Below are 57671 nucleotides of genomic sequence, written 5' to 3'. Positions count from 1 at the left end.
TTGCTTGTTCTACCCAGATATGTCAGCTGTGGCAGCGGACCTGTCGAAGGGCAGCCTGCCAGCCTGAGCGCTTGCTCTGGCGCATCTCTTCTGCCATCTCGGGCGTATAGGTCTCATGTCCATAGCGCTCGTGGATCACATTTTCTGTCCAGAGGCCAGCTCCTCTGCCTGCTGCAAAGGCGGCTCCTGCGGCAGAGAGTTCGGCGAGCTTCGAGACCTCGACCGATGCCTTTGCCATGTCTGCCTGGAACTGCATGAGGTAGGCATTCTTCGTGACGCCGCCATCTGCTCTCAGGGTTGTGAGAGCAAGGTCGGTATCGGCCCTCAAGGCATCGAGCACATCTGCTATCTGGTAGGGAATGCACTCGGCGCAGGCCTTTGCGATCTCTGCCCTGCCGGTGAGTGTTGTGACGCCGGTGAGCATGCCCGTGGCGGCACTGTCCCACCAGGGAGCACCGAGACCGGTGAAGGCAGGCACGAAGTAGCTCCTGTCGTTCGGGTTTGCCTCATGGATGAGCCCTTCGAGCTCGTCCGGGCTCTCGATCAGATGGACCCGGTCCTTCAGCCAGGAGACGACAGCACCGGTGTAGTTGAGGTTTCCTTCGAGCACGTAGGAGAGCCTGCCTTCGAGGTTCCAGGCAATGCTCGAGACAAGGCCATGGGTGCTCCGGATGGGAGCATCTCCTGCCATGAGCATGACGGAAGAGCCGGTGCCATAGGTCGCCTTGACTTCTCCCGGCTTGAGGCAGTCCTGGGCAGCAAGCGCTGCCTGGGAGTCACCGAGCATTGCATGGAGAGGCACAGGAGCTGCAAGCGCGCCATTGAAGTCAGAGACACCGAAGAGGGCATCGGACGCAAGGACTTGAGGCAGGGAAGAGCGGGGGATGCCGAAAAGGGCGAGAAGGTCCTCGTCCCATGAGGCGTCCCTGAGGTTCAGAAGCTGGGTCCTGCAGGCATTTGATGGCTCTGTCACGAAGGGATGGCCTTCGCAGAGGCTGTAGGCCAGCCAGGAGTCGATTGTGCCGAAGCAGAGCGTGCCTGTCTTTGCAGCCTCTTGGACTTCCGGCACGTTCTGGAGCATCCAGGACATCTTGGCGGCAGAGAAGTAGGGAGAGAGTGCAAGACCCGAGCGATCCTGCACAAGCTCTTCTGTACCAGGATGTGTCGTCTTGAGCTCGTCGCAGAGTGCTGCAGCACGGCCGCACTGCCAGACGATGGCACGTCCCAGAGGCTTGCCGGTGGTCCTGTTCCAGGCAAGGCAGGTCTCGCGCTGGTTCGAGATGCCGAAGGCGGCGATGTCTTCCGCGTGGGCACCGGACTCCTGCATCAGCGTTTCGACGCAGGAGCAGACGTTCCCCAAGATCTCTTCCGCATCATGCTCGACCCAGCCCTGCTCGTTCACATACTGCGTGTGGGGCAGGGAGGTCTTTGCCAGAAGGGAGCCATCCTCTTGGAAGAGGAGCGCCTTCGTGCCCTGTGTGGACTGGTCTATTGCAAGGATGAGCTTTCCCATCGCTACTGTTCAGCCTTTCCGAGAAGCTTCTCTGCAGATGCTGCAATGCCTTCTGCATCGAGGCCGTAGTAGCTGAAGACCTCCTTCGAGGTGCCGGTGACGACCGGGGCATCAGGAAGCGAGAGGTTCTCGACGAGTCGCGGGCAGTTGGAAGCGACCGTCTGGGCGACGCGGGCGCCGAGGCCTCCATACGGAGAGTGCTCCTCGACCGTGAGGACAGCCTTTGCGTTGCGGGCAGCCTTCACGACAGCCTCTTCATCGAGCGGCTTCACGCAGTACATGTCAAGGACGGTGGCAGAGATGCCCTTGGCCTCAAGCAGCGCTGCAGCATCGAGTGCTGGACGGACGAGCTCGCCTGTGGCGACGATTGCGATGTCGGTGCCCTCCTTGAGCCAGGTTGCCTTGTCCATCTCGAAGGGGCAGGAGTCCTCGGCGTAGATATCCTCGACGGCGTTTCTGCCGACACGCACATAGGCAGGCTTTTCGTCCTTCAGAAGGGCACGGATGAGCTTGGCGGTCTGGAAGCGGTCGCTCGGGAGATAGACGCGCATGTTCGGAATGGCGGACATGGCTGCGATATCCTGGGCGGAGTGGTGGGACATGCCCAAGGCACCATAGGAGATGCCGCCGGAGATGCCAATGAGCTTCACGTTCGTGTCGGAGTAGGCGCAGTCGACCTTTGCCTGCTCATAGGAACGGGTCGTGAGGAAGCTTGCCGGGCTTGCTGCAAACGGCTTCTTGCCGCAGGAGGCGAGGCCGGCAGCAATGCCGACGAGGTCCTGCTCGGCGATGCCGACCTCGATGGCCTGCTCAGGATACTTGTCGAAGAAGGGCGTCAAGGAGGCAGAGCCCCTCGAGTCGGAACAGAGGACGCAGACGTCCTTGTCAGTGGCGGCAGCCTCCATCAGCACATCGCAGATGGCCTGCTTGTTCGCAATCTTGTTAGGCATGGCACTCCTCCTTGTGTGCTGCGAAATCTGCGGTGATCTGGGCGTACTCTTCTGCATTCGGCAGGTGGTGGTGCCAGGATGCCTTGTTCTCCATGACAGGGGAGCCGAAGCCCTTTGTTGTGTTGGCAATGATGACGGTAGGCTTGCCCTTCGTCTCTTCGGCAAGCGAGAAGGCAGCATCGAGCGCACGGATGTCATTGCCCGGAATCGAGAGGACGTTCCAGCCGAAGGCGGCCCAGCGCTCTTCCTGGGAGTCCTGCTTCATAACGTCTTCAGTGGAGCCAGAGATCTGGAGACGGTTCCTGTCCACGAGGGCACAGAGGTTGTCGAGCTCGAAGTTGCCGCCCGACATGGCACCTTCCCAGACAGAGCCTTCTGCAAGCTCGCCGTCGCCCATGAAGACATAGGTGCGGTACTTCCTGCCATCCATCTTCGCGGCAAGCGCCATGCCCACAGCGACGGGCAGGCCGTGTCCCAGGGAGCCGGAGTTCATCTCGATGCCGCAAAGCTTGTTGTTCGGGTGTCCGATGTAGGGGCTCTTGAACTTCGAGAAGCGTGCCTTCACATCGTCGAGGTCGAGGAAGCCTTCGTGGCAGAGCACGGCGTAGTAGGCCTCCATAGCATGTCCCTTGGAGAGGACGAAGCGGTCACGGTCGGGGTCATCCACCGTCTCCGGCGTGATCCTCAGATGGTTCTCGTAGAGGACCATCAAGGCATCGATTACGGACATGTCGCCTCCGATATGTCCGCCGCCTCCCGCCATGATGATGTCGACGCAATCCTGACGCAGGTCCCAGCGCAGGCTTTCGAGCTCGTGGATCTCCATCCTTACTCTCCCCTCAGATAGGCCTTGATGTCATCTTCGATCGGGTCATACAGATCCGGCGTGATGCCCAGATACTTGCAGGCTTCATAGAGCACGGGCACGACGTCGTCGTGGATGCCGGCACAGTGGTGGATGTAGGGTCCCTCCACGATCTTTGCCTCGAGGCGCTTGATGTTCTGTACACGGACCCAGAGGTAGGTGCCCATGCCCTTGGGGCCATCGATGCCCTCTGCCGTGCCCAGCAGCATCGAGTACTGGCCGTTGTCCCCATCGAAGCGGGCCAGCGTGACCGTGCCGTGCTTTGCCTCTGCCGTAAGGGCGCCATTGTGGTCGAAGGCAAGAGGCGTCGTGATGAGCGGCTTTCTCTGTGCCACGGAGCAGGGCCACGGCCCGCAGTGCTGCAGGAGCTCTCCGTTGGGATCGTCCGGGTGGCGGATGGTCCAGTCGGCAAAGAAGGAGCGCTTGCGCCCCATGTCAGCGGCTTCGACCATGAGGGAGGTGATCGCGCCATGGACGTCCGTCTCGCACGTGATGGGCGTGCCCTCCTCGTTGAGTATCGAGTTCGCGGCGCAGGGCATCACATGGAGCTCATGCTGGAGCTCGTTCCAGCACTGGATGCAGCCGGCTGTGCAGTGGTACTTCTGGAGCATGCGGCGCATCGTCACCGCCATGGCAGCAATGGTCCGCACCTGCTCGTCTGAGCAGTTCTTCTCGAAGTGCTCGGAGATCCAGGCAAGCTGCTTCTCCACATCGGAGGTCCCGTCGCCCTTGTCCTCTGCAAGTGCTGCCTTCACGCCGCGGGTGAGCTCGGGCAGGGGCACCGGCACGCACTCGATGCCAAAGCGCTCGAGGAGCTCGCCCTCGTTGCACATCGTGGAATAGAACTCGTAGGGACGCGGCCCTATCTGGAGGATCCTGGCGGAGCGGAACTTCTTCACGACATTGCAGACAGCAATGAAGTCGCGCAGTCCCCGTTCGAAGACAGGATCGTCCACCCTGCAGTTCGTCATGTAGGTGAAGGGCACCTGGAAGCGGCGCAGCATCTTGCCGGTCGCAAAGAGTCCGCACTGGGTGTCGCGCAGGCGGGTGCCGTCAGCCTCGGGGCGCTCATCGAGCGGTCCCCACAGAAGGACGGGCTTGCCGAGATCTTTGGCAAGGCGTGCACAGATGAACTCGGTGCCGAAGTTGCAGTGGGGGAGGAACAGGCCGTCGACCCCTGCATCCTGGAACTTCTTCAGGACCTTGAGGCGGTCGTCCTCGTCGTAGAGCAGGCCCTCCTCGTTGATATCGTCGATATCGACAAACTCCACGCCGAGCTCACGCAGCTTGTCGGCGATGATCTTGCGGTACTTCCGTGCATCGGGCGCGCTGAAGATGCTCCTGCGCGTCGGTGCATAGCCAAGAACGATCTTGTCCATGAGGCTCCTCTCCTCTGTCTCCGCATCCGCCATTCAGCGGATTGGAAGGGCAGGTTTCTTTTCCTGGGATAGAGGATATGGATGGACTCAGCTATACTTAACGAGTAGGCGCAATTACTAAATATTTAGCTCTAAACAGGTTGAGGAGAGCATATGGCGGGAAGGGTCACGGCACGCGATGTTGCAAAGGCAGCAGGAGTCTCTCCAGCAACGGTCTCGCTCGTGTTCCGGGATCGCCCTGGCGTCGGTGCAGAGACAAGGGACCGTGTGCGCAAGGTGGCAGAAGAGCTCGGCTTCGAATATGACATGCCGTCCACACCCCGCAAGACCAGTACGATTCTTCTTGTCATCTACAAGCAGCATGGCCGCGTCGTCTCAGATACCCCCTTCTTCGAGTCCCTCATCAAGGGCGTTTCCGATATGACCTACAAGCTCGGATACCACCGGCTCTCCGTCTCCTACTTCTATTCGCAGGAGAACAAGGCAGAACAGATGGGCAGCCTGCGCTCCATCAAGTGTGCCGGCATCGTGCTTCTGGCCACGGAGATGCGGGCAACCGATGTGGCACCGTTCGAGCATCTGGGCGTGCCCATCGTCCTTCTGGACAACTGGTTCCCGACGAAGAATCTCGACTCCGTCGTGATCGACAACTCCCGTGGTGCCTGGACGGCTGTGCGCTACCTCAGGAACATGGGGCATACCGATATCGGCTATCTCCATTCCCGTACAGAGATCAGGAACTTCCTCGAGCGCAAGGAAGGCTACATTCAGGCCATGCGCTACTTCAATACTTCCGATATAGATCCCCGCCACACAATCATCGAGGTCGGCTCCACGATGGAGAGCGCCTATGAGGATATGAACCGCTATCTTGACGGGAATCCGTATCTGCCGACTGCCTACTTTGCAGACAACGACCTCATTGCGATGAGCTGCATCCGTGCGCTCAAGGATCACGGGCTCCGGGTGCCGGAGGATATCTCTGTGATTGGCTTCGACGACGTATCTACTGCCGCTATAGCCGATCCGCCTCTCACGACCATGGCCGTGCCGAAGACGAATATGGGTGCCATTGCCGTGAGAAGGCTTGTGGAGCATGTGAAGGGCGAGACAGCGGGCGAGGTCGTGCGCATCTCCGTCCTGCCGGAGATCGTCCAGCGCCAGTCCGTGGCGAAGCCCGACGAGAATGCCTGAGGAAATTGCTTTCTCAGCCACAATATCTATGCGCTGTCAAGCGAAAATGCTAAATAGGGCTAAATTGCTGTAAACATGCTACTAAATCCTCGAATACATCAAGACCTGTTCTTCCTTCTGTAATCTTCAGGTCAGCAGATTTGCAGTTTCGGACATCCAGGCAAGGGGGCCTGGACCGGAGTAGCAAGAAGGGGGATTCAATGGCAGTCGACAACCAGAAGATTGCGGAGGGCGTCCTTGCCAACGTCGGAGGCGCTGGGAACATCGCCTCGGCGACGCATTGCATGACAAGGCTGCGCCTGACCTTCAAGGACAAGTCGAAGGTCGATGGGGATGCAATCAAGGCCATCACGGGCGTTCTGGGCATCAACTGGGCAGGAGAGCAGCTCCAGGTCATCATCGGACAGAATGTGCCGAAGGTCTATGATGCGGTGCTTGCAAAGGGTGTGAAAGGTGAAGGTGTCATCGACGAGAATCTCGACGCCGACCTTCCGAAGGAGAAGCTGACGGCAAAGGCTGTCGGGAGCAAGATCTTGGACTATCTCTCTGGCTCCATGGTGCCGATGATTCCGCTCCTTATGGGCGGCGGCCTCTTCCGCACCATTGCGGCAATCCTTGGTCCGACGATGCTCGGCGTGCTCTCTGCAGACGATCCGACCTATATCTTCCTCTATACGACGCTCTATGAAGCCTCGTTCTACTTCATGCCGATCTACCTCGGCTATTCCGCAGCAAAGAAGCTGAAGGCGTCCGAGGTCTTGGGCATGCTCTGCGGCGGCATCCTGATCGCCCCGACCATCATCGCTGCTGCGACGGGCAAGACGGCTATCAGCGTCTATGGCTTCCAGATTGTGCCAGGCAACTATGCTCAGTCTGTGCTCCCGATCATCCTGACGATTCCCGTCATGGCGCAGATCGAGAAGTTCATGAAGAAGCATGTGCCCGATGTGCTCTCCACGATGTTCGCTCCTTGGTTCACGATGATTGTCACGATCCCCATCGAGCTCATCATCCTTGCGCCTCTTGGCAACCTCATCGGTACCGGCATCGCAAACGCGCTCTTCGGCCTCGCAGATGTGGGTGGCATCGGTGTCCTCATTGTTATGGCCGTCCTCGGCGCCTTCTGGCAGCTCTTCGTTATTGCCGGCATGCACATGCCTGTCATCCTGCTTGCCCAGGTCCAGATCATCGCAATGGGCTACGATCCCTTCGTCTTCGTCTCCACGAACTGCGCTATGACCGCTGTCTGGGGCTGTGCTATCGGTGCCTTCCTCCGCATCCGCAACAAGGAGGAAAAGGGCATGATCGGTGGCTATATCGCCTCTGCTTTCCTTGGCGGCGTGACGGAGCCGACGCTCTTCGGCGTGCTTCTTCGCTGGCGTCGCACCATGCTTGGCATGTTCATCGGCGGCTCCATCGGCGCTGTGTTCTCTGGCATCACCGGCGTCACGTACTACCTTGCTGGCGGCGCCTCCAACTTCCTCGTAATCACGAACTACCTGCAGGGTGGCACCTCGAACGTAATCTTTGCTGCTCTTGGCATGGCAATCGCCTGCGCCATCTCTGCAGTCGTGACCTACACGATGGGCTTCACGAAGGAAGAGCTTGCTGCGCTTGACAAGGAGACGAGCTCTCCGGTCGAGGCATAGGAATTCTCTCAAGTCTATGAGATGGAGCGGCTGGGTCGAGACGCCTGGCCGCCCCCTTTTCTGGAAGGAGGCGTTTCATGGATACGGAGATCCGGGAAGCTGCGTCTGAGAAATCAGAGACATGGCGGGAGGTCGTGCTCCGCTTCGAGAGCGCCTGCCCCTTCCGCGATCCTGTGAGGGACTGCTGCATCGTGGCGGACTTCGCAGGGACAGATGGCATGCATATCAGCCGGGAGGCCTTCTGGGATGGCGGTGCGCGCTATTGCGTGAGCTTTGCGGCGCCAAAGGCAGGAACCTGGACCTGGACGCTCTCTGCACCTCCTGAAAGCGGGCTTGATGGGAAGTCTGGCACGATCGAGGTCCGTCCCTACGCAGGCTCCCTTCCGCTCTTCCGGCATGGCTTTGTGCGCTGCGCACAGGCGGGAGAGCTCTATGAGGGAGAGCCGCTCGCGCGGAACATGTTCGTCCATGCAGACGGGACGCCCTTCTTCTGGCTCGGCGATACGCATTGGGAGTTCGCTGCAGGAGAGAGTTGGGAGAGCTCGAACCATCCGGGCATGGCAAGCCAGTTCAGAGGCATGGCAGAGAAGCGGGCAACCCAGGGGTTCACGGTCTACCAGACGAATCTCAGAAGCGACTTTGCAGACCATAGCCGCTTCTGGCTCACGAGGCCGGATGCAGAGCATCCCATTCCCAACCCTGCCATCTTTGCAGAAGAGATCGACCGCCGCATGCACTTCATTGCAGACCTCGGCCTCGTGAATGCACTCGGCTTTGCCTGGGGAAGCAGCATGGAGAGCGGAGGTGATGCCTTCGGCGCGGCGACGAGTCTAGCTGAGCAGAAGACGCTTGCCCGCTACTGTGTGGCCCGCTATGGGGCATTGCCTCTTGTCTGGACCATTGCAGGCGAAGCCTCCGGCTACAATCCTGCCCGCCATGACTTCCTGGTCTCTGCCTGGAGCGAGGTGGCAAAGATGGTTGCTGAGCTCGATGCCTACCATCATCCTGTGACCGTGCATTCCGTGAACGAGCGGCCGTTCTCTGATGCCTTCTACGATAAGGACTGGTACAGCTTCACGCTCAACCAGGCAGGACATGGAGACTTCGTCGTCGCCGAGCGCGACTATCGGGAATTCATGGCAAAGCATGCAGGCAAGCCTTTCGTCGAAGGGGAGGCGCTCTACGAGGGATGCTCCTCGCTCGAGGAGAATGGACCGCGCAGGATCGATGCCTCGATGCTTCGCCGTGTCGCCTATATGGTCATGCAGCTTGGCGGTGCTGGCTATACGTATGGCGCCCAGGGCATCTGGGACAATGTCTGGACGAAGGAAGACCTTGAGAAGAGCGCTGCAGGACGCATGCTGGCGGCCGTCTTCAACCGCTACGGCGTCACCTGGGCCGAGGCAATCGATTTCCCCGGTGCCGAGCAGATGGGCATCATGCGCCGCTTCTTCGAGGAGCAGAAGTGGTGGACGCTCGAGCCTTATGGGACAGGCGGGAGCGCTCTCCTCGGCAGGAAGACCCCTCTTGCTGCAAAGACAGAGGATGGCTGCCATGTCGTGGCATACTATGCGGCAACGACGAGGCGCCCCCTCGAGGTGTGCGGCCTCAAGGATGGATCCTGGCTGCTCCGCTGGTTCGATCCGGCTGAGGGCACTTATAGCGGAGAAGAGGTCCGCCAGATTTCCGGAGGCAGGATGCGCCTGCCGGACAAGCCGACGATGGATGACTGGGTGCTGGTGCTCAGCAGGGTGGACAGCAGGAACTTGATAGGGAAGGGACAGAAGAGATGAGCAGGATAGAGATCGAAGGCATGCATCTCGTACGCGACGGGAAGCCGTTCTTCTGGCTGGCAGATACGATCTGGACAGCATTCACGAGCCCGACGGACGACGAGTGGATCGAGTATCTCGACCAGCGTGCAGCCGAGGGCTTCAATGTGCTCCAGATCAATGCGCTTCCGCAGTGGGACCGCTCGAGCGTGGCAAATCCCCGCTATCCCTATGCGACAGCAGATGGCGGCGTGACATTCGACTTCGCGCAGGAAGTGCCTGAGTACTGGGAGCATGCAAGGTGGCAGCTGAGAGAGGCTGTAAAGCGCGGATTCACACCGGCGCTTGTGGTCCAGTGGTGCAACTATGTGCCGAACACCTGGGCTTCGAACATGGCTCCCCAGAACATCATTCCGGAAGAGCTTGTCGAGCCGGTCGTGAGCAAGATCTGCTCCTCCTTCAATGAATTCGACCCCATCTACATCATCTCCGGCGATACGGACTTCGACCATAAGGAGACCATCGAGCGCTATATGCGCGTGACGGACCTCGTGGAAAGGTACGCACCGTATGCTCACAGGTGCTATCACATCAAAGGCCGCTATGACGGGCTGCCGGAGTGCCTGGCAGAGCGGGCCGATATCTATCTCTACCAGTCGGGCCACAACATCTCGGCACAGGCGGGCGCCTATACGCTGGCTCGGAGTTTCGCGGCACGTCCCAACAAGCGCCCCATCATCAATTCGGAGCCCTGCTATGAGCAGATGGGCTACTCGCATATGCTCTATGGACGCTTCCGCCAGGAGGACTGCCGCCGTGCGCTCTGGCTGTCCCTTCTGGGTGGCGCCTCTGCAGGCGTAACGTATGGTGCTCATGGTGTGTGGAACTGGCAGGGGAAGAAGGGAGGGACCGGCCTCTTTGAAGGCGAAGGGTTCCTGAAGGCGCTGCCGCATGAGGCGGGCCTGCAGTTTCCGGGAGCCCGCGACTTCGGGTTTGTACGCACGCTTGTCGAGCGCATGGGGCTCTTCGAGCTTGTGCCAGCGCAGGAGGTGCTCGCAACACATGCAGACGATGTCTTCGCCTCGAAGACATCTGACGGCTCGAAGCTTCTTGTCTATGTTCCGTACAATGCGGACATCCGCCTTGCAGGCGACTTCTCCTCTTCCCATGCCCGTGCCATCGATCTTGCGGCGCGCAGCGTCGTGCCGCTTGAGATGAGGTTCGATGCAGAGAAGGGGACGACGCTTCTTTCTCAGGGTACCTGGCTTGAGGATGCAGCGCTCGTGCTCGATCTGGCGTAAATGCCGAAGGCTTTCTATCGGTTGGCAATGGAGCCGCTTCCCACCGTGGCGAGCGGCTCCATTGCGCTTGGGGATATCAGGCCATCAGCGTGTGCCGACGATGAGGAGCCAGGCCTGGTCGAACCAGATGTCTCCCTCGCTATTCCTGTATGGCGCAAAGCCGGTCTTCCTGCCGCCTCTGAGCTCATCTTTCATGAGGCGCTCTATCTCTGCCTGTGTGGCCTGCGGCGTATGCGTGAGATCCATCCAGCCCGAGAGCGCATGGGGGAGGTGGCTTATCCGCTCTTCCTGGATATGCAGGCCACTCTCATGGAAGAAGCGCTCGAGCTCTTCCTGGCTGAAGCAGCGCTCATGAGACGGGTCGCGCATCTTCTCTATGGAATCGCGGACGTCACGGAGTGGTTCAGGCGCGCTGAGCATGTCTGCGACGACGAGCTTGCCGTCTGGTGCAAGCACACGCTCCATCTCATGGAAGACATCTCCTGCATCCACAAGGTGATGGAACGAGAGGCGTGTCACGACGATGTCGAATGTTCCGTCAGGGTAGGGCAGCTCCTCGGCGAGGCCTTCTTGGAACTCCATGTTTGTGAGGTCTGCCTTCGCAGCAAGCCGCTTCCCTTCGGCGAGCATGGCAGGTGTCGCATCGATGCAGGTGACATGGCTGACGTATGGCGCCAGGGAGCGGCCCATGAGGCAGGTGCCAGAACAGACTTCGAGCACCCGGTCTTTGGCAGAAGGAGCAATCGCTCTGCGTGCCCTGTCGAGCCATTCAGCGCTCGAGAGCCCTGCTTCAGCACGCTCGAAGCCTGCTGCCTGGAGGGAGAACGACGTCTGGACAGAATCGATGTTTGCTGGCTGCATGATGCACCTTTCTCGCGGTATGGCATGAGATTAGCGCAGGGGGCCTGCCAGGTCTTGCAAAGAATGGCCGCAAAGCAGCATGCTTTCGCCAGAGGCGGAAGGCATATCGGGGGGATGACTCCCGCCATGTGTGGTACAAAGAGCAAAGGAGCGGGAAGGGGAGAGCATGGGCAAGGTGACGCTCAAGGACATTGCACGCGAGGTCGGTGTCTCGCCTTCGACGGTGTCGCTCGTTCTGAACGGCAGGTATGTCCGTGTCTCCGATGCAAAGCGCCAGGCTATCCTCGACTGTGCGCGGCAGAAGCACTATGTACCGAACCAGATTGCCCGAAGCCTCGTCTCCCAGCGCTCCGACACCCTTGCCCTCATCATCCCCAATATCGAGAGCCGCTTCTTCAGTTCGCTCGCGAAGCATCTGGAGCAGCGCTGCCGGAAGGAAGGGTATGCCCTCCTGATTGCAAATTCGGACGATGTGCCGGAAAACGATGCAGAGCTCGTGCGCCTGTTCGTGAACCGCGGCGTTGACGGGATCTTCCTTGTGGCTGCAGGAGGCCTTGCACCCGATCCGTCACTTGCAGAGATGCTCTCGTCCCTTCCTGTCCCATACCAGATGGTCGACCGCGTAATCGAGGGTGTCCAAGGCGATTCTGTGAGCTTCGACAATGTGCTCGGTGGCTATCTGGCGACGAAGCATCTTCTGGAACATGGGCACCGACGGATTGCCTGCGTCGCGAACCTGCAGGAAGGCACCGGCAGGAAGCGTGTGCAAGGCTATGAGAAGGCGCTCGCAGAGGCAAGCATAGCGCCGGATGCTTCGCTCGTGCTCCAGAGCCGCTACTACATCCCTGATGCCTACCACGTAGGGGATGCACTGATTGCGACAGGGGCGACGGCGGTCGTTGCCACCTCCGACAACATTGCCTTGGGGCTCCTCAAGCGCCTCTATGAGCGCAAGCTCCACGTTCCAGAGGATCTTTCCATCGTGAGCTACGACAACTCGACGGCAGATTCTCTCTTCGAGCCTGCCCTTACCTCCATAGAGCAGAATGTGAGCGAACTTTCGGACGCTGCCCTTTCCCTCATGCTCGGACGTCTCAGAGGCACGCTTCCGCCAGAGCCGAAGGCCTGCCTCCTCGCTCCGAAGCTCGTCCTGAAGGACTCGGTCAGAGCGCTCTGAGGACATTTTCCTGCATCGAACTAAATCTTTTGGTAAATCGTATTTTCATATGGTGATAAAACGTTTTATCACCTATATTGCCTTCTTGGAAAGCAAGCAAGGGAGAGAAGGAGTGTCACATATGGCTCAGCCTGTCTTGGGTACGCCCTGGAAGAAGCTCAATCGCGCCGTCACGGACGAGGAGGTCGCCTGGCTCGACCGCTACTGGAGATGCGCGAACTACCTGTCTGTCGGCCAGATATATCTGCGTTCCAATCCGCTCATGAGGGCAGATTTCAAGAACGAGGATGGTCCTGACGGATTCACGCGCGAGGATGTGAAGCACCGCCTCGTGGGACATTGGGGAACGACGCCGGGACTCAACTTCCTGTATGCCCATGTGAACCGCCTCATCCATGACCACAATCAGAACACGCTCTTCCTCATGGGCCCGGGCCACGGTGGACCGGCGGGCACTTCGCAGAGCCTGCTCGATGGCACGTACCGCGAGATCCGCCCGGATATCACGGACAATGAGGCAGGCCTCCAGAAGTTCTTCCGCCAGTTTTCCTATCCTGGCGGCATCCCTTCGCACTACGCACCTGAGACCCCCGGCTCCATCCACGAGGGAGGAGAGCTCGGCTATGTGCTCTCCCATGCGTATGGCGCCGTGCTCGACAACCCGAGCATGCTTGCCGTGGCAGTCGTCGGCGACGGCGAGGCCGAGACCGGCCCTCTTGCCACGAGCTGGCAGACGAACAAGTTCATGGACCCGCTGACGGACGGCATCGTCCTTCCGATCCTTCACCTCAATGGCTACAAGATCGCGAATCCGACGATCCTGGCACGCATCTCTGACGGCGAGCGCGAAGAGTTCTTCCGCGGCATGGGCTACCATCCCTACAGCTTCGTCGCCGGCTTCGATGAGGAGGACCACGAGTCCATCCACAGGCGCTTCGCAGCGCTTCTGGAGGCGGTCTTCGATGAGATCTGCGACATCAAGGAGCGTGCAGCTGCAGGCGAGAGCTCGCGTCCGTTCTACCCGATGATCATCTTCCGCACCCCGAAGGGCTGGACGTGCCCGAAGACGATCGACGGGAAAAAGACGGAAGGTTCCTGGCGTGCACACCAGGTGCCGCTGGCCTCTGCCCGCGATACCGAGGCACACTTCCAGGTCCTGAAGGGCTGGCTCGAGTCCTACGAGCCGGAGGGCCTCTTCACGCCGGAAGGCTCCATCCGCCCCGAGGTCACAGAGTTCATGCCGGAAGGCGAGCTCAGGATCGGCGCGAACCCCAATGCCAACGGCGGCGTCATCAGGAAGCCGCTTGTCCTGCCTTCGGCAGAGGACTACGCCTTCGACGTGGACAAGGAAGGCCACGGTGCCGGCGCTACCGAGTCGACCCGCGTGCTGGGCGAGTACACAGCCGAGCTCATCAACAGCAATCGTGACCGCTTCCGCATCTTCGGTCCGGACGAGACGGCCTCGAACCGCCTGCAACCGAGCTATCAGGTGACGGACAAGCAGTGGTTCAACGGCGAGCTCAACGACGATCCGGCAAACGACGAGCACCTCGCTCCTGTCGGCAATGTTATCGAGCAGCTCTCCGAGCACCAGTGCGAGGGGCTCCTCGAGGGCTACCTCCTGACTGGCCGCCACGGCCTCTGGTCTTCCTACGAGTCCTTCGTGCACATCGTCGACTCCATGGTGAACCAGCACGCCAAGTGGCTTGAGGCAACGGTGCGCCACATCCCCTGGAGAAAGCCGATTTCCGGCCTCAACATGCTCCTTTCGAGCCATGTGTGGCGCCAGGATCACAACGGCTTCTCGCACCAGGATCCGGGCTTTGTGGATGTACTGCTCAACAAGTGCTGGAACAATGACCATGTGGTGAACATCTACTATCCGGCAGATGCGAACATGCTGCTTGCCGTGGCTGAGCGCTGCTACCAGTCCACGAACTGCATCAATGGCATCTTTGCGGGCAAGCAGCCTGAGGCAACGTGGCTTTCGCTCGAAGATGCCAGAGCGGAGCTTCAGAGGGGCGCTGCCGAGTGGAAGTGGGCCTCTACCGCCAAGCCAGGCGAGGAGCCTGACATCGTCCTGGGCTGCTGCGGAGATGTACCGACGCAGGAGACGCTTGCGGCAACCGAGCTCCTCGATGCGCTCGGCGTGAAGGTCCGCGTCGTGAACGTCGTCGAGCTTCTGAAGATTCAGAACAGGCAGGAGAACGACGAGGCGCTCACGGATGAGGAGTTTGCAGAGCTCTTCACGACGGACAGGCCGGTGCTCTTTGCCTTCCATGCCTATCCTGACACGATCCATCGCCTCATCTGGCACCGCCCGAACCACGATGGGTTCCACGTGCATGGCTACGAGGAGCATGGCTCCACGACGACGCCCTACGATATGCTCCGTCTGAACCATATGGACCGCTGGGCGCTTGCAGCCGATGCGCTCAGGATCCTGGATGCCGAGAAGTGGACAGACCAGATTGCGGAGTGGGAGAAGTTCCGCGAGGATGCCTTCCAGTTTGCCGTGGACAAGGGCTACGATCACCCTGCCTTCACCGACTGGGTGTGGCACGATGCAAAGGATGCAGGTGCCGCACTCTCTGCCACGAAGGCAACCGGCGGAGACAACGAGTAGGATTCCTGCGCGTTCTATTCCGACAACACAGAATGTACCGGGCGCTGCTGTTCCTTCTGCGGACAGCAGCGCTCCTTTCATCTCGGCATATTCTCTGGCTGCCTGCCTATATGGTGCTGCTCCCGCCACGCTCCGGGAGAGCAGCCGAACTCCTCCTGGAACTTCTTGTAGAAGAACGTGACATTGCTGTAGCCGACCTGCTCTGCCACCTCGGTCACGGAATAGAGCTGGAGCGAGAGCAGGCGTGCTGCCTCGGACATGCGCTGGCGCATGACAAGCCGCTGGAAGCTCGAACCGGTCTGCTTCTTGAGGAGGCGGGAGAGGTAGGCGGGACTGAGGCCGAGCTCGGAAGCTGTCTCTTCGAGTGTGATGTCTCGATAGCGCTCTTCGATGAGCCTGAGCGCTGGCAGGACAGATGCCTGATGCGGGCTCTCAAGGCTGGCAGACGATCTCCCATCGCGGCAGAGACGGATGAGCTCGAGCATGATGAGCTGAAAGACATGGGACAGGCGCTCATCCTGGTCAGATATCCCTTCCATAGAGTCGCAGCAGAAGCCTTCGACGAGGGCTCTGAGCTGCCAGGAATCCTCTGAAGCAAAGTGGATGTAGGAATCCTTGCGGGCTGACAGGCTCATGGTGTTCGCAGGAAGTCGGAGACGATGCTCTGGCTGGTCGGCAGCTGGCCTACGAGGGAGGGTATGGTCTCGGGACCGAAGAACAGGTTCAGGAGGATCTGGTCCTCGCCGAGCAGCGGCACCTTGTGGCGGGTGTTCTGGTCGACAAGGAGTGCCTGGCCTTCGTTGAGCTCGATCGGTGTGCCGTTCAGATGCTGTACGCATGAGCCTGCGTACATGTATTCGAGCTCCACCCAGTCATGGACATGCTCGGGATAGTCGAGGAAGCGGCTGTGCTTCTTGAAGAGGTAGCGATTTCCGCCTGTCAGGATCTTGGCCTGGAGCGGGACGCGCATCATGCCATCATCGAGCCCGCCAACCTCTTCTCGCCTCTTTTCGATATATGCCTCATCATGCGCAAGATAGCGCTCTTCGCTGGCCGTATGCTTCCTGAGCCATCGGTCAAGCTCGTCCGGATCCATGGAGATACAGGCCTTCCCACGATGTCTGATTTGGTCAATGCACCCTGTCGCTTCTGCCATTGTCTCACAGACAGAGAATCCGTATCTTTGACGATGCCAGATGAAAAGCCATGGGGATATGAGCTTTGCTGACAGATGTTCTGACAGAGATTCCCCTAGCACAAATCGGAAGTACCAGCAAATAAGAATGCTCAACCGCACTAAATCGCTTTAGGCAAACTACTAAATCACGGGATTGCAGCAGTGCTGCCGCAAAGGCGCAATCATTGAGCCGTTCCGGGCGCAGGAGAACTGCGCCAGAAAGAAGAAGGGGAGAACATGGCAAGGAATTGGGGAGAGCTCGCTTCCAGCATTATCGAGCTCGTCGGCGGCAAGGAGAACATCAAGTCCTATACGCACTGCATCACGCGCCTGCGCTTCCGCCTGAAGGATGAAGCGAAAGCAGACGACAAGAAGATCGGCCAGCTCGAGGGCGTCATCCAGGTCATGCATGCCCAGGGCCAGTACCAGGTCGTGATCGGCACGCATGTCACGGATGTCTACGACGAGGTCGTGAAGATCCTGCCAGACCTTGCGGGTGGCGAGGTCGAGGCTGACGACGAAGGAGAGAAGGGCAACATCGTCGGCAGGCTCCTCGATATCATCACCGGCATCTTCACGCCGTTTTTGCCGGCCTTCACGGCAGCAGGCCTCCTGAAGGCTCTTGCCGTCATGTGCACCTCTTTCGGCTGGCTCGACTCCACGAGTTCGACCTATGTGATCCTGAACTGCCTCGGCGACGGCCTCTTCCAGTTCCTGCCAATCTTCTTGGCCTATACGGCCGGCAAGAAGTTCGGCTGCAACCAGTGGATCACGATGGCAGTGGCTGCCTTCCTCGTGCATCCGTCCATGGTCGCGCTCAACACGACATTCCCGGACGGCGCCATGTTCTTCGGCATCCCGGTGCAGCTGCCGGACTCCGGCTATCTCCAGTCCGTCATCCCCATCATCCTTGCAGCCTACCTCCAGTCCTGGATCGAGAAGCCGCTCAAGAAGATGCCCGAGACGCTTGGCGGTCTCTTCGGCGGCATGATTGAGCTCATCCTCACGGGCCTCGTGACACTCTTCGTCGTTGGTCCCGTCGCCAATGTCATCTCCGCAGCCATCGCCTCCGGCCTCATCTGGCTCCTCGGCACCGTGCCTGCGCTTGCCGGCCTCCTCATCGGCGGCCTGTGGCCTGTCCTCATCATCTTCGGCATGCACTGGGCCTTCATCCCTGTCATCATCAACAACATTGCCACGCTCGGCTACGACATCATCCTTCCGATCACGGTCGGCACGAACTTCGCCGTCGGCGCCTGCTGCCTTGCCATCTTCCTGAAGACGAAGAACGACACCGTCAAGGAGACCTCGCTCAACTGCCTCGCCTCCGCCTGGCTCGGCGGCATCACCGAGCCTGCCATCTACGGCCTGCTGCTCAAATACAAGCGCCCCTTCGTCGTGATGGCCATCTCCTGCGGCGTGTGTGGTGCCTTCGCAGCCGGCTTCGGCATGCACCAGGCAGCCCTCATCACGACGTCCATGATCACGCTGCCGGCCGTCTATGCGATGTGCGGCCTGCCCGAGATTATCGCTATCGTCATTGCAATCGTCATCTCCTTCGCAGGCACCTTCACCGCTGGCTACAGCGACAAGATGCTCCTCGAGACGGAGTAGCGCTCACCCCCTGCAGCTGAAACCCTATGGACTGCCCGCATGCAGATGCAGGCAGTCCATAGGCATATCTTCTGCAATCGGCACTCGGAGAGAAAGGTGCGCAATGAAGGAAGCAGAGCTCCGCTCCCTCATGGAAGCGATGACAATAGATGAGAAGATAGGGCAGCTCGTCCAGCTCTCAGGCGAGTGCTTCGGCACAGGCGATATCGCGACGGGGCCAGCTGCGAAGATCGGCGTGACAGAAGAGGACATCTGGCGCTCGGGTTCTGTCCTGAACGTTATGGGCGCCGATGAGGTGCATAGCATCCAGGACGCATATATGGCAAAGAGCCGCCTCCATATCCCCCTTCTTTTCATGGCGGATGTCGTCTATGGCTACAAGACGTGCTTCCCGGCACCGATCGGCCTTGGCTGCACGTTCGATCCTGCGCGCATCGAGGAAGCCTATTCTCTCATTGCAGACGAAGCGCAGACAGACGGGTGCATGGTGACATTCAGCCCGGCTGCGGATGTCGTGCGCGATGCCCGCTGGGGTCGCGTCATGGAGATGCCGGGCGGGGAGGATCCGTATCTCGGCTCTGCCATGGCAGAGGCGATGGTCAGGGGCTTCCAGAAGAGGCTGCCCGAAGGGCGTGGCCTTGCGTCCTGCGTGAAGCACTTTGCAGGCTATGGGGCTGCCGAGGGCGGACGCGAATACAATACGGTCGATATGAGCGAGAGGCGCTTACGCCAGGAGTACCTGCCGCCCTATCGTGCGGCGGTGGATGCCGGAGCGAAGATGGTCATGACTTCCTTCAATACGGTGGACGGTGTGCCGGCAACAGCGAACCGCTGGCTCATGCACGATGTATTGCGTGAAGAGTGGGGCTTTGCTGGCCCTCTGATCACGGACTACGCTGCCATCCTCGAGCTCATGAACCACGGTGTCGCGGCAGACAAGGATGAAGCCTCCGAGCTTGCCCTGAAGGCTACCGTCGATATCGATATGAAGACCGACTGCTATGCGCACAGCCTGAAGAGGCTTCTTGCCGAAGGCCGTATCTCAGAGGACGAGATTGACCGTGCCTGCTGGCGTGTCCTTTCCCTCAAGAACGAGCTCGGCCTTTTCGAGGATCCGTATCGCGGCTGTTCCGAAGCCGCAGCGGAAGAGAGCCTCTATAAGCCGGAGGCCCTCGACGCGGCCAGGGCATGTGCTGAAGAGTCGCTCGTCCTTCTCAAGAATGCCAGCATGGAAGACGGAAAGCCGGTTCTGCCACTGGCACAGGGCCAGAAGATTGCGCTCGTTGGTCCCTATGCTGACTCCCGTGACATCATTGGCATGTGGGCAATACATGCCGGCAAGGGTCCCGTAAAGACGGTCCGCGAGGCACTTGCCGAACGCCTGGGCGAGGGGCAGGTGCTCTATGCAAAGGGCACAGACATCCTTGTCGGCGAGGAGCTTCAGGAGCTTGGAGAGTTTGCGCGCTTTGCCGGTCTCGGCACTGAGCCTGGTCCCCAGGAGCCCCTCATCGAAGAGGCGCTTCACGTTTGCGCCGAGGCCGCTATCTGCATCCTCTGCCTCGGCGAGCATGCTCTGCAGTCGGGAGAGGCGGGGGCGCGTACGAAGCTCCGCCTGCCGGCACAGCAGATGGAACTCCTGAGACGTGTGCATGCGCTCGGAAAGCCTGTCGTCTGCATCATCTTCTCGGGACGCCCTCTGGTGCTTACCGATGTGGAGCCTCTCTCGGATTCCGTAATCGAGGCCTGGTGGCCCGGCACCATGGGCGGCGAAGCGCTTGCCGCTGTCCTTCTGGGAGAGACAGAGCCAACAGGGCGGCTCACGATGAGCATGCCGTATGCAGAGGGGCAGGAGCCGCTCTACTACTGCCAGTATCCGACGGGACGTCCTGCAGGAAAGAACCACTCAGGCCGCTTCGTCACAGGATATCTCGATGCACCGATAGGAGGCCTCCATCCCTTCGGCTATGGACTCGGCTACCACACGAGCGTGCTCTCGGAGCCCGTGCTCGACCGTGCCGTCCTGCATCCTGGCGAGAAGCTCGCTGTCTCTGTGACGCTTGAGAACAAAGGGCCGATTGCTGGCACCGATGTGGTCCAGCTCTACTTCCATGACTGCGTGGCCTCTGTCACCCGTCCGGTCAAGCAGCTTTGCGGCTTCCGGCGTGTCCACACGGAGCCGGGAGAGACCGTGGAGATGCGCTTCGAGATTGCTGAGGAGATGCTCCGGTTCTGGAGGCGGGATATGACCTACGGGTCGGAGCCGGGGAGGTTCGAGGTCTTCTGCGGTCTCAGCAGCGCAGAGACCAGGTGTGCAGAGTTCATTCTCGAGGCATAAGGAGCAGGCAATGGGAAAGCGTCAGATCGTGAATCCGTATTTCCCGAGCTGGGAGTACACGCCGGACTGCGAGCCGCATGTCTTCGGCGACAGGCTCTATGTGTACGGCAGCCATGATGCAGCAGGCGGGGAGAGCTACTGCGTCGGCGATTACGTCGCGTGGTCGGCGCCGGTGGACGACCTCACGCGCTGGAGCTATGAAGGCACGATCTATACGCGTTGGGACGATCCCACAAATACAGAGCATGCGACCTATGCAGCTCCGGATGTTGTCCAAGGTCCCGATGGACGCTACTACCTCTACTACTTCTATGGGTTCACGGCCATAGGCGTTGCTGTGTGCGATGAGCCGGCAGGGCATTTCCGCTATGTCGGACGCGTGCACATGGCAGACGGCACGCTTGTCGCTCCGGGCTCGGGCATCGGCGCCCCCTTCGATCCGGCTGTCTATGCTGAAGATGGCCGTGTCTGGCTCTACTATGGCTTTGGCGCCAGGCCATCCGATGCTGTGCGCTTCAACGCGCCTGACGAGATGCTGGCAGGCTCCTATGTGGCGGAGCTGGAACCGGACATGGTGACGATCAAGGGGATGCCTGCCCCGTTTGTCCCTGGCATGCGCGATGCGGAAGGCACGAGCTTCGAGACACATCCTTTCCTCGAGGCATCGAGCTTCCGCAAGATCCGGGGCCGCTACTATTTCATCTATTCGAGCGCACAGGGACATGAGCTTTGCTGGGCTGCGACCGAGGCTCCCGATGTGCCGCCTACCTTCGGCGGTGTCATCATCTCCAACGGCGATGTGGGACTTCCCGGGCGCGAGCATGAAGAGGATGCTGTCTTCTATCTCGGCAACAATCATGGCAGCCTCGTCGAGGCGGGAGACAAGGTCTATGTCTTCTATCACCGGCATACCCATGGCATGCAGTACTCCCGTCAGGACTGCGCCGAGGAAATCGCGATCGACAAGGGTGGCACGATACATCAGGCAGAGATCACGAGCCAGGGCCTGAACGGCGGGCCGCTCGACCCTGTCCAGGAGATCCCCGCCTATTGCTGCTGCCGCCTGCGCGCAAAGGAGGGCATCCTCCACTTCTCGAGCAGGACACCCTGGAACGAGCGCCATCCTCGTCTCATGCAGGAGATGCCGAACGGTGTGCCGACCTCAGCACGCCTCTTCATACAGAACCTGCGCGACGGTGCCGAGGCAGGCTACAAGTATCTTGCCTTCAAGGGGGCAGAGAAGCTGCTCGAGGCAGAGATACGAGGAGACGCGGAAGGTGTGCTCGTGGCACATCTCGACGGGCCGGACGGTGCGGTCGTGGCAGAGGTCCCTGTGGTGCCTTCCGACAGGTGGTTGAGGGCCGATGCGGCGCTTCTTGCACCGGTCTCTGGTACGCATGCGCTCTGCTTCGTCTTCAAGGGCACTGGTGCGCTCGACTTCAATGCATTCCGTTTCGCAGAATAGAAGCTGTGGAGGACACATGGCATCACTTGGCACCTGGAAGGGCGAGCCCTGCCTCGAGGTCGGAGGCAGGCGTTTCGTTGCGCTGGCAGGAGAGGTCCACAACTCGACAAGTTCCGATCCTGCATGGATGGAGGCTGCCTGGAAGCGTACAGATGAGCTTGGCATCACGACACTTGCCGTACCGGTCACGTGGGAGCTCCTGGAGCCCGAGGAGGGCACGTTCGACTTCTCGCAGACCGACTCCCTCATCGTGCAGGCCCGTGCCCATAAGGGACATCTCATCCTTCTCTGGTTCGGCGCCTGGAAGAATGCCCAGGGCTTCTATGCGCCGGAATGGGTGAAGCGCGACCTGGACCGCTTCTGGCGCGCCGAGCCAGAACGCGGAAAGCGCCAGATCGTGCTCCAGCGCTACCACGCGACCTACGACACGTTCAGTGCACTCTGCGATGAGACGGCCCAAGCCGATGCCCGCGCCTTTGCTGCCCTCATGGCACATCTGTGCGAGACCGACAGCGCAGAGGAGACCGTCGTCGCTGTTCAGGTGGAAAACGAATGCGGCCTCATGTGCGCAGCGCGCGAGCATTCGGAGCTGGCAGACAGGCTCTTTGCGCAGGAAGAGGTCCCCGAAGCCCTGCTCGGTGCCCTGAAGGCACACCGCGATGAGCTGCCGGACGATGTCAGAGCCGTGGCAGGAAAGGCACAGGCAGGGAGCTGGGAGGAGGCCTTCGGCAGCAATGCCGCAGCAGACGAGCTCTTCCAGGCCTGGCATACCGCACGCTTCGTCGAAGAGGTCGCCTCGGCCGGCAGGCGCGAATATGCGCTGCCGCTGCTTGCGAACTGCTGGCTCGACAAGGGCAAGCCAGCAGGCAGCTATCCTTCCGGCGGACCGGTGGCGCGCATGATGCCGGTATGGAAGGCGGCGGCTCCCTCGATCGATATCATCTGTCCCGACATCTATGTACGCAGCTTCTGCGACGTCTGCGACAGCTACCACACGGATGCAAATCCCCTCTCGATTGTCGAGACGGCCACGCACAGCTATCTGGCTCCGCGTGCCATCTGGGCCATCTGCCACCACCATGCCCCGATCTTTGCGCCGTTCGGATTCGAGGAGATGGGAGAGCCCTTCACGGCGACGCAGGGCTTCCTCTTCGGCATGGACACATCGGACCCTGCCCTGTCCCGTCCACAGGATCCCAAAGCCTACCGCCAGACGATGGAATGCCTGCAAGGACTCCTTGATCTCGAAGAGGGGCTATCGGAGAGGGCTGGAGCGCTTGATGCGGTCATCTCCGAGCGTGGCCTCTCGCAGAATCTTTCCTTCGGCGCAGCGCGGCTTGATGCCATCTTTTCTGAGGGTGTGCCGGGTGCTGTGGCAGTGCTTCCTCTCGAAGGGTCAGAAGATGCATCTGTTGCAGAGGCCTACATCCTTGCCAGCGGAGCTTCGCTCTCCTTTGCGTCGGATGTGGAGGATCTGCCGTTTGCTGAAGTGCTCTCGCTCGAAGAGGGTGAGGTCCTGCATGGACAATGGAAGCGTGGACGGAGACTGAATGGCGACGAGCTCCAGGTCCTCTCCTGCGATGAGCCAACCCTCTTGAAGGTACGTATCCACCTCTTCGGATAGCGAACGCAGGTCTGGAGCGAAAGGTCATTTCCGGTCAATGGAGTGGGATGTTCCTGCCATAGCGGCCAGATGCCCTGCTCCTCTAGAATCATGGCGGATACGAGAGAAGGGGAGCCATGAGCAAGATTGACGATGTGCTTCAGGGTACGAGCGAAAACCATATCGCGCCGTTTCTCTGGGTGCACGGGGAAGACCATGAGACATACCGCGAGACGATTCTGGCCATGCACAAGGCAGGCATCGGCGCGCTCTGCATCGAGGCGCGCCCGCATCCGGACTTCAATGGCCCTGGCTGGTTCTCCGATATCGCCTTCATCATCGATCTCTGCCGCTCTCTTGGCATGAAGGTATGGCTGCTCGATGACAGCCACTTCCCGACAGGATTCGCGAACGGCGAGGTCGCAAAGAACCACCCTGAGCGCCGCAAGCGCTATCTCAGGCTCCAGACCTTCGATGTGATGGGCCCGCTCAAGTGCTCCCAGCTGAACCTCAGCTATGCCCTGATGGATCCCGAGGCGAAGATTCTCGCTGTGCTTGCGCAGAGGAGGGCCGAAGACGACGAGCCCGATGTCTCAGACACGCGCGACCTCACATCCCTTGTCCATAAGCGCAAGGACTGGAGGTTCGGCCGTCCGTCTACCGATCCTCTGGGAAGGCCGACAGGCGCCTCGGAAGGCCCCGTCACGGTCGTCGATCTCGACCTTCCGGCTGGGGCATGGTATGTCCAGGTGCTCACGGTGAGCTATCGCGGCGGCGAGAAGGAGACGGAAGGATATCTCAACCCGCTCGAGAAGGAAGCGACCCAGATACTGCTCGATACGGTCTACGAGCCCATCTTCGAGCACTTCGGCGATGAATTCGGACGTACCTTCCAGGGCTTCTTCTCGGATGAGCCGCGCTTCGGCAACATCCATGGAGCGGAGGGCGCTTCGATCGGCAGGAATCCCCAGATGGTCCTTCCCTGGACCGAAGCCGTGCCCGAGCGTATGGTGGAGCATCTCCCAGAAGAGATGGGGAAAGACGACATTGTCCGCTATCTGCCGCTTCTCTTCTTCGGCGAGAGCGATGAAGCCCATGCGATGCGCTACGCCTACATGGATGCTGTCAGCGAGCTCTGGAGCGAGAACTTCGACGGTTTGATTGCTGACTGGTGCCATGCGCATCACGTCCGCCATATCGGCCATACGATCGAGGACAACAATGCGCTCGCACGCCTTGGCTACGGTGCAGGCCATTACTTCCGCGCCATGGCCCATGCCGACATGGCAGGCATCGATGTGGTGATGCAGCAGCTTATGCCGGGCTATGACAAGGGGCTCTTCCGCGCCTTCCACAAGCCGGGCTGGGATGCAGAGTTCTTCACCTATGTCCTGGGCAAGATCGGCGGCTCGCTCGCCCATATCGATCCTGCCAAGCACGGGGCATGCATGGCAGAGGTCTTTGGTGCCTATGGCTGGGAAGAGGGCCTCCCCCTCATGAAGTACCTCGCCGACTACATGCTCGTGCGTGGCGTGAACTACTTCGTGCCGCATGCGTTCAGCCCGAAGGCCTTCCCGGATGGAGACTGCCCACCGCACCTCTATGCCCATGGCATGAACCCGCAGTATCCAGAGCTCAAGGTCCTTATGGACTACATGAACCGGCTGGCAGCCCTTCTCTCGGGCGGCACCTATGCAGCACCGGTTGCCCTCTACTTCAATGCCGAAGGGGAATGGTCGGGAGACTGGCAGCTTGCGCAGAAGCCCGCCCGTGTACTTGCCCGCAGCCTCATCGAGTATGACTTCATCTCTGCAGACTGGCTCATGGAGGCAAAGGCAGAGGAGGGCGAAGACGGCGTGTGGCGTCTCGTGGCAGGCGCCGAGCGCTTCCGTGCCCTCGTCCTTCCCTGGAGCGAGGCGCTGCCCGAAGCGCTGCTGCTGAAGGTTGCCGAGCTCTCCCAGAACATTCCGGTCTGGTTCCTCTGCGGTCTCCCCGAGCGTACGAGCGAGGGGCATGAGGTGCCAGATCTTTCCTGCGTGCACATCGCCTCCCGGGATGACCTCGCAGACAAGCTCTATGGTGCAGGCATTGGAGAGCTCCTGCCTTCTGAGCCGGAGCCGTGGCTCAGGAGCTACCACTACGTGCTCGATGGGGTGGACGAGTACTTCTTCGTGAACGAGAGCCCCTCCGAGCGCGTCCAGTGCACGCTTGCGGGCGCGCCAGAAGGCAATGGCTATGTGTTCGACGCCTTCTCGGGCAGGCTCTTTGCAGATTCTGAGCCCTTCGCGCTCGATCTGGCACCGGGTGCCTCGAAGTTCGTGCTTGTCTCGAAGGCCCCGCTCGAGGCAGAGGAGGCTCTGCCTGCATTCGAGGCTTCCAGCCACCGCGTCCTCACGAGCTGCACTGCCGAGCTTTCCTCCTTCGAGTCGAGGGGCACGGAGTGGAGCGCACCGTACAGGCTCTCGAAGCCTGCCTTCGCAACGAACCTGCCGGAACAGGAATCCTTTGCAGGATATGTCCGCTATCGCTTAAGCTTCGAGCTCACGGAGGCAGAAGCCGCAGCTCCAATCATGCTCGAGCTTGCCGATGTCGCAGGCGTCGTGCGTGTGCAGGCAAACGGACGCGAACTCGGTGTGCGCATCGTGCCGGACTGGAGCTTCAGCCTCGATGGGGCGGTGCATCCGGGACGCAACGAGATCCTCGTCGAGGTCGCAGGAACGCTCGGACGCGCGATGGATGACTTCGTGGGGCAGTTCCTGCCGATCGCGCCGACCGGCATTGACGGCGCAGAGCTCGTCTTCGGCGCCTAGACAGCAGCATAGCGAGTCTTCTGGCCCTGCTTTTCCTGCGAGAAAAGCAGGGCCTTCTGCTATGAGGCTATCTGTCAGATGGGCCGAGAGGGTAGAATGCAGCTGTTGCCAATGGAAAAGGAGGTGTTAGAAATGGCAAGAAAACTGACTGATGTCGAGCATGCCCTCATGGAGCTCGTGCGTGATGAGGTGTCTCCTCTGATCCCGCCTGCCAAGCGCAATCTGGCTTCTGGCTTTGCAAGCGCGCTCGTGCGTCTCAAGGACTACCGCACGGACAGGGAAGGCCTCGAGAAGCTTCTTTCGAAGGTCGGGCTCGACGACAGCGAGACGCAGGACAGCATCTGCTCCGAAGTCCTGGTCTGGTATGGACAGGACAATGTCTTTGGCATCAAGGACGAGCTGATCGAGGCTGCCTATGCCAAGGCGACCGAAGAGGCCGAAGAAGAGGTGGCAGAGGCTGACAGGGAAGAAGGCGTCATTCCCGAAAGCGAACCGGTCGCATCTGAAAGCGTTGCAGTAGCCGTGGCAGAGCCGGAGGCCGAAGCTGCACCGCAGGAGGAGGCTCCTGAAGAGGAGCCGAAGCCGAAGAGGACCCGCAGGCGCAGGACGAAGAAGGCTGTGCCTGAGGCTGATGAGGCCGAAGGCTCATCCAATGCTTCCGAGGCAGACAATGTGCAGGAGCAGGAAGAGGCACCGAAGAAGCCCCGCCGCCGCACGCGCAGGAAGGCAGAAGCTGCTGCAGCAGAGCCTGAGGCAAAGGCTGCAGAAGAGCCTCAAGAGGCAGGGGAGGCCAAGGCAGCACCTGCAGATGAGGCTGCCGAGGCACCGCGCAAGAGGCGCCGCCGCACCCACCGCATCGTGAAGGCAAAGGAGGATTCCTCCGAAGAGACGCCGGAAGAGGTGCCTCTGCAGGAGGCAGAAGCACCTGTCGAGGCAGCATCCGTGCTCGAGCCTGAGCGCGAGGCAGAAGCCGAGGAGGCAGCTGCTGAAGAGGCAGAGGCTGACGAGGCTCTGGGCATCGACAGCGATGCAGCCGTTGAGGCAGAGGAAGAATCTGCTCCGAAGGAGGAAGAGGCGCCTGCGGCGAAGCGTCCGCTTCCGCCGAAGCCGTCCCACTCGCGCGACCTGCGCAAGATTCCCTATGTGCGCAGGGGTGGCGAGACCGACGCAGAGATCAGGCAGAAGATCGTCCAGCTCGATGAGAGGTTCTGGATGAACGGATGGCTGCTCTCGCACCCGAAGGCCTATGTGCTCTTCGAGCATGAGATCGAGACGATGAACTCCATCCTCCAGGACGGGATGCTCCCTGGAGACATCACCCGCCGCCAGCTCGCCTACCAGATGGGAGGCGACGAGAAGTTCTTCGAGTATGGCTCTGACGGCTTCCGCCTGCTCCGTGCCCTCGGTATGGAGGACATCATCCGTCATCGTCCGCTTCCGAAGTCTGATCTCGTCTACCATGCGCCAAGGAGACGGAAGCACATGCGCGTGCTCGTGACGGAGAACCTCGACCCCTACCTCGATGTGCATGACCTCATGTACGAAGATGGCAGGACGACGATCCTGGGCGAGCGCATCCACGCAGTCGTCCTCGGCGGCGGCACGCCCATCATCGAGCACAACAGGCTCTCGCTTCTGCTCGATACACTCGGAGCCGATACGATCGAGGTCCTCTACTGGGGCGATATCGACCGTGCCGGCATCTCGATCATGAACAAGCTTGAGCATGAGCTCAATGGCAAGTACGGGTTTGCCCCGTTCGCCCCTGCCTACGAGCTCATGGTGAAGAAGGCGTCCGAGCGCTTCCCGGATGCCCAGGACAACGAGACGACGAAGCAGGTGAATATCGAGGACTACGATATGACCCCGCTTCTGAATGTCCTTTCCGACGAGGCGGCTGCCTATGCAAAGACGGTCGTCGATTCCTGCGAGCTCATTCCGCAGGAGATTCTCGTGAAGCAGGATCTCTAAAGATATCTGCTATCGATATTTCGTCCATCTGAGATGCGCTTCTCCCATACCGGGAGAGGCGCATCTTTCTCTGCCTTCTTTCCTTGCATGGGTATCTAGCAGTGCATATGCCAATCCGAAGAGACGTCTCAATCTATTGAGACTGAATCTCAAAGATCTTCGAGATTCTTCTTGACTAACGAAAATGGATATTGATAATAATAATCGTTCTCAGTTAAGGAGCAGCACAGCAGAGCTGCAGAAAAGAAAGGGGATGGGACATGTCTCTCATCAACAAGGAGATCTCCGATTTCAGCGTCCAGGCCTACCAGGCGGGCGAGTTCAAGACGGTCACCAAGGCAGACGTCCTCGGCAAGTGGGCCCTGTTCTTCTTCTATCCGGCAGACTTCACGTTCGTCTGCCCGACCGAGCTCGAGGAGCTTGCGGAGAACTATGAAGGCTTCAAGGCGGAGGGCTGCGAGGTCTACTCCGTGTCCTGCGATACCCACTTCGTCCACAAGGCATGGCACGACGAGTCCGAGCGCATCCAGAAGGTCGCCTATCCGATGCTCGCTGACCCGGCACATGTCCTTGCAGAGGACTTCGAGGTCCTGATCGAGTCCGATGGCCTTGCGGAGCGCGGCGCCTTCATCGTCGACCCGGATGGCAAGATCCAGGTCTACGAAGTCACCGCAGGCGGCATCGGCCGCAATGCGAAGGAGCTTCTGCGCCTTGTCCAGGCCGCGAAGTTCGTCCGTGAGCACGGCGACCAGGTCTGCCCTGCAAAGTGGCAGCCGGGTGCCGAGACCCTGAAGCCGTCCCTCGATCTTGTGGGCCAGCTGTAAGACAGAAACGTTTCGGGAAGGCCAGCGGAAGCTGGCCTTCTCTCTGAGGTGGCAGCAGACGAATACGAAGGAGGTCTGCCATGGAACAGGAAGAGAAGATCTATGATGCGGTGATCGTCGGCGGCGGCCCCGCTGGACTCACGGCGGCGCTCTATCTGGCACGTGCCCGCTACCGCGTCCTTGTGGTCGAGCGCGAGCATTTCGGAGGCCAGATCACGATCACGTCCGAGGTCGTGAACTATCCAGGCGTCCTTTCTGCCTCGGGCACGGAGCTCACCGACACGATGCGCCAGCAGGCCGAGGCCTTCGGTGCCGAGATGCTGCTTGCCGAGGTGGAGAAGATCGACCTCTCGGGCGACGTGAAGCACGTGAAGACCAGCAGGGGAGAGCTCTCGTGCCTCGCGGTACTTCTGGCAACCGGTGCAAGCCCGCGCCGTGCCGGCTTTGCTGGCGAGGAAGAGTTCCGCGGCCACGGCGTTGCCTACTGTGCGACGTGCGACGGCGAGTTCTTCTCCGGGCGTCCGGTCTTCGTCGTGGGCGGCGGCTTCGCGGCGGCAGAGGAGGCCGTGTTTCTTACCCGCTATGCATCGCACGTGACCGTGCTCGTGCGCGAGGATGACTTCACCTGCGCGAAGGCGACAGCCGATGCGACACGTGCGAATCCCGATATCACCGTACATACGAATGCCGAGCTCGTCTCGGTATCTGGTGACTCCGTCGTAAGGAGCCTCGTATGGAAGGACGAAAAGACCGGCGAGACTCATGAGGTGAAGCCTGAGGATGGAGGGACTGTCGGCGTCTTCGTCTTTGTTGGCTATGCGCCGGCAACAGAGCTGGCGCAGGGCCTTGCCGAGCTCGATCCTCAGGGCTATGTGATTACGGATGAGCACCAGATGACGACGGCAGACGGGCTCTTCGCGGCAGGAGACATCTGCCAGAAGAGGCTCCGCCAGGTCGCTACCGCAATCGGCGAGGGCGCTGCCACGGCGACGGAGATGGAGCGCTATCTCAAGGCAGCGCAGGAAAAGACCGGCATCCATCCTGTCCAGCCGGCAACGAGGGTCCAGAAGGCAGCCTCCAAGAAGGAGGAGAAGGTCTCCTCTGATGGTCCCATCGACGACGCGATGCGCTCGCAGCTGGCAGCGGTCTTCGAGCGCATGGAGAAGCCTCTTGTCCTCGAGCTCCATCTCGACGACGGAGAGATTGCATCCGAGCTTGCCGCCTACATGGAGGCGCTTGCTCAAGAGACCGACAAGCTTTCGGTCACGCGTGCCGATACATCTTCCGACGATCCGGCAGAGCTCCCCTATGTCTCAGTCCTTCGGGATGGTGTGCCCTGCGGCATGAGCTTCCACGGCGTGCCGGGAGGGCATGAGTTCACCTCGTTCGTGCTCGGCCTCTACAATGCTTCCGGTCCCGGCCAGCAGATAGCCGCCGCAGACCGCGAAGCCATCGCGGCAATCTCGCGTCCGGTGAAGATGAAGGTGCTTGTCGGCCTGTCCTGCACGATGTGTCCTGAGGTCGCCGTCGCGACGCAGCGCATCGCAGCAGAGAATCCCAAGGTCGAGACGGCGGTCTACGACGTGAACCGCTTCCCGGCACTCAAGGATGCCTACGACGTGATGAGCGTTCCCTGCCTTGTTATCAATGATGGAGGAAAGGAGCGTGTCGCCTTCGGTAAGAAGGGCCTCACGGAGATCCTCTCCCTCATCGGCGTCTAGGAAAACCTCAGAGACTGTACCTTTTGGGAGGGCCTCCGGACCCTCCCTTTCCATGCCAGCGCTCTGCGCAGGCCCGAAGTGCCTGATGGGGCTGCAAGAAAGGCAGGGGATGGAAAAGGCCTGATGGATATCAGCGCGTGCTCTCTGTCCTGTGTTCTGTTCTGCCTGCCGAATCCAGACAGCATCTTTCCTGGAGCATACATGGGGCAGGACCGCTGCCGCAGGTCAGCCCTTAAGCTTCCGGAGAGAGCGCTGCGGAGGTGCCGCTGTCTTCCGGCAGATGGGATGGCAAAAAAGAATCGCCCGGACCTCCTGACGAGATCCGGGCGATACGAGGAAGGGCACAGGAAAAGATCAGAAGCTGCAGTGGCCATCGAGCGTGCAGTGCGCGCCAGCAGCAGCGGGCTCTTCAGCAGGCGCTGCTTCCTGAGCCTCGCCTTCCACGACATGCTCCTTGAGGTAATCGATAATGTCAGAAGACTCATAGAGGGCCTTGCCGTCGATGAGAAGGCATGGCACCTGGCGCTTGCCGCCAACCTCGATGAGGTGCTCGCGGTCAGCTTCGGACTCATCGATGTTGTGGAGCGGCAGCTCGATATCGTTTGCCTCCATGAAGGAGAGGACCTTGTGGCACCAGGGGCAGCCGTTCTTTACGTAGAGCTCGAGATTCGAAGACATGGAATCCGCCTTTCGTTCGCTGTTGTTGCCTTCCTTGTTCCCGCAATCAGCAATTGGTACACAGAAGGAAGCATATTCATGCTTCATCCATGGATGCATATGCCGTGTCCGAATTCATGCCGCCGGTTGACCGTCTAAATATATTGTGCACAATAGATATGTCAGAACACGATGCAAGGAGGATCTCATGAAGTGCGCCGTCCGCTACTATTCCCGTTCCGGCAATACCCGTCTTCTCGCAGAAGCGATTGCAGACGAGCTCGGCGTCGAGGCAGTCTCTGCCGACAGCTCCGATGCGACGATCTCAGGTCACATCGATGTCCTCTTTATCGGCGGCGCCCTCTATGCTTATGGCCTCGACAAGAAGCTTGTCTCCTATATCAGGACGCTTGACGGCGACATGGTGGGACGGGCGGTCCTCTTCTCCACAACCTGGCTCTCGAAACACTCGTTCGATCAGATGAGGAAGGAGCTCGAGGCACGCGGCATCGTCGTCGCCGAGAGGACCTTCTATGCGAAGAACAAGCCGTCTGCTGAGCGCTTGAAGGAAGCAAAGGCCTTTGCCGACGATATGGCCAAGTAGAGGGAGCAGCTGATGGGTTGCATCCGTCCAGCCAGGAAAGAGGACCTTGCCCGCTGCATGGAAATCTATGCAGCAGCGCAAAGATTCATGGTGAAGGCAGGAAACCCGAACCAGTGGCAGGTGGGTTTTCCGACCGAAGAGATGATAGCGCGCGATATCGAGGGACGTCATCTGATGGTCTGGACAGACGAGGATGGTGTGCCGCAGGGCGCCTTCGCCTTCCTGCCCGGTCCCGAGCCTGACTATGCGAAGATCTATGAAGGTGAGTGGCAGGACAATGGCACATACGATGTCGTGCACCGCTTTGCGACAGCGAAGCAGGGCCTCGGCATCGGCTCTGCCATGATGCGGTGGGCCCTGGAGCATGCCAAGAAAGAGGGTGTAGCGCTTCGAGTCGACACCCATAGGGACAACATCCCGATGCAGGGACTGATCAGGAGCTGCGGCTTCGTCTATTGCGGCATCGTCCATATCAGGCGCAACGGCGAGGAGCGCCTTGCCTTCACGCATACATTCTGAGGGCGGTCGCTGTTAAGAGACTGAACATCCATACATCCCGCCCACATGTGTGATGGAAGTGCGGGCACAACGTGTCCGAGGTGTGGAGAAACATGCATAAAAGTGCCCTTTGAACAGGGATAACGCGTCATCGGGTATAACTGATGTCGGCGCGGGAAGCGCCCTGAACAAGTCCCCCAAAGGGCTCTCAGGATTGCATTTCATCTTGGGAATCCTATATGCTCCGGTGCTTTTGCCTCCTTGCACACCGGAGCATTTTCATATCGAAAATCAGAGCGTGGCGCGAATCTGGCGCAGATGCTCCTTCATCTTGGGAGCGATCCTTCTGCTGTCGAGCGCCTTCTGTATCGCTATGCGCTCCGTCTTTACGTGAAGCGTCTTTGCCTCGAGGAAGGGAAGGACCGATGCCTCCTGGGTGACGAGGGCCTCTGCCACAAACCAGCCGACCATCATCTCGATATAGTACCTTCCGTCATCTGCCTCCTGCGCCCAGAGGAGATGCTCGGGCCTGAAGCCATCGGGCAGAAGATAGCGCATGAGAAGAGAGATGCCGAAGCGGCGCGTGTATTCATGCTCTGCTTGCATCCACTTCCGGGAAAGCGCCTCGAGATGCTTTGGTGCGAGCTTCCTGAACGCTTTCGGGACAAGCGCATCGCAGACGGCCCAGTTGTCGACGAAGGGCAGAAGACGGCCGAGCTCTGCAATCGTGCGCTCTGCATCCTTCTCCTCGTTCAGCACGAAGGCATGGAGGAGGTATTCCTCGTAGTACGCATGGGGAAGCTCTTCGAGGAAGGCTGCCCTGTCAGGGGAGCGCAGAATCTCTTTCGCAAGGCGCCGCAGGCGCGGCACACGGACGCCGAGCATCGTGGCGGGGTCCGCTGTTGCGACAACGCGCGCATTGAACGTGCGGTACTGGCTCTCGGTATCCCTGAGTTCGAAGAGCCTCTGCTCGATCCAGTCCATGAGATCCTCCCTTCCCATAACAAGCATAGCCTGAAGAAAGAGGGACGGCTGCAGGATGTCGGACTCTCCAATCAGACGGATTGATGATTCAAATGCGTCCGAATATGGTCTTCTGCAATAAGTATCAATAGGCTAACATCTTCCCGTCGCTTATTGAGACGGGAGTGTCGGCATATGAAGAAGCCAAGTACGAAAGCACGCCTTGCAACCGATATCGTCGTGGCGGTGTTTCTCATCGTGACCTATCTGACAGGCCATGCAGATCCCCATGTGCATGCGCTCTTCGGCTTCCTGCTGGTCGCAGCGGTTGTCGTGCATGCCGTGCAGGCACACAGGAAGGTCGTGGCAACGACACGCAACGTGGCGAAGAAGTCCATGAACAGAGAGACGAGGCTCGACTGCTGCCTTGGCCTTGCGATGGCAGTCTTTCTGATCGCGGCGCTTCTGAGCGGCGGTGCGCTCATGCATATGCGCATGGCGGAAGGTCTCAGCTTCGACGAGGCGGCATCTACGCCTCAAGGCATCGTGCATATGTGCTCAGCTGTGCTCTTCCTCATCTGTGCGATTGTGCACATCGTGCTCAACAGGGCAGGACTCGACAAGCTGCTGCCCGCCAAGAAGGCATAGAGCATATTCTGGGGACATCCTGCGAAGGGACGGAAAGGCCTGCAGGCTTTACCGTCCCTTCTCTTTCTGACGATGCATTAAGGCCATCCCTCGAGCAGGCATTGCCATACGGCAGCGCTTTTTGGGTGATCGGCCATAGTCGACAGAAAGGGCAGCCTGAATCGATTATGGCCGATTCAGGCTGCCCTGGCATAAGACTGAAACCCCGTGCCTCTACTTCTGCGGGAAGGTCAGGATGTCAGCTCCTCCTGAAGTTCCTGTCTCGAGGCTGCCTTCTTCCTCTTCACTATCACCTCTGCTTGCCCTGTACCAGTGCTGCATGCGCTCATTCACCTCATCGAGGTCGAACGGTCCGTAGTTCTCGGTGCCAGCCCAGGTCACCGCACCGTCGTGGTCGGGATCCGTGACATCGGAGAGCGCTGACAGGAACTCCCTGAAACCGTAGGAGCCGCCCACATCTTCCGGAGGCGCTGCTCCTTCTCCTGCCGTGCAGCAGGGGAGGGTGCCCGGATAGGAGCGGATCGTCTCTGCGAGATGGATCGAATGCAGCCAGGAGTCGCCGAAGTCGTACTCATAGACGGCGTTCTTCGTTCTGGGGAACACCTCGTCGATGGTCATTGATTCCGCATCGACTGGCCCATTATGGGCGATGGCCGCGAAGGCCTCTCCTGCACCGTCTGCATCGCTCACAATCTCGATCTTTCTGCCGTGCGTCGTGAGGCGGAATTCGAAGAGATGGGAGTCTTCCCAGAGGAAGGCCGACTGGATGATTTCATGGAACTGTCCGAATGTGATGTGCTGCGGTACGACGATGTCGCGCCAGCAGGTGAGGTCGTGTCCGAGATCGAGCACGATATGGAACTTGAAGGCAGGGTTCTGGCGCTTCTTCTCCTGCTTCTTCGAGCTTGCGGCTACGGTCGTGAAGATGTCCTCCTGGAAGGCACTGAAGAGTTCCTTCATGAACTCGCCGGTGGCAGCACCTGCCGGCGTGAGCTCTATGCGCCCTGCAGGGTCCTTGGATACGCGGATATAGCCGCTGCGGACAAGGTCTGCGAGCGCCTCTCTTGAAAGTGTCCCGGTGCTTACCTGCTTCGTCTTGCTGCCTCTGCCCTCCGCCTTCGATGTCGCGGCGAGATACATGAGCGTGAGCATATCGAGCAGATCCCTGCTGTCTGTGTCCATTGCACGTGCCTCCATCCGGTCATTTCTGCATTTCATGATAGCGGGGGCAAAGATAGGTGCACCTGAAAGTGGCGGGAGATGGCCTTGCGCGCTGGCGGACGGACGCTACTGTGCAGTATCTGCGAAGAAGGGGGCGCACGCTTCTTCCAGCGAGGAGATGAGCTTTTTCGTCGTGGCAAGGACCTTCTGGATATCCTCGTCGGACGCTGCCTCTACATGGAAGCCGCAGCTTGCCGCAACGGGCACCCGGAACTTCGTGGCAAGGGCTGCCGCGATATCGTGAGCAGGCATCTCGTCTCTGTGACAGGGGACGGCAAGGATGCTCACGGTAGCCGTGCGGTCATGCTCGGGCCTGGGTATTGCCTGTGCCGTCGCGCCGAGATGGGCATAGCCCGGGGTGAAGGCCGTGACTGTGATGCCGCGGGGCATGAGGACAGCCACTGCCTCGAGCGCAAAGCGGCCCTCTCCTGCTGTGACACACCTGATCTCTGCCATAGACTGCCTCCCTGCTCTGAGTCTGCACTTGCGGCTATCCCATGATAGGCCACGCGCCTTCCATTTCGGGACAGCGACAGTGCTGCCATATCTCTCAGAGCCGTTCCATAATGGCTCGAAGGTGTACAGGAAGAGAGGATACGCATGGATGATGCATTCTGGGATGAGATCGCCACTTTCCGTCATGACCTCCATGCCCATCCCGAGCTTTCGGGCAGAGAGGTTGGGGCGAAGCGGCGGATCCAGGATTTTCTTTCCTCCCATACCTCGCTTGATGCAGAAGATTACGGCAGCTGGCTTTCTGTGCGCTTCTGCCCTGAAGGGGCAGAAGGCGTGGCGCCTATCGCCTTCCGTGCCGATATGGATGCTTTGCCTATAGATGAGACGATCTCGCTGCCTTACGGCTCCACAGTCCCGGGCGTCGCACACAAATGCGGGCATGACGGACATATGGCAGCGCTTGTGGCAGCCGCCTGCCTGATGGAGCATGATGCCGCCATCAGACGTCCTGTCTATCTCGTCTTCCAGCCAGCAGAGGAGACAGGCGAAGGCGGACATGCCTGCGCAGCATGGCTTGCATCCCAAGGTGTCCGCGAGGTCTATGCCTTTCACAACCTGAGCGGGCATGAGGAGGGTGCCGTGATGGTGAGAGAGGGCATGACGCAGCCGGCATCATGCGGGCTCACGTTTGCCTTCGAGGGAAATGCTGCCCATGCCGGGACCTCTGAGCTTGGGACGAATCCTGCACCTGTCCTTGCGCGCATGCAGCTTGCCGCCGAGAAGCTGGATAAGAGCAAGGAAGGGAAGCTCCAGTTCGCGACCACGGTGGGCATGACTCTGGGAAGCCATGACTTCGGGATATCTCCGGGAAGAGGAAAGATCTCGTTCACGCTGCGCGCTGGGGAAGATGAAGGCCTTGCACGCATGGAAGAGGAGCTTGGGAAAGAAGCGCATGAGCTCGCAGAGCGCTTCGGGCTTTCTGCGTCTAGAGAGAAGCGCGACCCCTTCCCGGCAACCGTGAATGACTGGCGTGCAGCGGAGAAGGTGCGCGCCAGCGCCCGTGAGCTTGGATTTGTGCAGGAAAAGCCGTCTGAGCCCTGGCGGCCGTCTGAGGACTTCGGCTGGTATACGAAGCTTACGTGTGGGGCACTCTTCTATGTCGGAAACGGGGAGACGTGGCCCGCTCCTCATGACCCGGCCTATGACTTCAACGACCGGATACTTCCTGTTGCAGCCGGGATGTTCGTGAAGCTTGCTGAAGGGATGCCGCTCCTGTGAGCCTCAGGCGTTCTGGTGCGAGTGTCCGCTGTCTCTGAAGCAGAGCAGGATAGCGAGCACTGCCATCGTGCTCAGGGCAAGTGCAGGGATATCGCCCAAGCGGAAATTTGCGAATCCGAGGAAGAGCCCGGTGAGATGCAGGATGAGCCAGCTCGCCCATAGAATCGTGCCGAACGATTTCAGGTCATTCGAGCGGGCTTCCGAAGGGTGCATCCAGACAGCAAGCGCCCATGTGGCGTGGACGGCAGGAAGCAGCGGCATGGTGACTGCAATGAAGAGGCGCAGGGGCGAATCGACGGTGCCTTCCGCTACCGGGCCGAGAAGGGTGCTTGCAGAGATCAGCGCAAAGGCAATCCAGAAGAGGGCCACATGATAGGCATGGAACGTGGCACTCCGGCGCAGGGTGAGCGTTGAAGCGGTATAGAGGATGAAAGCCGACATGCCGGTGATCATCGCCGGCAATGAAGGTGAACCCATAGATGAAGCCCCCACCAAACAGCACACTTCGCAGCATGCTGGCCCTATTTATGCAGTACCCAATTGAGCAGCTGTTCTATTTATAGCACTTTCTGAATACCGAATGAGGACGGACGATGGCGGGGGCGAAGAGCTTCCTAGAAGAGGACGCCGAGGACGATCAGAAGCACGCAGAGCACAAGGACGCCCTTGTCATCTGCTGCCATGGGGTAGCGCTTGAAGCTGCTCTTGCGGGTCCTCAGATAGAAGCCGCGCTGCTCGGCTGCGAGCGCTGTGGCGTCGGTCTTTCCGACCGAGGTCACAAGCAGGGGCACGCAGAGTGGAAGCATGAGCTGGAGCTTCTTGATCGGGTTCTTCGTGTCGTATTCCACGCCGCGGGCACACTGTGCCTCCATGATGGAGTTCATCTCCTGGGAGAAGACCGGCACGAAGCGGAGTGCTGTCGTGAACGTGAAGGCATAGCGGTAGGGAATATGGAGCACCTCGACGCAGGCATTCGCGAGGTCGTTGAGCTTCGTGACGGAGAGCATGAGGATAAGGGGAAGCGCCACGCCCAGAAGGCGCAGGCAGGCCTTCGAGCCTGTGATGAGGCCTGTGCTTGTCATCCACAGGAAGACCGGTTCGCCCGTCCTCACGAAGGCGGTCTGCAAGAGGAGCATCACGACTGCGATAGGAACCAGGAGCTTCATGAGCGAGAAGAGCTTGCCCTGGGATTTGGCATAGAAGCCGAGTGCGAATGTCAGGACCAGAAGGCCCAGAAGCATCACGTAGGTGTCGGAGAGGAAGGTTGCCACGATGATGGCAGCAGCGATAGCAAGCTTCGTCACCGGATTGAGCCTGTGGAGGAGCGTCTTGCCCGGTACATAATCAATAACATTAACCACGCTGGACCATCTCCTCGGTAAGGTCGACGATGCCGGAAACCTGGCTTATGCCGGCAAATGCAGGACTGATGGTGTGCGAGAGCACCTGCGAGAGCTGGACGATCTGCGGCGCCTCGATGAAGGCTTCCTTCATGAGGGAGGTGTCGCTGAACATGTCGAGCGCGGCGCCACGGTCCAAGATCCTCCCGTTTGCCATAACGACCAGACGCTCTGCGAAGTCGGAGACGACCTCCATATCGTGGCAGACCATAATGACAGCGCAGCCGCGATTGGCCATCTCGGAGACGGTGTCCATGACAGTCATGCACTCGCGGTAGTCAAGGCCGCTTGTCGGCTCATCGAGGAGCACGACATCGGGCTCCATGACGACGACAGAGGCCAAGGCCACGACCTGGCGCTGGCCACGGGAGAGCGAGAACGGAGACTCCTTCTCGGGAAGGCCGAAGCGCTCGATCACGCGGAGTGCCCGCCTCTTTGCTTCCTCCTCATCAATCCCCTGGAGCTCGAGGCCAAAGGCCACCTCGTCCAAGACCGTATCCTTGCAGAGCTGGTAGTCGGGGTTCTGGAAGAGCGTTGCGCAGTGGGCTGCGATGCGGCTTGTCGGAACCTCCTTCGTCGAGAGGCCGGAGATCCTGACCTCGCCCGAGGAGGGCTTCAGAAGGCCGTTCAGGAGCTTCGTGAGCGTCGTCTTGCCGGCACCGTTCTGGCCGACGACGGCGACCATCTCGCCGGGATAGACGCTCATCTCGAGGTCTTTCACGGCAGCGCCGCCGTTGGGATACTGGAAGCAGACGTCGCGGAGCTTGACAACTGGCTCTGCCCCTTCTGCATGGGGCCTGGCTGCCACGACGTGCTTCGAGCCCTGGCGGAAGGATCCCTCGGCCGGAGCAGTTCTGGAAGCCTCAGGGATGAGGCGCTCCACGATGGCAGCAGCCTCCTCCACGGTGAGGCAGGGCTTGCCTTGAGGAAGCAGGCCATCCTTTGCGAGGCTGTTGTAGACGCGGGCGACACGGGGAGAGTCGACGCCGATGGAGCGGAGCTTCTCGGCATGGGCAAAGACCTCGCGGGGCGTGCCGTCGAGCAGGAGCTTGCCCTGATCCATCACGAGGATGCGGTCGCAGTACTTGGAGAGAAGGGCTACCTTCTGCTCGATCACGACGACCGTGACACCCTGGCGGCGCACTTCTTCGAGCGTATCGAAGACAAGGGTCGAGGAGGCAGGGTCGAGGGCGGCTGTCGGCTCGTCGAGCACAAGGACACGGGGCCTGAGGGCCAGGATGGCGGCGATTGCGACCTTCTGCTTCTGGCCGCCCGAGAGCGTTGCGATCTCGCGGTCACGCAGATCGGTGATGCCGACAGTTGCAAGCGTCTCTTCGATCCTGCCTTCGATCTCTGTATGGGGCACGCCGAAGTTCTCGAGGCCGAAGAGCATCTCGTCCTCGACGACGGAGGCGACCATCTGCGTATCGATGTCCTGGAGGACCGAACCTACAATCTGGGAGATGTCCGTGAGCGTGATGTCGCAGGTATCCTTCCCATCCACGAGCGTCGCGCCGAAGAGCGTGCCCTTGAAGTGGTGAGGGATGGCGCCAGACATCACGGATGCGAGCGTGGACTTGCCTGCTCCCGAAGGCCCGATGATACCGACGAACTCGCCGGTGCCGATCGTGGCCGTGATATGGGAGAGTGCCGGCTTCGGAGCCTCTGTGCCGTCGGATGCGGCCGAGGCGTAGGTGAAGGAGACATCCTTGAGCTCGATGATGGGCTGGGGCGTATTCGTGCTTTCTGCCATGCTGCCCTTTCTTGCTTGCTGCTTCATATATATAAGTGCATGCATGGAGCATGCCGTGGTACAGAAGAGGGCCGCAGGTGCTCCTGCGGCCCTCTCTATGGTAGCTGATGGAATCCTAGCGGTTCAGGACCTTATTCAAGGGGAAATAGAGTGCCTGGACGACGATTGCGTTGAAGACGGCCGTGCCGAGGACAAGCGGGACCTTCACGGCGACCGTCGCAAGAGCTGCTCCCATGATGAGGGTGCCGGCAACAGCGAAGAGGGCGCCGGAGAGGAGTGTCGTCACGAAGGCAGCGACAAGCGGGGTGACATTCCTGCCGGCGACCTTGAGGTCGAGCTTGATGAGGGCAGCCATGGCCAGCGCAGCGACGAGCTCGGTCACGAAGTTGAGGCCCGGAATGGAGGTCGTGAACTGGATGACGGCTGCGGAGATGAGGCCGAAGATGGCAGCCTGCTTGAAGTCAGCCTTCGTGAGCAGGATGGCAAGGGCATAGGAAGCGATGATGAACTGGGGCTTGATGCCGACCATCGCAAGCGAGTTTCCGACCGTGAGGTTCAGGATGAAGCCTGCGGCCAGAAGGACGGCCAGAAGGATGAGGGACGTGACATCGGTGCCGGTGTGTGCTGCTGCGGTGACGGTGCGTGCCTGGGAATTCGTGTCTGCCATGATGCTCTTCTCTCTTGCTGACTCTGTGTTCTGATCGATGTGATCTGATAGCTGCTGCGGATAGATGCCTTATGCCTCGACCTTGAGTGCCTTGCAGATCGGGAAGTAGAGGGCCTGGACAAGGATTGCGTTGAAGATGCCGGTCGCGAAGACGACGGGGAGCATGGCAGCTGCGAGCTGGGCAGCAGCGCCGACCATTGCGATGCGGATGAGCATGAAGATGACGCCGGAGACGACGGTCGTGACGAAGGTGCCGATGGCAGGGGTGATCTTCTTGGCGGAGCCCTTCATGCCAGCTGCAACGATGACGGACATGAGCATGGCGGCAACGCCTTCAGCTGCGAAGTCGACGAAGGGTGCGGTCGTCGTGATCTGGATGACGGCTGCGGAGATGAGGCCGATGATGAGGGCCTGGCCGACGTTCGGGCGGATCACGAGGATCGTGAGGCAGAAGGCCGAGATGATGAACTCAGGAGAGATCATGCCGCCGGAGACAGACGATATTGCCTTGCCGACCGTAAAGTTCAAGATGAAGCCTGCCGCCAGAAGGACTGCAAGAAGGACAAGTGCGCGGACATCGAGCTTGCCGTGGTCCTCGGTGGTGATGGTACGTGCCTGCTGGGTGTTTGCTGCCATGATGGATCTTCCTTTCGAATGGAACTTCTGAATTGCTTGCTTGATGGGATTGGACAGACAAAAAGAGGGCCCCGGTCATACCGGAGCCCTCAAAGATTCGCGTATGTATCATGGCGCGAGAGACTCACGATTGACCGATCGTATTCACATCGCGCCACCACCAGTTCATATTCATGTTGTCTGCGGTGTAGACGATGTGAATCATCTCTGGCGCTCCTCTCAAATCGAATCAATGTCCAGATTGCCTGGACGTCTTGTTTGTTGCGCACACTATAAGCCACAGCCATCTTGGGATGCAAGCAAGATTGTGTAAACGCTTTGTTTCACGTAGCGGGGTGGACCTACGGCTTCAGGAGATGGAGCTGGCGCTCCATCTTAGAGGAAGAGCTGACCGCTGAAAAGAAGATGCCCTGCTTGCTGGGCATGCTGGGTATATCCATTCGGAATGAATGAGAAAGGGGATTCAGCCATGGAACAGAAGATCCTGAAGCTTCTGGGAGCAGTGCTCGTCATCTTCATCGCAATCGATCTGGTCTTCCAGATAGCGGAGCAGCTTGGAACGACCGAGCGTGCCATTGCCTGCTCCATCGCGATCGTCCTTATGGCAGGCTTTCCCATCATCGTCCTGCGGGCAATCTTCGGCCCTGGCATCTGGATCGTGCGTGGCTTCTGGCCAATCCTTACGGTCCTTGTCTTCTGCTTTGGCATCCCTCTTGTCATTCAGGGAATGCAGGGCACGCTTGATGGCAGCGCGGCAGCAGCGCTTGTGCTGCTGCCGGCGTTCTTTGCCATTGCAGCGAGCTTCAAGGGGATAGGCGGAGGTCCTCAGTAGCCCATGGCCTGAAGGATGAACATGATGACTGTGAGGATCGTCACGGCAATGACGATGAACCAGGTCAGGGCGTTCCAGATGCGGCCATTTGCATGCCTGCCCATCACATAGCGGTCAGAGGCTATGAGCACCATGCAGACAAGCAGGATTGGCAGGATCACGCCGTTGATGACCTGGGAGACCATCATGATGCCGAAAAGGTCGACATTCGGGATGCAGCAGATGGCAGCAGAGGCAATCGTGATGACCGTGATGATGCCGTAGTAGGCAGGAGCTTCCTTCCAGCTGCGGTCTGCTCCGCGCTCCCAGCCGAAGGCTTCGCAGACGGCGCTTGCCGTGATGCCTGGAAGCACACAGGCGGCAAGGAATGACGCGCCGACGAGACCCAGAGCAAAGAGGCCTGAAGCATACTCGCCTGCAAGCGGCTCGAGCGCCTTGGCTGCGTCAGCTGCGGTATCGACGGAGATGCCTGCCGGGAAGAGCACCGTTCCTGTCGTCATGATGATGAACCAGGTCACGACCTCTGCAGCAATGGCGCCGGAGATGTTGTCGGCACGCTGGGCCGGGATGTCTGAGGCATCGAGGTTCTTCTCCACGACGTTGCTTGACACCATGAAGATCATGTACGGCGAGATGGTCGTACCGATGTTTGCAACGAGGAGCGAGATGTAGGAAGGATCGTTCGATACCTGGGGAATGATTGTGGCGCTGAGCGCTGCTCCCCAGTCAGGCTTTGCCAAGACGCCGGAGACGATGTAGGTGAGGAACACGGCCGAAAGGGCAAGGAGGATCTTCTCGATCTTTCGGTAGGAGCCGCCGATCGTGAGCATCCAGCAGATGAGGGCAGAGACCGGCACGCTTGCGATGATGGGCACATTGAAGAGCTGCATGCCCGAGGCGATGCCTGCAAACTCGGAGAGCGTGACTGCGAAGTTCGAGATGATGAGGGCAATCATGGCAAGGGCGGAGATGCGGACGCCGAACTGCTCACGGATCAGGGAGGCAAAGCCCTTGCCGGTTGCACATCCCATGCGGGCAGATGTCTCCTGGACGACGATCAGAAGAAGGCACATGAGCGGCACGGTCCAGAGCATGCCATAGCCATAGGACGCGCCCGTCGTGGAGTAGGTGGCGATGCCGCCCGCATCGTTGCCGGCAAAGGCCGTCAGGATGCCTGGCCCCATAGAACCGAGGATGGCAAGGATGCCTGCCTTCTTCGCGACATCGTGGCTCTTCTTGGGAGCTGCTGAAGACGTCTGGGACGTGGAGCTGGAAGAGCTCTGAGAAGCCTTGGGGGCATCAGACTGCTTCTGTGCCCTGGGTGCGGGAGCCTGAGGCGCTGCCGGTGCGGCAGCCATGATCTTCTTTTCCGTCATGCATACGCCTCCCTAGATTCCCATGCTCGCGAGAGCGATTGCAAGGAAGAGGACGATGGCGACAGCCATGTAGATGATGGCAAGGGTCGTGCCGGAGGTCTCGAGGTTGCGCTCGTCGCGGGCGCGCAGGACCTTGAGGGCTATGGGCGTCGTCGCGAAGCAGACAAACGCCGCGGCTGCTGCTGCAGCCACGCCCTTCATCGTGTACTGCATCGGAGCATCCATGATGTTCGCGATGATGGAGGTCGCGATGAGGGCCACAAAGATTGCGATGATGAGGCCGAGGCCGACGCCCTTGAACACCATGCCGAGCATCGAGGGAGCATCCTCGTCGTCGGAGTCGTACTCGAGGAAGTTCTTCGTCACGAAGGCAGCAGCGTCGTTTCCTGCAATGACCGCAACCGGCATGCAGAAGGAGACAAGCGCGATATCCTGCCAGGGCAGGCGGGTGTGGAAGACGGCAGCAAGGATGGCAACGCCGAGCATCCAGACGAAGAACCATGCCTCGTTGCGCATGAGCCAGGCAAGGTCTCCCGTGCGTCCTTCTGCTGCGGTGTCGTTGTGGCCGGCGCCTGCAATCTGCAGGTCCTCGGCGTGCTCTTCGTTGAGGACATCCAGTGCATCGTCGACCGTGACGTTGCCGAGCAGGTGTCCCTGGTCGTCCACGACTGGCATGGCAAGGAGGTTGTACTTTGCGATGTCCTCTGCGACATCCTCCTGGTCATCATCCGGATTGGCGGTCTTCAGGTCCTCGATATCGGCAATGTCCTTGAGGTGGTCCTCATCCTTGGCCAGCAGCAGGGCATTGAGCGACACGGCACCCGTGAGCTTGTCGTCCTTGTCCTTGATATAGATGTAGTGGATGGTTTCGAAGTCCTCATCGAGGTTCGAGAGCACCTCTACAGCGTCTGCCACCGTATCGTTCTCGAAGAGGTCCACGACCTCCGACGTCATGATACGGCCGGCTGTATCTTCCTTGTAGCCCAGGAGCTGACGTACTGCGCGCTGCTCCTTCACGCCCATGAGGCGCAGGAGCTTCTCTGCCTTGTCGTAGTCGAGCTCGCCCACGAGCTCTGCTGCATCGTCCGGGTCCATCTCGGACAGCATCTGCGATGCGTCCGTATCGTTCATGGAGGACATGATGTCGGCGGCAATCGTGTCATCGTCGAACTCGGCGATGGTGCCTGCCTTCTGCTCGGCATCGAGCTGGGCGAAGACCTGGCCACGAAGGCGCGGATCGAGGCGTTCGATGATGTCGGCGATGTCTGCCGGATGCATATCGTCGAGCGTCTTGTGCGTGACCGAGAGCTTCACGTCGGAAAGGTCGCGGTCCAGAAGGTCCATGTAGTTCCAGGCAATGATCTTCTCGGGGATGGTCTTGCCCATGGCCTTGGCGATCTTGAGCACAGCATGCTCGAGCTTGGGGGAGAGCGTGCGCAGAAGGCCGCGAGCTCCCACCTCGGCGCCCAGAAGGCGCAGCTGCGAGGAGTTCGTGTCAGAGAGCTTCAGATCGTTTACGCGCACGACACGGACGCCACGCGTATCGACAATCTGCTTGTTCAGGAGGTCGCGTGCAATCAGCACCTCGTCCGGCTGGAGGTAGCTGAAGCGGATATCGGTCTTGACAACCTTCAGGCGCACTTCGTTCTCGTTATACGTGTCGACATACTTGCGCCACGAGAGCATGAACGGGGTGCGGCTGGGGCCTTCGATTGCGAGCGAGGTGACACGCGGAAAGACTTCACCTGTGGCAATGCCCAGATCGTTCACGCGGCCGATGTTTTCGCCCTTTGCGTCGTAGACCGGATTGCCCAGGAGTTGGGACAGATAGATCATAGGTGCTCCTTGGTTCGGATTGTTGTTTGGGGGTACCCCGCGGCACAACTCGCAAGAAGCACCGAGGGGTCATCGACTGTGAGGTCGAGGTTTCATCAATGACCCTTTCTCTGCATATGTATTGCTTGGCTGCTGGCTCATGCCCAGCGATACTCGCATTGTACTCTCCAATTCCGCCAGATTCTGTCTTGCTCTTTCAAGCTTTTGTCAAGAAACATCGTTTGTGCGCATGGATAGCTGCTCTTGTGCCTTTCTGTGGCACTGTTCGTAATTTGAAAAGGCAGGCAACAAGAATGTTGCAGGTTCGGCAACTGTAGATGTTGCTGACACCATCCATTCGGGTTTGCTGCCTATCATAAATTGGTATCATTCGGACGGTTCCAGGAAGCACCCACCCTGCAGATCTGGAGCGCCTGTTCCCGGATAGGCAGACATCCGGGAGGTACTGGTTACGTACGTTTGATCAAGTCTCGAAGCGGGAGTCCACCAGCTCCCAGCCGAAACAGGAACTACTCCCCTTGACCGACGCTGCCCAGAGATGCCCCTCCGACTGAACATACGTAATCAGTGCCTGAATAGTCCTGCTAGGCGGCTGCTATGGCAACTGCCATTCTTTGTCCGCCGAATGGCGCATTGCTTCAAGATTCTTCGTTTTCCAGAAGCTCTTCCATCGTGCAGCTGAGAGCCTGTGCGAGCGCAAGTACGCTTCGTGCCTGTGCATGGGATATGTCCTTCTTCCTCTGCTCATACTGCTGTATGGAGCGGAGCGTGACGCCGGAAGCCTTGGCCAGTCCTGCCTGAGACAGGCCGCGTTCGCGCCTGATGCGAGCAAGGTTCGTCGCTGTGCTCTCATGGGTCTCGGGGACAGAGATTCTCTGCACGACCTCTGCCGGGGGAAGCTTGGCATAGTCTGCATGGAGCTTGCGGAGACGCTCTTCTGTGAGCGTGCGGAAGACGGCAGGGAAGGGAAGGCCTGTCTCCCATTGATAGCGGCAGACAAGCTCCGCTTCCCATCTGAGACGTCCGGTCTCCTGCTTCGAGAGCCTCTTCTCGTTCATGAGGAGGGTATCGATAGAAGCATCCTCATTCACATCGAGAACGAGCTCGATAGCAGATCCGCCAATCTCTGGATGTGCATCGGGGCCTGTGCAGGTAGCGGCGACCGAAGAGTTCGCGAAGCGCCGATAGAAGCCTGCTGCACCTTCGGGCAGGCATTTCTCTGCAAACTCGAACGCCTTGCCAAGCGTGCTGATGACCTGAGGCAGCTCCTTCTCGTCGTATGCCTTGCCTGCCATGCGCCCTCCAAAAGATGTGTATGAAAGATGGAGAAACGGTTACGGGTTTTGCCGTTCACCGGTAAAACGCCGATGAACAGATGCAAAAGAGCAGGTATCTCCAAATGTTTTCAGATATATCTCTTTAGAGTCATAGTACCCTCCGAGCTGAGATTCTGCTGAATATGCAGCACCGAATGGAGCTTTCTTCACTCCGAATGGCACTTTTCCGCTCAGCGGTACTCCAATTCCGATACCAGACAGAGCGTGCTAGCATCCGGCCCATGCTGAGGCTCGGTTCTGCTGCAATGGGGCGGCGGAACCCAGACAGAAAGGAGCGGGCATGGCAACATTGCAGGTCATCCTGATCTTCGCCATCTTCATTGCAGGCGTTGTCCTGATGATGACAAAGAAGCTGCCGGCTATCCTGGCACTGCCCTTGATGGGCATCCTGATTGCTGCGGTTGCAGGCGTGCCGTTCGTATCGGCTGATGCCGATACCCAGTCAATCACGGACTTCGTGCTCTCCAAGGGCGCCGTGAAGCTGGCAGGCACAATCTCTGTCACGATCTTTGGCGCCATCTTCGCGAAGGCCATCCAGAAGGAGGGCATCTCCGACGCAATCATCCGCAAGGCAGCAGAGCTTGCAGGCGACAAGCCGACGGCCATCGCCCTCGCCCTGACCGCTGCTATCGCGATTATCTTCACTGCCATGAGTGGCGCTGGCCCGGTCATCATGGTCTCCCAGATCGCTATCCCGCTGTTCCTCTCTGCTGGCATCGAGCCGGTCGTGGCAGCAAGCCTCATCCTGTTCGGCCTCAATATCGGCCTGCTCTTCAACGTCTCCCAGTACCAGCTCTACGTCGATACCATCGGCATGGACATGAACGTGATTCTCTCGACCTCTGCCGTCATGGGCGTCATCTGCGTCATCGTCACAATCGTCTACATCGTCGTGAACACCCGCTCTGCCAAGAAGAGCGCTGCCTGGGCTGCCAAGGCTCCGGCCAAGACTGATGTGAATCCTGTCGCTCTCATCATGCCGCTCGTGCCTATCGTGCTTGTCTTCTTCCTCAAGTGGAACGCCGAGACAGCACTCCTGATCTCGATCATCGTGACCGTCCTCATCACGAAGCCGAAGGAGGCCATCCAGGTCCTCTCGAGCTCTGTCGTCGAGGGCATCAAGGATGTTGCCGGCGTCATCGGCCTCATGATGGGCATCGGCATCCTTCTGAACGGCGTCTCTGCCACCCAGACCTCGTCGCTCATGCAGCCGATCATCTCTGCCATCGTCCCGTCGAACCCGATTGTCTACGTGATCCTCTTCACGATCCTCTCGCCGCTTGCGCTCTACCGTGGCCCGCTCAACATGTATGGCCTCGGCTCCGGCCTTGCAAAGATCATGGTCGCCGCAGGCACGCTTTCTGCTTCGGCTGTGGGCATGGCACTGCGTTCGACCTCTGTCGTCCAGTGCGTGTCTGACCCGACCAACACCCAGAACGTTATCGTTGCGGATTACGCGAACGTCGACGTCAACGATATCCTGAAGTCCACGCTTCCGTACACGATGGTCATGGCATTCTTCATCCTGCTCTATACGGCAATCGCACTGTTCTAGAGTGGCCGCTTTCCCGGGCGCAACAGCGCCCGGGAGGCTCTGATTATGCGCGTTCGATTTACCTCGAAGCAGAAATATCCCAGTCCTCGCTTAGAGGGGCTGCTGCCCAGAGGCCCCCTTCCAGTCGAACGCGCATAATCAGGACCAGAAACGAGGGAGGATACACGCTATGGGACACAGACAGGTCCGCATTGGCATCGATGTCGGCGGAACATTCACGGACGCCGTCGTCGTCGACAACGAGACCTATGAGATCGTCGCGAAGGTGAAGGTTCCTACGACCCACCATGCAAAGCAGGGTGTGGCACAGGGCATCGTCGATGCCATCCGCAAGGTGCTCGACGAGGGTGCCATCGCACCGGAAGATGTCGTCTTCATCGCACACGGCACGACCCAGGCGACCAATGCCCTCCTCGAAGGAGATGTCGCACGTGTCGGCATTGTCGGTATGGGCAAGGGAGCCGGCGCGGGCCGTGCCGGTACCGAGACGACAGTCGGCAATATCGAGCTGGCACCGGGAAAGTATCTCGAGACCGAGCACGAGCTCATAGATTCCGCGAAGCTTACCGATGGGGCGATGGAGGCTGCCATCTCGGCGTTGCGCGAACGTGGCTGCGAGGTCATCGTCGCTTCCGAGTCCTATTCGGTCGACGACCCTACCGACGAGCAGGCAGTGGTCCAGAAGGCTGAGGACATGGGCATGGTCGCGACGGGCGGCTATGAGATCTCCCAGCTCTATGGCCTGGCGGCACGTACCCGCACGGCTGCTGTCAATGCCGCCCTCATCCCGAAGATGATGGAGACGGCAAACATGACCGAGGACGCCGTGAAGGGCTCCGGCATCGAGAAGCCGCTCATGATCATGCGCTGTGACGGCGGCGTCATGTCGATCGACGAGGTCAGGAAGCGGCCGATTTTGACGATGCTCTCCGGCCTTGCGGCAGGGGTGGCAGGCGCACTCATGTACGAGAAGATCACTGACGGCATCTTCCTCGAGGCAGGTGGCACGTCGACCGATATCTCTGCCATCAAGGATGGCAAGGTCATGATCAAGAACGCGACAGTCGGCGGCCACAAGCTGTATCTGACCTCGCTCGATGTCCGCACGCTCGGTATCGCCGGCGGCTCCATGATCAGGGTTGAGAACGGAAAGCTCCTCGATGTCGGTCCCCGCTCTGCGCATATCGCTGACCTTGCCTATGAGGTGTTCACGGATGCAGACAAGATCGTCTCGCCCGAGCTCGAGCTCATTGCGCCGCGCGAGGACGACCAGGCTGACTATGTGGCCGTGAAGTGTGCTGATGGCAGCAAGGTCGCGCTTACGCTCTGCGGCGCGGCAAACATCCTGGGCTATGTGCCAGAAGGCGACTATGCACACGGAGACGTAGAAGCTGCACGCAAGGCCTGGCAGCCTCTTGCGGATGTCTGTGCAACGACGGTGGACGATATCTGCCGACAGGTCATGGATTGTGCCATGAAGAAGGTCCAGGCAATCGTCCAGGGCCTCATCGATGACTACGGTCTGAACCCGAACCTGATCTATCTCGTCGGAGGCGGCGGCTCCGCATCTGTCGTGGCACCTGCCCTGGGCGAGCGCATGGGCATCCGTCACCGCATTGCAAAGAACGCCCCTTACATCTCGACCATCGGTGTTGCGCTGGCGCTTGTGCGCGAGCAGATCGAGCGCAACGTGCCGAATCCTTCTGAAGAGGATATCCGCCGCATCAGGCATGATGTGCTTGAGGTCATCACCCGAGCTGGTGCCAATCCGGAGACCGTGGATATTACGGTGGAGATCGACTCGCAGAAGAACATCCTGCGTGCCACGGCGACCGGAGCAACCGAGCTTCGCACGAAGGACCGGGGCTCTGCTGCCAAGACGGAAGACGAGCTCAGGAAGATCGTCGCCGAGTCCTCAAGCGTCGATGCTTCAGCCGTGGAAGAAGTGGCAGCGACGGGCCGCTGGCATGTGTTCTGCGCCACGACCGTGAAGAAGGCGTTCTTCGGTCTCGTGAAGTCAAAGAAGCAGGAGATCCGTGTCGTGGACGAGGAAGGCGTCATCCGCCTCCAGAAGAACGATGCGAAGGTGCTCACGTTCACGAAAGACGAGCTCGGCGGTTCCTTCAGCGAGTTCGTGGACAGCATGACGCTCTATACGGATGCAGGAGCCACGCTGCCGAAGACCTATCTCTTCTTCGGCCAGAAGATGAGCGACCTCTCGGGTGTCCTCAACAAGGAACAGCTCATGGGTCTGGCTGAGATGGAGCTCGAGTTTGCGGGCGACGATCAGGAGATCGTCGCTGTCGCAGCCAAGGACTAGCAGTGGCTGCCGCTTCGTCAGAAGGCGCCTTCGCCAGGCTTCTCCAGGAAGCCTCTGTCCCAGAGCTTGCGTTTCTGCAGCTTGAACAGGATCCCCGTGTGCAGAGGCTCCTTCCTGGCGAAGCCAGCCGCATCGTTTCTCAGGCGCTTAGCGCAGGCGAGGAGGCAGCGCGAGCTGCGAATGCGGACGGAAGCGCCACCTCTGCCTCAGACTTCATTGCTAGTCACGGCGGAAAGCTTGTCCGGGTACAGGGGCAGAAGGTGTCGGCTCCTGGCATCCATCTTGCGGCGCTCACGCAGGAGGCTCGAGATGGCAGCATCGAGGTCACGCTCTTTGAAGATGCGCTCGAAGAGAAGACGGGAGTCCTCGCCTTCTTCGACATGCGGGGCCTTGCGGTGCCAGATCTTGCTGCGCTCGAAGAACTGACGCTCTGGCATGAAGCCTTCCATGTCATCGACTTCAGGCAGGATGGAAAGCTTTCTGCAAAGGCGAGCACGGGGAAGACAAAGGTGCTCTTCGGCACAAAGGAGTGCAGGATAGGCTCAGCTGCTGAAATCTCAGCCCACAGCTTTGCCTGTACGGCTCTGGGAGGAAAGATGATGCTCGACCCCTGGAGGTGCGACGCTCTGTACCTTGCAGTGGTGGGAGAGATCACGGAAGAGGAGCTGGCACTTGAGCTTCAAGATGCCAGAATGCTCATGGAAGAAGGGAGACGGGATGGAGACCTATAGGTTCGGCGCAGAGGATATCGAAGTCCTTGGAACCTGGGATACGGTCGTTGTCGGTGGCGGCACGGCAGGGGCTTCCTGCGCAATTTCGGCAGCCAATGGCGGCAACCGCACACTCGTCGTGGAAGCAGCGTCATCTCTCGGCGGTTCTCCCTCCCAGGCGCTTGTGACGCCGATGATGCCGTCATATGCGCCTCACGGAAAGAACCTTCATGAGATCGAGCGGCGCCTGAACGAGGCTGGCATCGTGACCCGCGAGGACGGGGATCGGATGGGCTACATCTGGACCACGGCTGAGAGCTTTGCCTGCGTGCTCGAGGATATGCTCCAGGATGCTGGCGGAGAGGTGCTCTACGATGCGCCGCTTGTCCGCGCGGATGTGAAGGACGGGAAGATCTCTGCCATCGAGGCAATGACAGTAGAAGGACCCAAGGCAATATGTGCTGCTCAGTTCGTGGATGCTACAGGCGATGCGGTGCTCTCGCGCCTTGCGGGCGTTCCCTGCCTTGCAGGAGACGATGACGGGAACAACCAGATGAGCTCGCTTCGCTTCGAGATGGGCGGCATTGATGTCGACTGCTACCGCAGGTATTGCCTGTCTCTTGGCGATGAGTTCAGCCCTCTTGTGGATGGCTATTTCTGGGAATCTGCCATGGTTGCAGGACGCGGCTTCAAGCTCGAGCCGCTCTTCCAGAAAGGCGTTGAAGCAGGCATCCTGGAGCCGTCAGATCTGGTCTACTATCAGTGCTTTTCGCTTCCGGGGGAGCCGGGATGCATGGCATTCAACTGCCCGCATCTGCCCGATCTCAAGAAGAACAGCTCCGCGCTTGCCAGGAGCCAGGCTCTGCGTGAAGGAAGGCAGCGGATTCGCCGTCTCGTGAAGTTCCTGACGGCCTATATGCCAGGCTTCGAAGATGCCTATCTCATACGCATCGCTCCCATGCTCGGCGTGCGCGAGAGCTGGCGCATCCAGGGAAGCTACGTGCTCGATGTGGACGATTACGTGAAGCGTGCGAAGTTCGATGACGCAGTTGCCAATGGCACCTGGTATATCGATGTGCACTCCGCTACCAAGGGGCTCGTGCATATGGAGAAGTACCAGAAGGGGGAGTACTATCAGATTCCCTATCGCTGCCTTACGAACAAGACGATAAGCAACATGCTGACAGTGGGCCGCTGCATCTCTACGAGCTTCCTCGTGCAGGCATCTGTCAGGATTCAGCAGACCGTCATCGATATGGGAGACTCTGCCGGACGTGCCTGCGCGAGAGCCAAGAAGCAGCAGATGCCGCTTTCCGAGCTTGATGGCACGGGATTGCTGGTGGCTGAGTAGCCCGAATTCCCGATCTATAGTGCCGCCTGTTCTTCTTGTCGGAGAACGGGCGGCATATCATTTTATTGACTGCCATGAGGGGCAATGCGTGCTGCATAGCGGTAGCTGGATATCGGTGCTTCCGCCGTCATTCCATGCTTCTGCAGCTCTTCTGAGGAGATATCCTTCTCATCATCCCAGACGGCTTTCCATTCTCTCTCGCTGACCCCAACTCGTCGAAGAGATTCATCTGCGGATGCTCTGAAGGCTGGAAGGTTCGATTTCGGCGGATGGGCTTGACGGAGCTCTGCCGTGTCGTCCTGGAATCCGACAACGAGCTGCATGTCTGACGGGGGCTCTGGATTTGCGGTGCGGCGAAAGCTTGCCTTCGTGCAAGCCTCTGCAACGTAGGGTTGCAGCTACTGCGGGAAACATCTATGAGTGTAATAGAACAATTGTACTATACAGCAGGTGCATGAGCCGTTAGAATGGAGGTACGAGAGTATAGGGGTGCGACATGGTGCCGGCAATCAGCGAAGAAGGAGTCATTTCGCCCTATAAGGAGCTCATGGCATACGAGTATCTGTATGCTGTCGAAGGAACTTCCCGAAGCAAGGTATCGAACCTCATTCAGCGAAATGGTGGGTTTCCGAGCACGGCTGCTGATGCAATCGACGGTATCGTTCCCGACGAAGAAAAGCGTTCCGAAGTAATTCGGTATGTAAAGGGAAGGCTTGGAACATTTTCTGTCCTGGTGGATGGAACACCGCAGTTTCCGCATGGCCTGAGGGCACAGAAGAATCCGCTCCCGGTCTTCTACTATCGCGGCGATATCAACCTGACGCAGTCAAGATGCATTTCTGTCGTTGGCACTCGCCATCCTAGCGAGCGTGGCGAGCATGCGGCGCATCGCATTGCTGCTGCACTCGTCCGGCATGACTTCACCATCGTCGATGGACTTGCGACTGGCATAGATACGGTAGTAGCCAAGACAGCTCTGGAAGCAGAAGGCAGAATCATCGGTGTCATCGGTACGCCGATAGATAGATATTATCCTAAGGAGAATGAGGACCTGCAGGAACTGGTGGCTACGGAGCATCTCCTAATTAGCCAGGTGCCCATCTATCGCTATGATCATCAGTCAATCAAGACACAGCGCTTCTACTTTCCGGAGCGCAATATAACCATGGCTGCCTTGTCCGAAGCTACTGTCATCGTGGAGGCAGGCGAAACCAGCGGAACAAGGACGCAGGCAAGGGCGTGCATCGAACAGCACAAGAAGCTTATTTTGCTGCCCTCCGTTGTCGAGCAGACAACTTGGGCTGCGAAGATGGTTGAATACGGTGCGGTTCTGGCGAGCTCAGTTGCTGAAGTGCTCACTACGATCGGATGCAATTCAGCTGACTGAGATTGCAGAACACGGATGCTTGTATCATTGGGATGAGAGAGGCTTATTTCAGAACGGCTTGCTGCGAGGCGAGTCTTGTACCTTGTATAAGACTGTGCTACACTCTCTTGGCTGCATAGGGCAGAGATGCTGCTCTCCGAGGAAAGGAATGGAGCCTTGCGCAGGTAGACACTGCTCTTCATGAGCATACGGGAATTGTTCGCCAGGACACTCCTGTGTCCCCTGTCCTTGTGTCTGCGAGGTCCATCATGCAGCTTTCTCTTTCTCATGTGACATATTGCTATCCCGGCTCCGTCAATTCTGTCTTCTCTGACATATCCTGCACGTTTTCATCTGGCTGGCATGCCGTTATCGGTGCCAATGGCTGCGGCAAGACAACGCTTGCCCGCATCATTTCCGGCGAGCTCGAGCCTGATGAAGGAACGGTGACCAGGGGCCTTGTGACGGCCCTCTGTGCGCAGGATGCCACTGCCGAACCAGCAGATCTTGCCGACTTCGCCTGCGACTGGAGCCCTCTGGCACAGAAGGTGCGCCGCACGCTTGCGATAGAGGACGACTGGCTCTGGCGCTATGAGACGCTCTCTTCAGGCCAGCAGAAGCGCGTGCAGATTGCCTGCGCTCTTGCAGCAGAGCCCGATGTATTGATTCTGGATGAGCCGACCAACCACCTTGATGCACCGTCACGCGAGTTTCTGCTGGAGACGCTCCGTGATTTCTCCGGCATAGGCCTGCTGATCTCCCATGACAGGACGCTTCTCGACGAGCTGGCCACCTCCTGCCTCTGCTTCGAGGCAGGAGGCATCAGGATGCGGCCTGGAAACTACAGCGCTGTTCGTGAGCAGCAGATGCAGGAGCATGATGCATCGCTCCATGCAAGGGATGCAGCCAGAAGGGAATACCGCCGCCTTGCCCAGGAGCAGCAGAGGCGCCGCGAGGAGGTGGACCGTTCTGCTGCAAAGCGGAGCAGGCGCAGCCTCGATCCCCATGACCATGACAGCCGGGAGAAGATCGGCCGTGCCATCGTCTCGGGCAAGGACCGGAAAACTGCAGACAAGGTCCGCCAGCTCGACCAGCGCATGGATGGTCTCAGCAAGAAGGCAGGAGCCTCGGTTGCGCAGAGCTATGACGGGGAGCTGCCAGCCTTGGGCGTGCGCTCGAAGAGAAACACCGTGGCGCATCTGGATGCACAGACGATTCCTTTCGGCGATGCAGGATATGGACTGGAGATTCCGGAGCTCTTCGTGGGACCGGACGAGCATATAGCTGTCGTCGGACCCAATGGCGCCGGCAAGTCGACGCTCATCAAGGCGCTCGTGGCAGAAGGCATCCCTGACGGCGTGAAGGCAGTCTATCTGCCGCAGGAGCTGAAGGCAGAGGAGACAGAAGAGCTGCTTGGCCGCCTGCGCGGGCTTGACCGCGCAGAACAGGGTGCGGTGCTCTCCTTGGCAGCACAGCTCAATGCAGAGCCTGAGAGCTACCGTACAGGCAGCTCGGTCAGCCCAGGCGAGCTCAGAAAGCTTGCCCTCGCCTTTGCGGCGCTCGACGGGGCAGAGCTCCTTGTGCTCGATGAGCCGGCAAACCACCTCGATGTGCATGCCGTGGAAGCGCTCGAGCGCTTCCTTGCGGGCTTTGCAGGGGCGCTTGTCCTCGTCTCCCATGACCGGCATCTTGTCGAGGCAGTCTCTTCTGCCGTCTGGCGCACGGAATCTCTGCCCCCTGGGGGAGCGAAGCTCCTTCTTTCATAGATATGCATACAGCTCTTTGGCTCATACAGGCATCCATTTGGCTGCGAGGCGTTTCTGTGCAGGATGGATGGGTACAGTGGAGACTAAAGCAAACGGCAGAACCATGCCGGCTAAGGAGTAGCTATGTATAATTTCACGTTCCATGTACCCACGACCATCCACTTCGGCAAGGGCCAGATCTCGCACCTCGCAGATCTTGCGGGATACGGCAAGAAGGTCCTTCTGTGCTACGGCGGCGGCTCCATCAAGCGCAATGGCATCTATGACCAGGCGACAAAGATCCTCTCCGATGCGGGACTTCAGATCTTCGAGCTCTCCGGCGTCGAGCCGAATCCGCGCATCCAGACCGTGCGCGCAGGCGTCGAGCTCTGCCGCAAGGAGTCCATCGATATGGTCCTCGCAATCGGCGGCGGCTCCACGATTGACTGCGCAAAGGTCGTCGCAGCCGGTGCCAAGTACGAAGGCGATGCCTGGGATCTCGTGATTCATCCTGAGCTCATCAAGGCAGCGCTTCCGATCTTCTCGGTGCTCACGCTTGCTGCTACAGGCTCTGAGATGGATGCCTTTGCCGTCATCTCGGATATGACAAAGAACGAGAAGTGGGGAACGGCTGCTGAGTGCCTGAAGCCGACCGTGTCCGTGCTCGATCCGACCTACACGTTCTCGGTCCCGGCACGCCAGACCGCAGCTGGCACGGCGGACATGATGAGCCACACATTCGAGAACTATTTCTCGATGGATGATGGCGCATACGTGCAGAAGCGCATGGCAGAGGCCCTGCTCAAGACCATGATCCACTATGGCCCGATTGCCCTTGAGAAGCCGGATGACTATGATGCCCGTGCAAACCTCATGTGGGCTGCAAGCCATGCAATCAATGGCCTTGTCGGCGAGGGCTGCGCTCCTGCCTGGTGCGTGCACCCGATGGAGCATGAGCTTTCTGCCTTCTACGATATCACCCACGGTGAGGGCCTTGCTATTCTTACGCCTGCCTGGATGGAGCATGTCCTCTCCGAGAAGACGGAGAAGCAGTTCGCGACCTATGGCCGCAATGTCTGGGGCCTTACCGGCACCGACGATGCACCGGTTGCCCGCGAGGCCATCGCTCGCACCCGCCAGTTCTTCACGGAGACCATGCACATGCCGGCAACACTCCATGAGGTGGGAATCACCGATGAAGAGCACTTCGATGTGATGGCCCAGAAGGCAGCAGATGGCTCGAAGGGCTCGTTCGTGCCGCTCACGAAGGAAGACATCGTCGAGATCTATCGCGCTGCGAAGTAATGAGAATCATCTGATATGCAGGAAGGGAGCTTGCTTTCGGGCAGGCTCCCTTCTTGTGAACACCTCTCTAGGCAAGATTTGATGAAGACCCATTAGCATGGGAGCAATCCGAGATAGCCAAGACCTCTTGCATCTGCATCTGGCCTGCGTGCCAGTGATGCGGCGTTGAGCAAGCTGGCTCGGGTCTGTTCGCTGGCATGCGCCTGAATGTCTGGCATCGGAATATCCGATAATGGCTGAGTACCTCCGGCATAGTTAGGCTCCCTGAACTGCAAACGGCTTAGGCAAGCTCGCAGGAAGCTTCGGCTGGACCGTGGCCGTGGCTGCGATGCCGGAGAGCGGGACATGCA

General features: G+C 59.5%; 45 protein-coding genes. 26 read left to right on the top strand and 19 right to left on the bottom strand.

Going from position 1 to position 57671, the window contains the following annotated elements:
- Nucleotides 1–22 precede the first annotated feature (22 nt).
- Genes VXJ24_RS03120 through VXJ24_RS03105 form a run of 4 tightly spaced genes read right to left on the bottom strand, consistent with a single transcriptional unit; the run spans nucleotide 23 to nucleotide 4707 of the window.
- Nucleotides 23–1513, bottom strand: a complete 1491-nt coding sequence (locus tag VXJ24_RS03120; RefSeq protein WP_330971463.1) for an FGGY family carbohydrate kinase — start codon at nucleotides 1511–1513, stop codon at nucleotides 23–25.
- A gap of 2 nt (nucleotides 1514–1515) precedes the next feature.
- Nucleotides 1516–2463 carry a transketolase family protein gene (locus VXJ24_RS03115; protein ID WP_330971462.1) on the bottom strand — a complete coding sequence of 316 codons (948 nt, stop codon included), beginning with the start codon at nucleotides 2461–2463 and terminating at the stop codon, nucleotides 1516–1518.
- Entirely contained in the window at nucleotides 2456–3289 is an 834-nt protein-coding gene (locus VXJ24_RS03110; protein WP_330971461.1) for a transketolase, read from the bottom strand. Before VXJ24_RS03110 ends, VXJ24_RS03115 begins: the two co-directional genes overlap by 8 nt.
- Before the next feature lie 2 nt (nucleotides 3290–3291).
- The gene (locus tag VXJ24_RS03105; protein WP_330971460.1) at nucleotides 3292–4707 is read right to left on the bottom strand and encodes an L-fucose/L-arabinose isomerase family protein; all 1416 of its coding nucleotides are present in this window, start codon (nucleotides 4705–4707) and stop codon (nucleotides 3292–3294) included.
- Between the two features lie 153 nt (nucleotides 4708–4860).
- Here VXJ24_RS03105 and VXJ24_RS03100 point away from each other — a divergent pair, with 153 nt between their 5' ends.
- The 4 genes from VXJ24_RS03100 to VXJ24_RS03085 all read left to right on the top strand — a co-directional run bounded on the left by VXJ24_RS03100 (nucleotide 4861) and on the right by VXJ24_RS03085 (nucleotide 10623).
- Entirely contained in the window at nucleotides 4861–5901 is a 1041-nt protein-coding gene (locus VXJ24_RS03100) for a LacI family DNA-binding transcriptional regulator (RefSeq protein WP_330971459.1), read from the top strand.
- Between the two features lie 200 nt (nucleotides 5902–6101).
- Entirely contained in the window at nucleotides 6102–7550 is a 1449-nt protein-coding gene (locus tag VXJ24_RS03095) for a PTS transporter subunit EIIC (protein ID WP_330971458.1), read from the top strand.
- Nucleotides 7551–7627: 77 nt separating this feature from the next.
- On the top strand, nucleotides 7628–9343 hold the full coding sequence (locus tag VXJ24_RS03090; RefSeq protein WP_330971457.1) for a glycoside hydrolase family 140 protein: 1716 nt from the start codon (nucleotides 7628–7630) through the stop codon (nucleotides 9341–9343).
- Nucleotides 9340–10623 (top strand): glycoside hydrolase family 140 protein, encoded by a 1284-nt coding sequence (locus VXJ24_RS03085; protein WP_330971456.1) that lies wholly within the window; start codon nucleotides 9340–9342, stop codon nucleotides 10621–10623. Before VXJ24_RS03090 ends, VXJ24_RS03085 begins: the two co-directional genes overlap by 4 nt.
- 84 nt (nucleotides 10624–10707) lie before the next feature.
- Here VXJ24_RS03085 and VXJ24_RS03080 read toward each other — a convergent pair whose 3' ends face one another.
- Nucleotides 10708–11484, bottom strand: coding sequence for a class I SAM-dependent methyltransferase (locus VXJ24_RS03080; protein WP_330971455.1), 777 nt, complete (start codon nucleotides 11482–11484; stop codon nucleotides 10708–10710).
- Nucleotides 11485–11650: 166 nt separating this feature from the next.
- Here VXJ24_RS03080 and VXJ24_RS03075 point away from each other — a divergent pair, with 166 nt between their 5' ends.
- The gene (locus tag VXJ24_RS03075; protein ID WP_330971454.1) at nucleotides 11651–12661 is read left to right on the top strand and encodes a LacI family DNA-binding transcriptional regulator; all 1011 of its coding nucleotides are present in this window, start codon (nucleotides 11651–11653) and stop codon (nucleotides 12659–12661) included.
- A 121-nt stretch (nucleotides 12662–12782) separates the two neighbouring features.
- Nucleotides 12783–15287, top strand: a complete 2505-nt coding sequence (locus VXJ24_RS03070; RefSeq protein WP_330971453.1) for a phosphoketolase — start codon at nucleotides 12783–12785, stop codon at nucleotides 15285–15287.
- Nucleotides 15288–15364: 77 nt separating this feature from the next.
- On the opposite strand, the gene VXJ24_RS03065 is transcribed toward VXJ24_RS03070, so the two are convergent.
- Nucleotides 15365–15922, bottom strand: a complete 558-nt coding sequence (locus VXJ24_RS03065) for a helix-turn-helix transcriptional regulator (RefSeq protein ID WP_330971452.1) — start codon at nucleotides 15920–15922, stop codon at nucleotides 15365–15367.
- Nucleotides 15919–16383, bottom strand: coding sequence for an AraC family ligand binding domain-containing protein (locus VXJ24_RS03060; protein ID WP_330971451.1), 465 nt, complete (start codon nucleotides 16381–16383; stop codon nucleotides 15919–15921). Before VXJ24_RS03060 ends, VXJ24_RS03065 begins: the two co-directional genes overlap by 4 nt.
- Before the next feature lie 318 nt (nucleotides 16384–16701).
- Here VXJ24_RS03060 and VXJ24_RS03055 point away from each other — a divergent pair, with 318 nt between their 5' ends.
- The 8 genes from VXJ24_RS03055 (at nucleotide 16702) to VXJ24_RS03020 (ending at nucleotide 30807) form a co-directional block, all read left to right on the top strand.
- Nucleotides 16702–18078: a PTS transporter subunit EIIC gene (locus VXJ24_RS03055; protein ID WP_330971450.1), complete on the top strand. Its 1377-nt coding sequence runs from the start codon at nucleotides 16702–16704 to the stop codon at nucleotides 18076–18078.
- Nucleotides 17966–20413: a beta-glucosidase BglX gene (gene bglX, locus VXJ24_RS03050; RefSeq protein WP_330971449.1), complete on the top strand. Its 2448-nt coding sequence runs from the start codon at nucleotides 17966–17968 to the stop codon at nucleotides 20411–20413. The genes VXJ24_RS03055 and bglX overlap by 113 nt, the downstream gene beginning before the upstream one ends.
- A gap of 10 nt (nucleotides 20414–20423) precedes the next feature.
- A complete protein-coding gene (locus VXJ24_RS03045; protein ID WP_330971448.1) occupies nucleotides 20424–21878 on the top strand; it encodes a family 43 glycosylhydrolase in 1455 nt (484 codons plus the stop codon).
- 16 nt (nucleotides 21879–21894) lie between these two features.
- Complete coding sequence (locus VXJ24_RS03040) at nucleotides 21895–23502, top strand: DUF5597 domain-containing protein (RefSeq protein WP_330971447.1); 1608 nt, start codon at nucleotides 21895–21897, stop codon at nucleotides 23500–23502.
- Nucleotides 23503–23618: 116 nt separating this feature from the next.
- Nucleotides 23619–26291 carry a glycosyl hydrolase gene (locus VXJ24_RS03035; protein ID WP_330971446.1) on the top strand — a complete coding sequence of 891 codons (2673 nt, stop codon included), beginning with the start codon at nucleotides 23619–23621 and terminating at the stop codon, nucleotides 26289–26291.
- Nucleotides 26292–26423: 132 nt separating this feature from the next.
- Complete coding sequence (locus tag VXJ24_RS03030) at nucleotides 26424–28262, top strand: Wadjet anti-phage system protein JetD domain-containing protein (protein WP_330971445.1); 1839 nt, start codon at nucleotides 26424–26426, stop codon at nucleotides 28260–28262.
- A 260-nt stretch (nucleotides 28263–28522) separates the two neighbouring features.
- Nucleotides 28523–29086, top strand: coding sequence for an alkyl hydroperoxide reductase subunit C (ahpC, locus tag VXJ24_RS03025; RefSeq protein WP_330971444.1), 564 nt, complete (start codon nucleotides 28523–28525; stop codon nucleotides 29084–29086).
- A gap of 80 nt (nucleotides 29087–29166) precedes the next feature.
- Nucleotides 29167–30807 (top strand): FAD-dependent oxidoreductase, encoded by a 1641-nt coding sequence (locus tag VXJ24_RS03020; RefSeq protein WP_330971443.1) that lies wholly within the window; start codon nucleotides 29167–29169, stop codon nucleotides 30805–30807.
- Nucleotides 30808–31161: 354 nt separating this feature from the next.
- Here the strand turns inward: VXJ24_RS03020 and VXJ24_RS03015 are convergent, their stop codons facing one another.
- Nucleotides 31162–31485 carry a glutaredoxin family protein gene (locus VXJ24_RS03015; protein ID WP_330971442.1) on the bottom strand — a complete coding sequence of 108 codons (324 nt, stop codon included), beginning with the start codon at nucleotides 31483–31485 and terminating at the stop codon, nucleotides 31162–31164.
- Nucleotides 31486–31672: 187 nt separating this feature from the next.
- On the opposite strand from VXJ24_RS03015, the gene VXJ24_RS03010 reads away from it, so the two are divergent.
- Together VXJ24_RS03010 and VXJ24_RS03005 are read left to right on the top strand one after the other, a co-directional pair.
- Entirely contained in the window at nucleotides 31673–32068 is a 396-nt protein-coding gene (locus tag VXJ24_RS03010) for a flavodoxin family protein (RefSeq protein WP_330971441.1), read from the top strand.
- Nucleotides 32069–32125: 57 nt separating this feature from the next.
- Nucleotides 32126–32587: a GNAT family N-acetyltransferase gene (locus tag VXJ24_RS03005; protein WP_330971440.1), complete on the top strand. Its 462-nt coding sequence runs from the start codon at nucleotides 32126–32128 to the stop codon at nucleotides 32585–32587.
- A gap of 270 nt (nucleotides 32588–32857) precedes the next feature.
- Here the strand turns inward: VXJ24_RS03005 and VXJ24_RS03000 are convergent, their stop codons facing one another.
- Nucleotides 32858–33550, bottom strand: coding sequence for a DNA alkylation repair protein (locus tag VXJ24_RS03000; protein ID WP_330971439.1), 693 nt, complete (start codon nucleotides 33548–33550; stop codon nucleotides 32858–32860).
- A 174-nt stretch (nucleotides 33551–33724) separates the two neighbouring features.
- Between VXJ24_RS03000 and VXJ24_RS02995 the strand changes: the two genes are divergently transcribed.
- Entirely contained in the window at nucleotides 33725–34177 is a 453-nt protein-coding gene (locus tag VXJ24_RS02995; protein ID WP_330971438.1) for a hypothetical protein, read from the top strand.
- Between the two features lie 213 nt (nucleotides 34178–34390).
- Here the strand turns inward: VXJ24_RS02995 and VXJ24_RS02990 are convergent, their stop codons facing one another.
- Nucleotides 34391–35359: an IS1096 element passenger TnpR family protein gene (locus VXJ24_RS02990; RefSeq protein ID WP_330971437.1), complete on the bottom strand. Its 969-nt coding sequence runs from the start codon at nucleotides 35357–35359 to the stop codon at nucleotides 34391–34393.
- A gap of 105 nt (nucleotides 35360–35464) precedes the next feature.
- The gene (gene lpdD / locus VXJ24_RS02985; RefSeq protein WP_330971436.1) at nucleotides 35465–35854 is read right to left on the bottom strand and encodes a prenylated flavin chaperone LpdD; all 390 of its coding nucleotides are present in this window, start codon (nucleotides 35852–35854) and stop codon (nucleotides 35465–35467) included.
- A 144-nt stretch (nucleotides 35855–35998) separates the two neighbouring features.
- Between lpdD and VXJ24_RS02980 the strand changes: the two genes are divergently transcribed.
- On the top strand, nucleotides 35999–37132 hold the full coding sequence (locus tag VXJ24_RS02980; protein WP_330971435.1) for a M20 metallopeptidase family protein: 1134 nt from the start codon (nucleotides 35999–36001) through the stop codon (nucleotides 37130–37132).
- Between the two features lie 3 nt (nucleotides 37133–37135).
- Here the strand turns inward: VXJ24_RS02980 and VXJ24_RS02975 are convergent, their stop codons facing one another.
- From VXJ24_RS02975 to VXJ24_RS02955, 5 genes are all read right to left on the bottom strand, one after another.
- A complete protein-coding gene (locus tag VXJ24_RS02975) occupies nucleotides 37136–37573 on the bottom strand; it encodes a hypothetical protein (protein ID WP_330971434.1) in 438 nt (145 codons plus the stop codon).
- A gap of 173 nt (nucleotides 37574–37746) precedes the next feature.
- Complete coding sequence (locus VXJ24_RS02970) at nucleotides 37747–38493, bottom strand: energy-coupling factor transporter transmembrane component T family protein (protein ID WP_330971433.1); 747 nt, start codon at nucleotides 38491–38493, stop codon at nucleotides 37747–37749.
- Entirely contained in the window at nucleotides 38486–40285 is a 1800-nt protein-coding gene (locus tag VXJ24_RS02965) for an ABC transporter ATP-binding protein (protein WP_330971432.1), read from the bottom strand. Before VXJ24_RS02965 ends, VXJ24_RS02970 begins: the two co-directional genes overlap by 8 nt.
- A gap of 115 nt (nucleotides 40286–40400) precedes the next feature.
- The gene (locus VXJ24_RS02960) at nucleotides 40401–40952 is read right to left on the bottom strand and encodes a tryptophan transporter (RefSeq protein WP_330971431.1); all 552 of its coding nucleotides are present in this window, start codon (nucleotides 40950–40952) and stop codon (nucleotides 40401–40403) included.
- A 69-nt stretch (nucleotides 40953–41021) separates the two neighbouring features.
- Complete coding sequence (locus VXJ24_RS02955) at nucleotides 41022–41588, bottom strand: hypothetical protein (RefSeq protein ID WP_330971430.1); 567 nt, start codon at nucleotides 41586–41588, stop codon at nucleotides 41022–41024.
- Between the two features lie 469 nt (nucleotides 41589–42057).
- Here VXJ24_RS02955 and VXJ24_RS02950 point away from each other — a divergent pair, with 469 nt between their 5' ends.
- Entirely contained in the window at nucleotides 42058–42420 is a 363-nt protein-coding gene (locus VXJ24_RS02950) for a hypothetical protein (protein WP_330971429.1), read from the top strand.
- Here VXJ24_RS02950 and VXJ24_RS02945 read toward each other — a convergent pair.
- The 3 genes from VXJ24_RS02945 to VXJ24_RS02935 form a co-directional block, all read right to left on the bottom strand.
- Nucleotides 42414–43796 carry an Nramp family divalent metal transporter gene (locus tag VXJ24_RS02945; protein WP_430623808.1) on the bottom strand — a complete coding sequence of 461 codons (1383 nt, stop codon included), beginning with the start codon at nucleotides 43794–43796 and terminating at the stop codon, nucleotides 42414–42416. The two genes, VXJ24_RS02950 and VXJ24_RS02945, sit on opposite strands and share 7 nt — an antisense overlap.
- A gap of 12 nt (nucleotides 43797–43808) precedes the next feature.
- On the bottom strand, nucleotides 43809–45632 hold the full coding sequence (locus VXJ24_RS02940) for a magnesium transporter (protein ID WP_330971428.1): 1824 nt from the start codon (nucleotides 45630–45632) through the stop codon (nucleotides 43809–43811).
- 638 nt (nucleotides 45633–46270) lie between these two features.
- Nucleotides 46271–46927, bottom strand: coding sequence for a helix-turn-helix domain-containing protein (locus tag VXJ24_RS02935; protein ID WP_330971427.1), 657 nt, complete (start codon nucleotides 46925–46927; stop codon nucleotides 46271–46273).
- Nucleotides 46928–47249: 322 nt separating this feature from the next.
- On the opposite strand from VXJ24_RS02935, the gene VXJ24_RS02930 reads away from it, so the two are divergent.
- From VXJ24_RS02930 to VXJ24_RS02900, 7 genes are all read left to right on the top strand, one after another.
- Nucleotides 47250–48524 (top strand): hypothetical protein, encoded by a 1275-nt coding sequence (locus VXJ24_RS02930; RefSeq protein WP_330971426.1) that lies wholly within the window; start codon nucleotides 47250–47252, stop codon nucleotides 48522–48524.
- A gap of 169 nt (nucleotides 48525–48693) precedes the next feature.
- Nucleotides 48694–50844: a hydantoinase/oxoprolinase family protein gene (locus tag VXJ24_RS02925; RefSeq protein WP_330971425.1), complete on the top strand. Its 2151-nt coding sequence runs from the start codon at nucleotides 48694–48696 to the stop codon at nucleotides 50842–50844.
- A 98-nt stretch (nucleotides 50845–50942) separates the two neighbouring features.
- Nucleotides 50943–51575: a hypothetical protein gene (locus VXJ24_RS02920; protein ID WP_330971424.1), complete on the top strand. Its 633-nt coding sequence runs from the start codon at nucleotides 50943–50945 to the stop codon at nucleotides 51573–51575.
- Nucleotides 51562–52905, top strand: a complete 1344-nt coding sequence (locus VXJ24_RS02915) for an FAD-dependent oxidoreductase (protein ID WP_330971423.1) — start codon at nucleotides 51562–51564, stop codon at nucleotides 52903–52905. Before VXJ24_RS02920 ends, VXJ24_RS02915 begins: the two co-directional genes overlap by 14 nt.
- Nucleotides 52906–53452: 547 nt before the next feature.
- Nucleotides 53453–54292, top strand: a complete 840-nt coding sequence (locus VXJ24_RS02910; RefSeq protein WP_330971422.1) for a DNA-processing protein DprA — start codon at nucleotides 53453–53455, stop codon at nucleotides 54290–54292.
- Between the two features lie 248 nt (nucleotides 54293–54540).
- The gene (locus tag VXJ24_RS02905; RefSeq protein ID WP_330971421.1) at nucleotides 54541–56037 is read left to right on the top strand and encodes an ATP-binding cassette domain-containing protein; all 1497 of its coding nucleotides are present in this window, start codon (nucleotides 54541–54543) and stop codon (nucleotides 56035–56037) included.
- 123 nt (nucleotides 56038–56160) lie between these two features.
- Nucleotides 56161–57321 (top strand): iron-containing alcohol dehydrogenase, encoded by a 1161-nt coding sequence (locus VXJ24_RS02900; RefSeq protein WP_330971420.1) that lies wholly within the window; start codon nucleotides 56161–56163, stop codon nucleotides 57319–57321.
- The last annotated feature ends 350 nt before the right edge of the window (nucleotides 57322–57671 follow it).

It is taken from the genome of Olsenella kribbiana (assembly GCF_036408795.1).
In the GTDB taxonomy this organism is placed as follows: Bacteria; Actinomycetota; Coriobacteriia; order Coriobacteriales; family Atopobiaceae; genus Olsenella_L; species Olsenella_L kribbiana.
This window is presented reverse-complemented; position numbering and strand designations above follow the sequence as displayed.

Excerpts from the sequence above, each read along its gene's own strand:
- VXJ24_RS03120 (WP_330971463.1), bottom strand. The coding sequence starts at position 1,513 with ATGGGAAAGCTCATCCTTGCAATAGACCAGTCCACACAGGGCACGAAG.
- VXJ24_RS03115 (WP_330971462.1), bottom strand. The coding sequence starts at position 2,463 with ATGCCTAACAAGATTGCGAACAAGCAGGCCATCTGCGATGTGCTGATG.
- VXJ24_RS03110 (WP_330971461.1), bottom strand. The coding sequence starts at position 3,289 with ATGGAGATCCACGAGCTCGAAAGCCTGCGCTGGGACCTGCGTCAGGAT.
- VXJ24_RS03105 (WP_330971460.1), bottom strand. The coding sequence starts at position 4,707 with ATGGACAAGATCGTTCTTGGCTATGCACCGACGCGCAGGAGCATCTTC.
- VXJ24_RS03100 (WP_330971459.1), top strand. The coding sequence starts at position 4,861 with ATGGCGGGAAGGGTCACGGCACGCGATGTTGCAAAGGCAGCAGGAGTC.
- VXJ24_RS03095 (WP_330971458.1), top strand. The coding sequence starts at position 6,102 with ATGGCAGTCGACAACCAGAAGATTGCGGAGGGCGTCCTTGCCAACGTC.
- VXJ24_RS03090 (WP_330971457.1), top strand. The coding sequence starts at position 7,628 with ATGGATACGGAGATCCGGGAAGCTGCGTCTGAGAAATCAGAGACATGG.
- VXJ24_RS03085 (WP_330971456.1), top strand. The coding sequence starts at position 9,340 with ATGAGCAGGATAGAGATCGAAGGCATGCATCTCGTACGCGACGGGAAG.
- VXJ24_RS03080 (WP_330971455.1), bottom strand. The coding sequence starts at position 11,484 with ATGCAGCCAGCAAACATCGATTCTGTCCAGACGTCGTTCTCCCTCCAG.
- VXJ24_RS03075 (WP_330971454.1), top strand. The coding sequence starts at position 11,651 with ATGGGCAAGGTGACGCTCAAGGACATTGCACGCGAGGTCGGTGTCTCG.
- VXJ24_RS03070 (WP_330971453.1), top strand. The coding sequence starts at position 12,783 with ATGGCTCAGCCTGTCTTGGGTACGCCCTGGAAGAAGCTCAATCGCGCC.
- VXJ24_RS03065 (WP_330971452.1), bottom strand. The coding sequence starts at position 15,922 with ATGAGCCTGTCAGCCCGCAAGGATTCCTACATCCACTTTGCTTCAGAG.
- VXJ24_RS03060 (WP_330971451.1), bottom strand. The coding sequence starts at position 16,383 with ATGGATCCGGACGAGCTTGACCGATGGCTCAGGAAGCATACGGCCAGC.
- VXJ24_RS03055 (WP_330971450.1), top strand. The coding sequence starts at position 16,702 with ATGGCAAGGAATTGGGGAGAGCTCGCTTCCAGCATTATCGAGCTCGTC.
- bglX (WP_330971449.1), top strand. The coding sequence starts at position 17,966 with ATGCGATGTGCGGCCTGCCCGAGATTATCGCTATCGTCATTGCAATCG.
- VXJ24_RS03045 (WP_330971448.1), top strand. The coding sequence starts at position 20,424 with ATGGGAAAGCGTCAGATCGTGAATCCGTATTTCCCGAGCTGGGAGTAC.
- VXJ24_RS03040 (WP_330971447.1), top strand. The coding sequence starts at position 21,895 with ATGGCATCACTTGGCACCTGGAAGGGCGAGCCCTGCCTCGAGGTCGGA.
- VXJ24_RS03035 (WP_330971446.1), top strand. The coding sequence starts at position 23,619 with ATGAGCAAGATTGACGATGTGCTTCAGGGTACGAGCGAAAACCATATC.
- VXJ24_RS03030 (WP_330971445.1), top strand. The coding sequence starts at position 26,424 with ATGGCAAGAAAACTGACTGATGTCGAGCATGCCCTCATGGAGCTCGTG.
- ahpC (WP_330971444.1), top strand. The coding sequence starts at position 28,523 with ATGTCTCTCATCAACAAGGAGATCTCCGATTTCAGCGTCCAGGCCTAC.
- VXJ24_RS03020 (WP_330971443.1), top strand. The coding sequence starts at position 29,167 with ATGGAACAGGAAGAGAAGATCTATGATGCGGTGATCGTCGGCGGCGGC.
- VXJ24_RS03015 (WP_330971442.1), bottom strand. The coding sequence starts at position 31,485 with ATGTCTTCGAATCTCGAGCTCTACGTAAAGAACGGCTGCCCCTGGTGC.
- VXJ24_RS03010 (WP_330971441.1), top strand. The coding sequence starts at position 31,673 with ATGAAGTGCGCCGTCCGCTACTATTCCCGTTCCGGCAATACCCGTCTT.
- VXJ24_RS03005 (WP_330971440.1), top strand. The coding sequence starts at position 32,126 with ATGGAAATCTATGCAGCAGCGCAAAGATTCATGGTGAAGGCAGGAAAC.
- VXJ24_RS03000 (WP_330971439.1), bottom strand. The coding sequence starts at position 33,550 with ATGGACTGGATCGAGCAGAGGCTCTTCGAACTCAGGGATACCGAGAGC.
- VXJ24_RS02995 (WP_330971438.1), top strand. The coding sequence starts at position 33,725 with ATGAAGAAGCCAAGTACGAAAGCACGCCTTGCAACCGATATCGTCGTG.
- VXJ24_RS02990 (WP_330971437.1), bottom strand. The coding sequence starts at position 35,359 with ATGGACACAGACAGCAGGGATCTGCTCGATATGCTCACGCTCATGTAT.
- lpdD (WP_330971436.1), bottom strand. The coding sequence starts at position 35,854 with ATGGCAGAGATCAGGTGTGTCACAGCAGGAGAGGGCCGCTTTGCGCTC.
- VXJ24_RS02980 (WP_330971435.1), top strand. The coding sequence starts at position 35,999 with ATGGATGATGCATTCTGGGATGAGATCGCCACTTTCCGTCATGACCTC.
- VXJ24_RS02975 (WP_330971434.1), bottom strand. The coding sequence starts at position 37,573 with ATGTCGGCTTTCATCCTCTATACCGCTTCAACGCTCACCCTGCGCCGG.
- VXJ24_RS02965 (WP_330971432.1), bottom strand. The coding sequence starts at position 40,285 with ATGGCAGAAAGCACGAATACGCCCCAGCCCATCATCGAGCTCAAGGAT.
- VXJ24_RS02960 (WP_330971431.1), bottom strand. The coding sequence starts at position 40,952 with ATGGCAGACACGAATTCCCAGGCACGCACCGTCACCGCAGCAGCACAC.
- VXJ24_RS02955 (WP_330971430.1), bottom strand. The coding sequence starts at position 41,588 with ATGGCAGCAAACACCCAGCAGGCACGTACCATCACCACCGAGGACCAC.
- VXJ24_RS02950 (WP_330971429.1), top strand. The coding sequence starts at position 42,058 with ATGGAACAGAAGATCCTGAAGCTTCTGGGAGCAGTGCTCGTCATCTTC.
- VXJ24_RS02945 (WP_430623808.1), bottom strand. The coding sequence starts at position 43,796 with ATGACGGAAAAGAAGATCATGGCTGCCGCACCGGCAGCGCCTCAGGCT.
- VXJ24_RS02940 (WP_330971428.1), bottom strand. The coding sequence starts at position 45,632 with ATGATCTATCTGTCCCAACTCCTGGGCAATCCGGTCTACGACGCAAAG.
- VXJ24_RS02935 (WP_330971427.1), bottom strand. The coding sequence starts at position 46,927 with ATGGCAGGCAAGGCATACGACGAGAAGGAGCTGCCTCAGGTCATCAGC.
- VXJ24_RS02930 (WP_330971426.1), top strand. The coding sequence starts at position 47,250 with ATGGCAACATTGCAGGTCATCCTGATCTTCGCCATCTTCATTGCAGGC.
- VXJ24_RS02925 (WP_330971425.1), top strand. The coding sequence starts at position 48,694 with ATGGGACACAGACAGGTCCGCATTGGCATCGATGTCGGCGGAACATTC.
- VXJ24_RS02915 (WP_330971423.1), top strand. The coding sequence starts at position 51,562 with ATGGAGACCTATAGGTTCGGCGCAGAGGATATCGAAGTCCTTGGAACC.
- VXJ24_RS02910 (WP_330971422.1), top strand. The coding sequence starts at position 53,453 with ATGGCATACGAGTATCTGTATGCTGTCGAAGGAACTTCCCGAAGCAAG.
- VXJ24_RS02905 (WP_330971421.1), top strand. The coding sequence starts at position 54,541 with ATGCAGCTTTCTCTTTCTCATGTGACATATTGCTATCCCGGCTCCGTC.
- VXJ24_RS02900 (WP_330971420.1), top strand. The coding sequence starts at position 56,161 with ATGTATAATTTCACGTTCCATGTACCCACGACCATCCACTTCGGCAAG.